Origin of the sequence: Microbacterium sp., assembly GCF_052099035.1 — a bacterium.
GTDB lineage: Bacteria > Actinomycetota > Actinomycetes > Actinomycetales > Microbacteriaceae > Microbacterium.
This window is the reverse complement of record NZ_JBQDSX010000008.1, coordinates 27,599-85,142: the sequence shown is the minus strand read 5'-3', so window position 1 is coordinate 85,142 and position 57,544 is coordinate 27,599. Positions and strand designations below refer to the sequence as shown.

The window sequence follows — 57,544 nt, the reverse complement described above, 5'->3', positions numbered from 1 at the left end:
CAGCCGCGCAGCTCCCCGGGCCCGCCACCACTGCGGGCTCCCCTCGACCACGGCGATCGCCCCATCGGGCACCGGAACCGACAGGTCCACAACGCTCCAGTAGCGCGTGACCCCGGGCGCACGTGCGGCCAGTTCACGATCGATCGCCAGCGGATTGCATCCGGCGCTCTGTCCGTAGAAGCTCTCGAAAAAGACCGCGTTCTCGTCGCCGCCGGCCTGAGCGACATAGCGCTCCTCGAGCGTCGACTGTCCCGCGGCGGTCTCATCGGCCGGATCCAGCGGCGGCGCGATCTCGACGCGGTCGCCCTGCAGCGTGACCCGCAGTCCCGACAACACCAGCGGTGCCTGAGCGATCTCCGACAGGTCGGCTCCCGCAATGCTCAGTCGATATTCGCCGGAGGGAAGGGGCAGCAGCTGCCCGCCCCAGCGCGCGGCCTGCAGCGGGAAAACCGCCTGCCACCTCTCGCCATCGCCGGTGATACTCGCACTGACCCGGGCGCGTGGCCCGTCGAGAGATCCGTCGGCCGGTGCCGGGCCGTCGCCTGCGATGACCAGGCGTTCGGCCTGCTCGTCGATGCGGGCGGTCGTCATCGTGCTCCCTTCGGCGCAGGGACGCCCCGCGCGCGTATTGCCCGGTACACGCGACGGGCGTTCTGTCCATCCCGATACGCATGTACCTGTGCGCTGAGCGTACTGGACTGAGCGGACCGTGCAGCGAACACACGCTCATCGCTCAGCAGTGTTTCGAGCTGCGCAATCGCCTCCGGCCAATCGGATGCGGCATCCGCCCCGGCGACGTCTTCGTATCGGCCGTAGAAACCGCGCGTGTGCGCGTACTCCGCAGCATCCGGGGCCAGATAGAGCACCGGCATCCCGAGGAGGCCCACGTCGTAGGCGAGAGAGGAGTAGTCGGTGATCAGCGCGTCGATGCCCGGTAGCGCCGGTGTGACGTCGGGAAGGAGGTCAGATCCCAGCATCCGCACCCGCGTGCTCGGAAGCGGCGGCTGATAGGCGCCGGCGCCCAGCGGATGCGAACGCACGAAGAGCACGGAATTCTGCTGTTCGAGCAGGGCGATCAGGCTCACCCAGTCGGCAGCAGACGGAATCGCCGGGTCCTCGGCGCCGTCGCGCCAGGTCGGCGCGTACAGCACCGTGCGGGCATCGCGCGGAAGCGGGCGCGTCACGTCCGAAAGCAGAGCGGATGCTGCGTCCCGCCGCTCCTGCGCAGTTCCGGCCGAGAGCACGTCGACCCGAGGCTCGCCCGTGACCACGACCCGCGAGTTCCCGAGCGCGAAGGCGGACTCCAACCGTCCGCGCGAGCGATCGGATGCCGCCGGCATCAGTCGGATGCGCTGTGCTGTGGCCCGGTAGAGAAGCCCCACAACACGGCGCAGAATCGACGCGCCGGGCACGTTCGGGACCTGGGTCGTGGCGGCGGAATCGAGCCCGATGCGCTTGAGTGGAATCCCATGCCACAGCTGCACGAGGAACGCCCCCGATGTCGCGTAGCGGTTCACGTCTCCCTGCCCGTGCGTGACGATGAGCACTCCGGCGCGGGCTGTCGCCCACCATCCGCGCAGCGAAGACTTCGGGATCGTCGGGATGCCGAGCGCCGCAGCATCCGCTCGCTCACGATCCGATGAGGTGAGCCAGACCGCGCTGTGGCCCTCGGCCGTGGCGATACGCCAGAGAGCGAGTGCGCCGTCGCCGATTCCGCCACCGCACCCGAAGACCCAGCGCCGTCCGCGCGGGACGAGAAACGTTCCTATGCGTCCGGCGGCATACAACGGGATCCTCAGCAATTTTGCTGCGTTGCCGGAGCCGAAAGAGAAGGACGCCACCCCGCGAGCCTATCGCGGGGTGGCGTCCGATTCTGGGAACGAAGCGACTCAGAGAGCGAGTTCTCCGAGCGTCACCGTCACCTCGTACGACTTGCCGTCGCGGACGTAGGTGACCGTCGCCTCGCTGCCGGCTGCCGCTGCGCGGACCTGCGCGGTGAGGTCGGTGGCGCCGGTGATCGGAAGCCCGTTGAACTTCGTCACGATGTCGCCCTTCTTGATGCCGGCCTCGGCTGCAGCCCCGCCGCTGGTGGGTTCGACAATCACAGCACCGGCGACCTCAGCCGATTCGACCGACGAGGCATCCTGAACCGTCGCGCCCAGCAGACCGTGCGTAGCCGCACCGTTCTCGATGATCTCCTGGGAGACGCGCTGGGCGATGTCGGACGGGATCGAGAATCCGACACCGATCGAGCCGGACTCCTGCGCGCTGCCGGCCGTCGCGATGGCGACGTTGATGCCGATGAGCCGGCCCTTGCTGTCGACCAGAGCGCCACCGGAGTTTCCGGGGTTGATCGCAGCATCCGTCTGGATCACCGAGATCGAGATCGACGAGTTCGGGCTCTGCTGCTGCGTGCCGGGCAGGTCGAACTGGAACGGGCTGCCGTTCTGGTCGCCCTCTCCGTTCTGGTCGCCCTGCGAATCATCCTGCGTGCCGTCCTGCGTCGCAGAATCCGGCAGCGCCGAAGAGGCGATCTGGATGCTGCGGTTCAGCGCGCTGACGATTCCAGTGGTGACCGAGTTCGATAGGCCGAGAGGCGCACCGACGGCGACCGCCGTGTCGCCGACGTTGAGCTTGGACGAGTCGGCGAACTCCATCGGGGTGAGATCCTTCGCCCCGTCGAGCTTGATCACCGCGAGGTCGTAGATCGGATCGGTGCCGACAATGGCGGCGTCGTAGATGTGGCCGTCCGAGGTCGTGACGCGAATCGTCGGGTTCGCCTCGGCGCCGCCGAGCGTGACCACGTGCGTGTTGGTGAGGATGTAGCCGTCTTCACTGAGCACGACGCCCGAGCCGCTGCCGGACTCGCTGGAGCCGGCTGCCTGAATGGTGACGACAGAGGGCAGCACTGCCGTGGCGATCGCCGTGGTCTCGTTGACGGAGCCGGGGTTGTTGACCGTGATGGTGTCGGGGCCTGAAGCTGTGGACCCCACCGGCTGCGCCCACACATTGCTGCCGAGGTAGCTGCCGCCGAAACCGGCAACACCGCCGACGAGTGCCGCCGCCACGATGAGGGCGGCGACCTTGCTGGCGCCGAACGACTTCTTCTCTTTGGTCTTCGTGTCGATCGACGTCACGTGCGCGGTGTGCTCGGTGGCATACGGCGGAATCGGAGTGGTCTGCGCGTGCGGGTCGGTCGGCGTCGGGATGCCGAATGCGGCGCCCTGGGATGCCTCCGGGCCGACGTTCGGGGCCGGATGCTGCGGCGCGGCGTGCGACGTGAACGCGGCGGGCATGTCGTGGTGGCCGGCCCCTGTGCTGGCTCCGGGAGCCTGCGGCGCAGGCTGCTCGGGGGACACGGGCTGGTCTGGGGTGTTGTTCTCGTTCATGTCTGCTCCTTCATCAACGCCCTTTCAGAGTGGCGCCCCTAGCTGTGCGTTCGATATGGGCGAGGTGAGTGCCGGCTATGGCCTTAGCCTGGGTTGCATGAGTGCAATTCCCGGCGCCTGGCGGCGCACTGCGGCGGGGGCAGGCCTGCTCTCCTCTGACGGCGCTGTCGCGCCTACCATTTTCGCAGAGATGTCTGCGGCTGCGGCGAGAACCGGAGCGATCAATCTCGGGCAGGGCTTCCCTGATGAGGACGGCCCGGCCGAGGTGCTCGAGGCCGCCCGTGATGCGATCTCACGCGGCGTGAACCAGTACCCACCCGGGCGCGGATTCCCCGATTTGCTCGCCGCGATCAGCGAGCACCAGCAGAGGTTCTACGGGCTCACGGTCGACCCGGCGACGGAGGTCATCGTCACCGCCGGGGCAACCGAGGCTCTGGCAGCCACCCTGCTCGCCCTGATCGACTCCCCCGACGACGAAGTGGTCGTGTTTGAGCCGTACTACGACTCCTATGCCGCGGCAGTTGCTCTGGCCGGAGCGCGGCTGCGCACAGTTCCGCTGCGCCGGCCGGATTTCCAGCCGGACCTCGAGGTGCTCGCAGCATCCGTCACCGACCGCACGCGCATCATTCTCGTCAACGATCCGCACAACCCCACCGGCATCCTCTTCAGCCAAGAGGTGAAAGCCGAAGTTGTACGGTTGGCGCACAAGCACGACGCGATCATCGTCACCGACGAGGTGTACGAGCACCTGACGTTCGCCGCGCCGCACGTGCCGCTCGCGACGCTGCCGGGAGCCGCCGAGCGGACGCTTACGATCTCCTCCGCCGGCAAGACGTTCTCGACGACGGGGTGGAAGATCGGCTGGATCCACGGCCCCGCCGACCTCATCACCGCCGTGCTGACGGTCAAGCAGTACCTCACGTTCGTGAACGGCTCGGCCTTCCAACCCGCGATCGCCGTAGGGCTGCGGCTGCCGGAATCGTTCTTCGCGGATGCCGCCGCCGCTCTGTCCCGCAAGCACGAGATCCTCGGGGCAGGACTGCGATCGGCGGGGTTCGATATCACCTCGCCCCAGGGCGGATACTTCACGGTCGCCGACGCGAGTGCGCTCGGAGGGGCGGATGCTGCCGCATTCTGCCGTGCGATGCCGGAGAAGGCCGGGGTCGTTGCGATACCCCTGGGCTCTTTCGTGAGCCGAGAGAACCAGGACGACTACGCCGGGCTCATCCGCTTCGCCGCCTGCAAGCGGGTGGACGTGCTCGAGGAGGCCGCCGGGAGGCTCGCCGCGGTGGAGTGGTAGGCGGGGTGGCCGGCTTCGACTCGCTTCGCTCGCTCACCCCGTTTCGTCGCGGTCGCTCCGCTCCCTTGCTCAACGCCCGGCGAGGTGAGCTTCCCGTGGGGTGAGCAACTCTGCGGGCCGTTGAGCGAGCGGAACGAGACGAAACGCGTTGAGCGAGCCGCAGGCGAGTCGAAACGACAGCCTCAGCGCACGGTGAGTAACCCTGCGGGTCGTTGAGCGAGTGGAGCGAGACGAAACGCGTTGAGCGAGCCGCAGGCGAGTCGAAACGACAGCCTCAGCGCACGGTGAGTAGCCCTGCGGGTCGTTGAGCGAGCGGAGCGAGACGAAACGCGTTGAGCGAGCCGCAGGCGAGTCGAAACGGCAACGTCAGCGCGGAACGACGCGGTAGCGGCGCAACCGCAGCGCCGGGTTGGTCTCGCGCACTGCCGCCACGGCATCCACTGAGAGATCCGCGATCGCGATGCCCTCCCCCGTCCCGACACCGGCGACGACGACGCCCTGCGGGTCGATGATCTGCGAGTGCCCCACACCGATCGGGGTCGGGTGATCGGCTGCGATGACGTAGACCGTGTTCTCGATCGCTCGCGCCGCGAGCAACGTCGTCCAGTGGTGCTCCTTCAGCGGCCCCCGCACCCACTCCGCAGGAACGACGATGACATCAGCACCGGCATCCACGAGTGTGCGCGCGACCTCAGGGAATCGCAGGTCGTAACAGGTCATCATCGCGACCTGCAGCCCGTCGATCTGCAGCGTCTGCGGCTCATCGAGATCACCCGGCTCGATCCAGTCGGATTCCGTTTGGCCGAACGCGTCGTAGAGATGCTGCTTGCGGTAGACAGCACGCACGCCCGTGGCATCCACGGCGACGAGTGCGTTGCGCACGCGCTCTCCGGCGCTCTCCACGAGCCCGGCGATGATGGTGACGTCATGAGCGGATGCCGCTTCCTGCAGCGCCCGGACGAACTCGCCCTCGAGCGTCTCGGAGTTCTCGGCGAGGGTGGCATCCATTGGCGTGACGAAGTAGCTGGAGTACTCCGGGAAGACGACCAGGCGCGCTCCCCTGGCCGCGGCATCCGCTGTGTGCTGCGCGACGCGGGCGCGGTTGTCCGCACGCGAATCGGTCGGGCTGAACTGGCACACGGCGACGGTGAGATCGGACATGCCCCCATCTTCGCGCATGCCCGCCCGTGGCGCTCAGCACCTCAGACCCGTGGTAAGCTTTTAGACGTGCCGCGGGGTGGAGCAGTTCGGTAGCTCGCCGGGCTCATAACCCGGAGGTCGTAGGTTCAAATCCTGCCCCCGCAACCAATGCGACACACAGAAGGCCCGGAATCTCAACGGATTCCGGGCCTTCTGCTTTGCCCGTGCGGGCTGATCAGCACCCGCCTACTTGGCCGCGCCGGTCAGACCGACCCAGTGACTACTTGCCGCCGGATGCTTTCAGCGCGAGCATCCCGTTGACGGCGCCCGCAAGTCGGCCATCTGCCTCAGCGCGGTGCTGGGCGAACACGGGCGCGCTCTGCTGTACACCGGGGCGGTTGCGCAATAGAACTCCGAGGATCTAAAGTCGCTGACGCACGCTACTCCGAACATGTCTCCCAGTTGAAGACGCAAAAGAACAAGAATCAAAGGAAGTGACCGACGTGGATCTGCAAGAGATGCTGGCCCAGCGCCCCGTCGACCGGAAGCGCGTCGACGCGTACAAGCAAGAGATGCTCACCGAGGTGCGCGCGCACCGCTTGCGCGAACTGCGGAAGAACCTTGGATTGACGCAGGAAGAAATGGCAAGTCGCATCGGCGTCGGCCAGCGACAGGTATCCAAGATCGAGAATGGCGACCTCGAGAATAGCAAGATTGGAACTGTCCGGAGTTACCTCGAGGCTCTGGGTGGCGAGCTCGAGCTTGAGTACGTCACCGCTGACGCCCGGCTCCTCGTGGCTTAGCCCACACCGCGGCACATACGCACGCGCCGGGCTGACCACGTCACAGAAATGGCGGGTCGCGATCACGCGAACCCGCCACTTCTGTGACATGCGCCGGTCAGACCGGCCCAGCGACTACTTGCCGCCGGATGCCTCCAACGCAAGCAGCTCGTTGACGGCGGCCGTCAGCTGCTTGTCTGCCTCGGCGAATGCGGTCAGGTCGCCCGACTTCAGCGCGGTCTCGCGGTCGGTCAGCGCCTTCTGCGCCGCAGCGAGCGCCGCCTCGTAGGCGTTGGAGTCGGTGCTCGTGCCCGGATCGGTCGTTCCCTCATCGGGCGGAGTGGTCGTGCCCTCATCCGGCGGAGTCGTGCCGTCGCCCGGATCCGTGGGCTGGACTTCCTCATCGCCGCCGCCCGCTCCGGCGTCGCCGCCGAAGATCACATCGAGCGCACCGGTGAGGGTGTCTTCGAACGCCACGCTGTCACCGAAGGTGACCAGCACCTTCTGCAGCAGCGGCAGCTGCGTGCCCTCGGACGACTGGATGTAGACCGGCTGCACGTACAGCAGACCACCACCGACGGGGAGCGTCAGCAGGTTTCCATAAAGCACCTCGGATTTACCGAGCGTCAGCACGTTGAGCTTGTCGGCGATCGTCGTATCCGAGTCGAACGTGTTCTGCACCTGTCCAGGACCCGGCACCGTCGTATCGGCATCGATCTCGAGCAGCCTCAACTGCCCGTAGCCCTCGGATTTCTCCCCCGCCGTGGATCCAGCATCCGAATCCACCGCCAGGTAGCCCATCAGCACGTTACGGCTCGTCGTTCCCTGCGCGGACGCGGGGATGAACGTCGAGAACATCGAGAAGCGCGGCGAATCCTGCCCCGGCATCTGCATCGACAGGTAGTAGGGCGGCTGCAGCTGGTTCTCGTTACGCGGGTCGTTCGGCGTCTGCCAGCGGTTGTCCTGCTGGGCGAACGAGCTGGCCGTGTCCACGTGGTAGACCTCGAGGATGTCGCGCTGCACCTTGAACAGGTCGGTCGGGTAGCGCACGTGGCTCATCAGATCGGCCGACATCTCGCTGATCGGCTCGACCGTCGACGGGTAGACCTTCTGCCAGGCCTTCAGCAGCGGGTCCTCAGCATCCCAGGCGTACAGCGTCACCGAACCGTCGTAGGCGTTGACCGTCGCCTTCACCGAGTTGCGGATGTAGTTGATGTCATCGATCGCGAAGTTGGGTGCCGCCGTGTTGGAGTCGGCAATGGCATCCGACAGGCTCACGCTCGTCGAGTACGGGGACGTCGAGCTCGTCGTGTAACCATCGACGATCCACACGATCTGCCCGTCGACGACGCTCGGGTACGGGTCGCTGTCGAGCGTGAGGTACGGCGCCGCCTTCTGCACGCGGGCCCGCGGGTCGCGGTCGTAGAGGATCTGCGAGTCGTCGTTGACCAGGTCGGAGAACAGGATCTCCGCCTCCTGGAACTTCAGCGCGTACAGCAGCTTGTTGAACGTGTTGCCGATGTGCGGCCCGCCATCGCCCTCGAAGGTCGTCTTGGTCTCGGTTGCACCATCGGTTCCGCGCGGGTAGTCGATCTCGACCGGGTCCGAACCTTCCGGAGCGCCGACGATCGAGTACGGAGCCGACTCTTCGCCGAAGTAGACGCGAGGCTCGAAGTTCTCGGCATCGGTGAGGAATCCGGACGACGGGATGCCGCGCTCGAGGAACACCGGCTCGCCCTCGCTCGTGCGCTGGTTGCCGGCAGCGACCACAAGACCGTAGCCGTGCGTGTAGACCGCGGTGCGGTTGTTCCAGTTGTTGCTGTCGCCGAGGCGGTTCACGTCGAGCTCACGAACGGCGACGACCGTGTCCTGCGACTCGCCGTCGATCTCGTAGCGGTCGACGTCCAGTACGTCCTGGAACTGGTAGTAACCACGGAACTGCTCGAGCTGCTGCACGGTCGGGCTGATGATGCTCGGGTCGAGAATACGGATGGATGCCGTGGTCTCGGCGTCATCGCGCAGCTGCCCGGCTTCTGCATCGGTCTCTGCCTTGAACGGCGTGACCTCGAGGTCGGCGATGTTGTACGCCTCTTTGGTGCCCTCGATGTTGCGCTCGTAGTACTCGGCCTGGAAGCTGTTCTGGTTCGGACGAACCTGGAAGGTCGTCACGACCCATGGGTATCCGACGCCGACGACGAGGGCTGCCACGATCAGCAGCGCCGTGGCGGCCAGCGGGAAGCGCCAGCGGCCGATGACGGCCGTGACGAAGAAGAGGATCGCGACGAGAATCGCGACGATTGCGAGGATCGCCATGCCGGGGATCGTCGCGTGCACGGCGGTGTACGCCGCACCGGTGATGCGGTCCTCTTCGGTGACGAGCGTCTTGTACCGGTCGAGCCAGAGGCTGGCGGCCTGCACGAGCAGGTAGATGCCCGCGAGCACCGCGAGCTGAATGCGTGCAGGCTTCGAGATGCGCAGCTCGCCCTGCCCGATGCGCACCGATCCGTACAGGTACGAAACCAGCGCGGTGACGATCAGGCTGAGCAGGATCACTGCCGAGACGAAGGCGAGAAGAATCGAGTAGAACGGCATCGCGAACAGGTAGAAGCCGGTGTCCATGCCGAACTCCGGGTCGGTGACTCCCGTGGGGCCACCGGTGAACCACAGCCAGACAGTCTCCCAGTTGCCGGCGGCGGCGAAGCCCGCGAAGAGGCCGAAGAAGATCGGCATGCCCCACATCGCCAGGCGCCGCAGCGGCTCGATAACCTCCTGGTAGCGGTCGAGCTGCGAGCTGAGCCGCACGTACACCGGGCGCAGCCGGTAGGCCAGCTGGATCACGACGAACAGCGGTACCGCCATCCCGATGAACCCGACGACGAACATCGACGCCGTGGCAAGCCACTGGGTCGTCAGGACACTCGCGAACTCGAGCTGGTCGAACCAGAGGAAGTCGGTGTAGAGAGAAGCAAAGACGAAGAACGCCACGACGAGCGCGGCGATGATGACCAATGAGATGGTCAGGATTCGTCGGGATGTATGAGGCGTGGCCGGATTCGGCGCCGAGGTCGTGGTCACTCGTCCATCTTATGCACCGTCACCTATGTGCGGGCCGCGTGCGTTCAGGAAGTGGCAGTGCACGCGGGCAGTGCGGCGACGTCACCGCCATCGGCGATCACCTCGAGCGCATCGATCGACTCCGAAAGCGTCGACGTGCTGATGACCGTCAGCCCGTCCGGGATGTGACCGACAACCTCGTCACAGTTCGATGACGGTGCGAGGAAGTAATCGGCTCCGGCATCACGCGCGCCGTACAGCTTCTGGCGGATGCCGCCGATCGGCCCCACCGCACCGGAGGCATCGATCGTGCCGGTGCCGGCGATGTCGTTGCCTCCGGTGAGCTCACCGGGCGTCAACTCATCGACGATTCCCAGCGCGAACATCATTCCGGCGCTCGGACCACCGACGTTGTCGAGCTGGATGGTGACATCGATCGGGAAGTCGTACTCGGTCGTGAAGCTGATGCCGATCAGCCAGGTGTCGGTGCCGTTGACGTTCTCCTGCTTCGGTGCGATCTCGATCTGCTGCTCTTCGCCATCGCGCAGCACCGACAGCTCTACGGTCTCACCCCCGGAATCCTGGATGGCCTCGCGCAGGGCCGCAGCGCTGGTCAGCGAGACGCCGTCGACAGCGTCGATGCGGTCGCCCTTCTCGATCAGTCCGTCTGCCGCCGAGTCCTCGACGATGGAGACGACTTCGACCTCGGCTCCGGTGTCGTACCCGAGTTCGTGCAGGGCCGCGGCCGTCGCTTCGTGCTGCGAGTCGACCATCAGCACGGCGTTCTGCTCATCGCGCTGCTCACTCGTCACACCTTCGGGGAACACGGAATCCAGTGGGACGACAGCGCGCGAGGAGTCCATCCATGCGATCGCCAGTTCGAACCAGGACGGCGTGCGCTCCCGATTGCCGACGACCTGCACCGTGGTGAGATTCAAGCTTCCGCCGGTGTCGAAGGTCTCAGCACCGTCGATGGCGATGAGCGGCATCTGCTCGCCGTCACTGCCCGGCGCGGTGCCCAGGGTGTTGTACACGGGGCCGGGCCGCTGGATCACGTACGGAGTCGGGAGGAACGTCAGCACGACCAGAGCGATGAGCGCGACGATGAGCGCCCAGGCTCCGAGCCCCAAGCGGACAGAGCGAATTCGTGCCACGTGTTTTCCTCCGTCGTTCGCGACCGGCGTACAGCGATCTGCTCGCGTCGGGGGTGCGTGCAGAAACCTGTGACTAGCGTAGATGGCACGGCTAGCGACGTGCTGAGAGGCGACCGAAATGTCAGAGAACGATCCGAACCCGGAAGATTTCCAAGAGTTCCTGCGCAAGATGATGTCCGGTGAGGGCGGCGGCGACTTCGACTTCAGCGCGCTGCAGAATGCTCTCGGCGGCGAAGGCGGCATCCAATTCGACCCGGCGATGATGGCCGCGCTCTCGCAGCAGCTGCAGAACGCATTCGGCGGCGACCCGTGGGAGAACACCCTGCGCCAGGCGCTGCATATCGCGAACAAGGAGGGTCAGGGCATCACCGACGGCTCCCGGCACTCGCTCGTGGATGCGTTCGGCCTCGCGAACCTGTGGCTGGGCGAGGCGACCACGATCGCCGAGCTCGCCGAGAGCCCCCGGGCAATGACACGCGGTGAATGGGTCGAGAAGACCCTGCCGGTGTGGAAGGACATCGCGGGCCCCGTCTCGACCAGCATCGCGGATGCCCTCACCAGCGCACTCGACACGCAGGTCCCCGAAGACATGCGCGGCGCGATCCAGGGCGCCGGAAAGCTCATGCGGGGCCTGGGCGCGTCGGTCTTCGCCGCGCAGTTCGGTCAGGTGCTCGGCAACCTCTCCCTCGAGGTCGTGTCCGGCGGCGACGTCGGCATCCCGGTGCTGCCCGCGGGCACGGCCGCCGTCATCCCGCAGAACATCCAGGACTTCGGTGCGGGCCTGGAGATCCCGGACGACCAGATCACGCTCTATCTCGCCACGCGCGAACTCGCCTATGCCCGCCTGTACCGGCACGCCAAGTGGCTGCACCTGCAGGTCATGTCACAGATCACCGACTTCGCACGCGGCGTGACCGTCGACGTCGAGGCTCTCGAAGATGTCGCGAGCCGCCTGGATCCCTCCAACCCCGAAGAGCTCCGCGCCGCGATCGAGGACGGTGCACTCCTTCCCGCACAGACCGACGCGCAGCGGGAGTCGCTCGGCCGCCTGGAGAACATCATCGCGATGATCGATGGCTGGGTGGATGTCGTCACCAGCGAGGCCACCGCGCGCCTCCCCGATGGCGCCCGACTGGCCGAAGCCGCTCGCCGCCGTCGCGCCGTCGGCGGCCCCGCCGAGGACGCGCTCGGCGCGCTGGTCGGCCTGAAGCTGCGCCCACGCCGCATGCGCGAGGCCGCAGCGATGTGGCGCAAGGTGACGGATGCCGTCGGCATCAGCGCACGCGATTCGCTCTGGGACTACCCCGATCTACTGCCGTCCGCGGCCGACATCGACGACCCGACCGCTCTGATCGAACGGCTGCAGGCCCGAGCCCGCGGCGAGGAGCCAGCAGCGGACGAGTTCGATGAGGCGCTGGCCCGACTGCTCGACGGCGATGACTTCTCCGGCGACGGCAAGGGCACGAGCGATGGCGAGGGCACGGTCGATGGCGAGGGCGACACGGGCGATGGTGGCGACTCCAATGACGACGGCGCGGGTGAGAAGCCGGTCTGAGCGACCGGCAGCACTCGTCCTGCACATCTGAGCAATCGTCGGACTTGTCCACCGATCGTCGTTCTGTGCCCTACAGCTTCCGGTGGGTGGCCAGAATCGGGGAATGCCACCGTTCACGCCGACGACCATGACCCGCATCGATGCGTCCTTCCCGATGCTGTGGCGCGATGTCGACACCGTGCAGTTCGGATTGGATGCCGTCGTCGTCGTGCCGTTGACGGAACCCTGGATCGAGCCGCTGCTTCAGGCGATGCGCACCGGATTTCGTCGCGCATCGTTCGATGTGGTCGCGCACGGAGTCGGCGCCCCCCGGCAGCCGGCACGTGACCTGCTGCAGAAGCTCGAACCGGTGCTGCACACCGACGGCCCGCCGCTGCCGTGGGTCTGGGTCGAGAGCGTCAATCTTGCCGACTCACGGGTGCAGGCGCGCATCGATCATGCGCTGCGCGACGAAGGATTCGTGACGGTCGACCGTCAGGAGCGGGATGCTGTGGGCATCGTGCTCGTGCACGGCGCAGCATCCGCCCATCAGCTTGCCCCGTACCTGCGCGAGGATCTCGCGCACGTCCCGGTCGCTTTCGAACCGGGTGGTACGACGATCGGTCCGCTGATCGTTCCCGGGCGCACACCGTGCCTGTCGTGCATCGACGCGCATGAGCGCGACCGGGACCCTGCCTGGCCGAGCATGCATGCGCAGCTGATCGGTGCGACGTCCGTCCCGATCACCGCCGCGCGCACGGCCGAAGTCGCCAGCCTCATCGCTCGGCTCCTCGGCGAGCCCGACGGTGCGAAGCTGACGAAGTCGGTGCGGATCACCCCCGACGGGCGGCGCGTGTGGCGCGAGGCGACGTTTCACGAAGATTGCCTGTGCCGCGCGCAGACATCCCGATCTCTTCCAGGAAGCGGGACGGCCGCCGCTCGCCTCGACCGGACGAACGAGACCAGGACAGCTCCAGCGTCCTTGCGGCGCGCGTGATGCCGACGTAGGCGAGTCGGCGCTCCTCGTCGATCGCGTCGAATCCGGTCGCGTACGAGATCGGCAAGGCGCCCTCGGTGCAACCGGCGAGGATGACGTGCGGCCATTCCAGCCCCTTGGCTGCGTGCAGCGTCGACATGGTCACCGTCTGCATCGTCGGTTCATGCTGATCCTTCGCGCGCGCCATGAGCGTGTCGCTGAACGAGCGCAGCGTCGTGTCATCCGATGCTTCCTCGGCAAGACGCAGGATGGCACGCCGCGCTTCCCAACCGTCCCGCTGGGCGCCACCGGCGGCCGGCGGCTCCTCCGTGAGACCCATCTCGCGCAGCACGCGCCGCACGTTCGGAAGGAAGCCGCGTTCGGTGGGGGCGACGGATGCGCCACGCAGCGCGAGCACGGCCTGGCGCACCTCGGGCATATCGAAGAACCGCTTGCCGCCGAGCACACTGGATGCGATCCCCGCCTGGGCGAGCGCCTGCTGAATGGGGGCGGACTGTGCATGGGCCCGATAGAGCACCGCGATCTCGGACGGCTGGGCCCCGCTCTTGATCCGCGCGCCGATCGCGGCTGCGATTCCCGCGGCCTCTTCCGTATCGCTGTCGTATGCGGTCACCGTCGGCGCATCGGCCGTCGGCGCTTCGCGTGCGGCGACGAGCTCGAGCGCGCCGGGACGCCCCTTCATGAGGGCATTGGCTGCGGCGAGGATCGGCGGCTGCGAACGGTAGTTCGTCTCCAGGCGCACGACCGTGGCATCGGGGTAACGGCGGCCGAACTCCAGCAGGAACCGCTGATCGGCGCCCGCGAACGAGTAGATCGTCTGGCTCGCATCGCCGACCACGCAGATGTCGCGGCGCTCGCCGAGCCAGAGTTCGAGTAGCCGGTTCTGCAACGGTGAGACGTCCTGGAACTCGTCGACGGTGAAGTGGCGATACTGCTCGTGGACGGATGCCGCGACACGGGGCTCGGCTTCCAGCATCCCCGCGCATGCCAGCAGCACGTCCTCGAAATCGAGCTGGTGGCGGTCGTCCTTGAGTATTTCGTAGGCCTGCTGCACCTCGGCGAGCTGTTCGGTGTTGACGCGTCCGATGGATTTTCCGAGCGCCGTGTGCTGCTCGATCGTCAGCATCGAGACCTTGCGCCATTCGATCTCGCTGGCGATGTCGCGCAGCGTCGCCGTGTCGAGTCGCAGGCGCTGCTGTTCTGCCGCCTGGGCGAGGACGCGCACCTTGTTGTCGACGATCTTGGGCGCGGGCGAGCCCGCCAGCGTCGGCCAGAAGAAGTTCAGTTGCGCGAGAGCGGCAGCGTGGAAAGTGCGCGCGGCGACGCCCTCGATGCCGAGCGCCCGCAGTCGACCGCGCAGCTCGCCGGCGGCTTTCGCCGTGAAGGTGACCGCCATCACTCGGCTCGGGGAATACGCCCCGGTGTCGACGCCGTGCGCGATGCGGTGGGTGATCACCCGGGTCTTTCCTGTGCCGGCTCCGGCGAGTACGGCAACGGGCCCGCGCAGCACGGATGCCGCTTCCCGCTGTCGTTCGTCGAGGCCGTCGAGTGCGCTCACTTGCCCTCGCGCGTTTCGCTCGGCGCACCGGCCTCGCGCTGGTCGCACCAGTTCTCGATGAGCGCGCGGGCGATGGATGCCGGACCCGGCAGTCCCACCGGACCATCACCGTTCATCGCGCTGCGGATCTCATCGCGTGTGAACCAGCGCACGTCGATGATCTCCTCGCCGTCGGGGCGCGCAGAATGCTCATCGGATGCCGTGGCGCGGAATCCGACCATCAGCGAGCGCGGATACGGCCACGGCTGCGAGGAGATGTAGCGGACCTCGTCGAGGTGCACGCCGGCCTCCTCTTCGATCTCGCGGTGCACCGTGGTCTCCAGCGACTCGCCCGCCTCGACGAAGCCGGCGAAGCACGAGTACATGCGTCCGCGCCAGTTCGCGTTCGCCCCGAGCAGCAGCCGTTCACCATCGGGGCTCTCGACGGCGACGATCACCGCGGGGTCCGTGCGGGGAAAGATCTCGTGCGCGCAGGCTTCGCATCGGCGGGACCAGCCGCCCTGGCGCAGCTCCGTCTCGGAGCCGCACTTCTGGCAGAAGCGCGCATCGCGCAGCCAGGATGCGAGCGAGACCGCGGTCACCAGCAGCTCGGTGTTCTCGGCATCCAGCATCCCGCCGGTGTCGCGCAGACCCAGCCAGGTCTCGGCCGGTGCCGCATCGATCGCGTCGCGTTCGGGGCCGACCGCGGCGAGCAGCAGCACGCGGTCGTCGCTGCGGTGCCCGAGCAGACCCCACTGGGCGTCATCGGCGACCTCGGACGGCGAGACCGTCAGCAGCCCGCCGTTCTCGATGCGGACACGCCCCTCGCGAACGACGATCACGAGGGCATCCGACGACGCGCGCAGCGTCTGGATGATGCCCGGTTCGTCACGAAGTTGTCCTGCACGGTCGAACGCAGCGGTCTGAACGGTCATCGACTCCCTCTTTCCCAGGCGTGGCGTAGGCGGAACCGCACCCGAGCACACCTAACCTTGGGGTCATGGCACGGTCTCCCTTTACTCTAGCGGCGGCAGTCACAGCCGCACTGCCCGGGGCGGAGGTCGTGGGCGCACGTCCGCTCACTGCCGACGGCGACGGACGCTTCGACTCCGCGATCGCCACTCTGGCCGATGGACGAGAGCTCGCAATCCGCGTCGGCGACGACGACGAGACCTCCCGCGAGCTCGCCTCCGAGTCCCTCGCCCTGCGTGCGCTCACCATGGGAGCGCGCGCGATGCTGCCGTTCCGTGTGCCGGAGTACATCGGCGAGACAAGGATCGCCGAGGGCAGGGCGTTGGTGACCGAACTGCTGCCCGGATTCCAGATCGAGGCGGCTCACGTGCCGCGCGGCCGAGGAGCCGCAGCTTCCATGGGGGCATCAATCGCCGCTGTACACGCCTTGCCCGCATCGGTTGTGCGCAGTGCCGGGCTCACCGCCCGCAGCGCTGACGAGGTGCGCGATGAGATTCGACAGCTGGTCGACCGCGCCGCCGCGACCGGACGGGTTCCCGCCCGGCTCACCGTGCGCTGGCGCGAAGCCGTCGATGACGACGACCTGTGGCGATTCGAATCCGCCGTGACGTTGGGAGGCGCCAAGGCGACCTCGTTCCTGTTCGAAGACGACGACGTGCAGGGCCCTGTCGTCATCGGCGTGCTCGACTGGCACGGACTCTCACTCGGCGACCCGGCGACCGACCTCGCCTGGCTCTCCTCTGCCCCCGATGCTGCGGGAGACGTGCATGCCTCCTACGCGGAGGCGTCCGACCGCGTCCCGGATGCTGCACTCGCCGTGCGTGCGCGGATGCTCGCAGAGCTCGAGTTCGCCCGATGGCTCGTGCACGGCGACGCGACGCGCCGCAATGACATCGTGGACGATGCGGCCGCCCTTCTGGAGGCACTCGCAGAGGGCCTGCGTGAGAACGATCTGACCGTCATCGCCGCACGCGGCGAGGGCGTGGATTCGGCCATGGATGCTCTCGGACGGGTCCCGGCGACCACCGCAAGCGCCGCGAACACCTCGATGCAGACCGACGCGTACAACCCCAAGGATCTGCTGCCCGGCGAGGCGCTGCCCGAAGAGTCCGGCGGTGCCCCGGCCACCGATGACGACGGCGGGGATGCGACGGAAGACCTGAGCGAAATCGAGGCCTCCGGGTTGATGCCCGTCGATGACGTCGGCCCTTCGGAGAAGGCGAACCCTGCCGATGAGGCTCAGCGCGCAGCGCGGGCGGCGCTCCACCGCTGGACCAATTCCTCCTCCGAGTAGACCCGATCCCCGCGGATGACGAGGTCATCGGCCACGTAGTAGAGCGCGACGTCGATCTCCTCGAGCGCGACGCCGAAGCGCCGGTGATAGGCGAGACGGTACAGCGCGAGCTGCAGCATCCGCTCTTCTTTCTCGGCTGCCGTGCGCGGTGCTTTTCCGGTCTTCCAGTCGACGATTTCGATGCGGCCGCCGCGGTCCTCGCGGCGATACACGGCATCGAGCTTGCAGATGACGATATGCCCTTCGACACCGAGGGTGAAGTCGATCTCGATCTCGACGGCGATGGGCTTCAGCTGTGCCCACTCGCTGCGTTCGAAGATCGTGCGCAGCTGCTCGAGGTCGGCGACATCCGCCGCTGACGCGTTCCAGACATCGGGCTGGTCGTCGTCGATCTCCCACAGCGCGCTCTCGGGGTTCGGAGCCGTGCCGACGAGGCCGGAGCGATGCTCGACCCACGCGTGAAACAGCGTGCCGAGCCGGGTCTGCCGATACGGACGCTCGGGCATGGGGCGTGCGAGAGCCCGCGCGGTGCCGTCGTAGTCGGTGACGTAGTCCTTGAACCGCGATGCCGGCACACGGGTCGGCGCTCCGGCCGTGATCCCCCGCTGACGTTCGGCGCGCTCGGCGAGCAGTCGCCGCAGGAGGTCGCTCGGCTCCGCAGCATCCTGCGCGAACGCTTCATTCACCGCTTCTGCTGCCGCCTCGACCTTCGCACGGCGCGAGCCGAGCGGGTCGAGTGGCCAGATGCTCGTCTTGCCCTCGCCCTCGTAGGGGTTCTCATCCTCATCGATCGCACCGACCGGCGAAGCGCCGATGACGTCGAACGCCTCGAGCAGATACGGTCCCGGCTTGCGGGGCTTCTTCTGTCCCGCCCAGTGCGCGCCGGTGAGCAGCAGATCCGTGCGCGCACGGGTGACTGCGACGTATGCGAGGCGGCGCTCCTCCTGCTGCTGATAATCGCGGTAGGCGTTCTTGAAGACGGTGATGGCCCCGGGCGTCGTCTTGCTCGTACTCGTCAACGATGCGATCCCGGCCTTGAGGCGCTTGACCGGATCGAGTTCCTCTTCGACCGGCGGTATCCAGGTGAAGGTCGGAAGCGCAGCGCTGTCTCCGCGCAGCACGAACGGGAGTACCCCGAAGCCGAACCAGCCGGACGTATCGCTCGGGCGCGAGGGCAGCTCGCCTTCGACCATGCGCACGACAGCGACGGCATCCCACTCGAGTCCCTTCGAGCCATGGATCGTCAGCAGCTGCACGACACCCGGCTGCGGCGGTTCCGGGCGCGGCATGAGCTCGTCGGTGCTCTCGGCCTTTTCGAGCCAGGCCAGGAGACTCCCGATCGTGCCGCGGTCGTCCGCGGCGAGGAACGCACGCACCTCATCGGCGAATGCACGCAGCTGCGTGGCCGCGACGCGTGCCGGCCCGCGCGTCTCGTTCGCGGCGAGCTCGATGTCCAGGCGCAACTCGAGTTCGATGAGCCGGATCACCTCGAGGATGGGCTGGCCGGATGCGCGGCGCAGACGTTCGAACATCTCGCCCGCTGCGCGGATCCGCGCGCGGCCATCCGGGGTGATCCCCTCCAGCAGCCGGTAATCGTCACGGAGTCCGCGGACAACGTCGACGGCATCCACGATCGACACGGCCTCATCGGATCCGCGGGACGCGCGGATGCGCGCACGCAGCTCTTCGGGCAGCGGCAGCAGCCCGCTGTCGCGACGGGACAGTTCGCTGGCCAGCGAATACAGTGCGCCCATATCAGCGACGCCGACGCCGAAGCGGGGTCCCACCAGCAGACGGATGAGCGGCGAACCCGCATTCGGATCATGGATGACGCGCAGCGCGGAAACGACGTCGACGACCTCGGGCGTTGCCAGCAGGCCTCCGAGCCCGAGAATGCGGTGCGGGACGCCACGCGCGGCGAGCGCCTCGGCGAAGGTCTGCATATGGCGCTTGGAGCGGAACAGGATCGCGCCGGTGTGCGGTTTCGCAGCATCGGGGTCCGCGGCGGCGTGCGCAGCCCGGCGCTGGACGAACCACTCCGCGACTTCAGCCGCCTCGTCGTGCACCGTGAGCGGGTAGCGCACCTCAACGGCGCCGGTCCCGGCACCCGGACGCGCCTCCAGCGGCGGCACGTCGAGTCCGGGCCGCTGCAACGGGCGGAGCACCTCGTTCGCGATATCGAGGATCGAGCTGTCATTGCGCCAGCTCGTCATCAGGCTGTATGTCTGGACGGGCATGTCCGCGGCGAAGGTGCGTGCGAAGGCGTAGAGGTTGTCGGCGCTCGCCCCGCGCCAGCCGTAGATGGACTGGTGCGGATCGCCGACGGCCATGACCGCGCTGTCGCGGAACAGCGCGGAGAGGAACTGCGTCTGGATCACCGATGTGTCCTGGTACTCGTCCAGGAGCACAACGCGATACTGCTCGCGCAGGCCGTCGCGCACGTCCGGCGACGACTCGACGATGTCGAACGCGCCACTGACCTGGTCGGCGAAGTCCAGGACGCCACGACGATGCTTCTCGGCGATGTACTCCCGCACGAGCGCGGTCAGCGTGGGCAGCGAGAGCAGGTTGTCGGCGATCTTCGCGATCGCGTCGCTGGAGCGGTACGGCTCGAAGGCCCTGGCCTGCTCTATCGCGATCCGCTCGGCGCGGCCGAGGTCCGCCCGATGATCGAGCGCGTCGCCCGCGAGGCGCTGCACGGCATCGACGACGGTCGCCACGGACAGCTCGATGTCTTCGAGCTGAGGAAGGTCGGCGCGCAGCACCACTTCGCGCGCCAGCATCCAGGACGCGGCCTGGCTGAGCATCGCGGCATCGGGGTCGCGGCCGATCCGGGAGGCGTGCTCGCGCACGATCGAGTCCGCGAAGGCGTTGTAGGTCGACACCCGGGGTCTTGCCAGCAGGTCTTCCGAGGTGTGCGGGGTCGATGGATTCCACCCGGTGTCGTACGTCGCGGCCAGCTCGTCGAGGACGTGCGTGCGCACAGTCGCCTTCTGCGCGGCTGCGGCTGCGGCATCCACTCGGGCCAGGGCACCGGTCGCGACGATCTCCGGAACGAGCGGGAGCAGACCGCGACGGCCGAACTCGTCGATCACGGCGAGCCTGTCGCCGATGCGCTCGGCCAGTTCGCCCGCGGCCTTGCGGGTGAAGGTCAGCCCGAGGATCTCGTCACGGCGCACATGTCCGTTGGCGACGAGCCAAACCACCCGCCCCGACATCGTCTCGGTCTTGCCACTGCCGGCCCCTGCCACCACCAGAGCGGGTGTGGGCGGTGCCTCGATGACGCGCTGCTGAGCGGCGGTGGGTGACGGCTGTCCCAGTGCCGCTGCGACGTCGAGTGCCGACAGTCCCGGGCCCTCACCCCACGCGTTCACGCGCTCACCGCCGGGACCGTGTGAATGCGACAGGGCTGCACGCGCCACTGCACGTCAGCGCAGTGCGCCTCGACATGCGCGGTGAAGGAGTTCGCCGACATTCCCTTCGCCGCGTCGGCGAGCCGGTTCAGGAAGCGCGTGCGATCCTCACCCCGAAGAGTGTGCTGATGCGCGACCCGGTAATCGCTGCCGGACAGCGTCTTCGCAACGAGCACGAGCCGCGCCCCGGCGAGCGCCGCCGCATCGGCGCCGGCCACCAGCCCCTGCTCGACCGCGACCTGATAGGCGGCGAGCTGCGCGTGATCGGCGACCTTCGCATCGGACTCCGGCTCGTACTTCCCGGTCTTCAGGTCGACAACGACGACCCGCTCGCCGGTGGCTGGCGCGGACGTCTCGGCGGGTGCGGACACTGCCGCAGGTGCCTCCTCGGGCGGGGCCGCACCCGCGGACATCGAGGTGAAGCCCCGCCCGCGTGCTGCGGCGTGTTCGCCACCACCGCGCGGATACGCCTCGACACGGTCGATGTACCCGTGCACGACCGCACGATGCGGTCCCGTGACCTCATCGTCGACGTACACGGCGGGTGGCTCATCCGACGCCTGATCGCGCACGTCGACCGCGAAACGGAATTCGACCTCGCTTGCCAGCACGCGGCCGCGTTCGTCGGCAACAGCGCCCAGATAGGAGTGCAGACGATCGACATACACCTCGGCCCTTCGGCGCTCCTTGCGTCCGATCCATTCGGTCTCGAACTCGAGTTCCGGCCAGTGCTGCGCGACGATCGCGCGCATCTTCTCGAGCTCACCGTCCGGCGCCGTCTCCATCGCCGCGTGAATGATCGTGCCGATACCCGCCGATGGCGGCAGCACGGTATCTCCACCGAGGGAAGAGATCGCCCAGTTGAGTTCGCACTCCTCGAACGACTCCATCTTCGACGGCGAGACGCGAGCCGCTTCGACCTGGAGGTCGTGCAGCGGGGCTGACGTGGAGGGTGCGGTGCTCCCGTACCACTCCTCCGGCACCGCACCAGGCACCTCGGCCTCGGCGAGCAGTCGCAGCTGCTGCGCGGCAGCTCGCCGTTCTGCAGGATCACTCGAGCTCGTGAGCGTGCGGCGGCTCTTCGCAACCAGGCCGCGCAGCGTGAGCGGATGCTCGGCCGCAGGATGCTCCGACAACGGCGGCGGGGAAGGGAGGAAGGAGAAAAAAGCACTCGGACCGGTCGTGTCGTCGTCGACAGAGGTGACCACGATGCGCGATCGCGCTCTGGACACGGCTCGCACGAACAGTCTCAGCTCATCGTGCAGGGCATCACGGCGGCGATCGAGCACTCCCTGCGCGACGGCGGGGATGCCGGTGCGGGCAGCGGTCACGGCATCCGCCAACCGCCATGTTTCAAGCAGTCCTCCGCGCAGACGCGTGTTCGGCCAGACGCCGTCCTGCACGCCGGAGACGATGACGGCATCGAACTGCGTGCCCAATGCCGTGGCGGGGGTGAGCAGCGTCACCAGCCCCGGACGATCCGGCGTCGAGAGCGAGTCCTCCGGTACCTCGCTGTCGAGAATGTCGCGCACGAACACATCGGGACGCTCATTCGGCGTGCGCTCGACGAAGCGCTTGGCGGCGTCGAACAGTGCCACCAGTGCATCAAGCGCGCGCGACACCTCTCCACCACCCGGCTGAGAGGCTGCCTCGTGCCAGTGCCGCGCGAGGGAGGATCCATCCAGAGCACGCGCGCCATCCCAGATGCGCCACAGCATCTCGTGAATCGTCTCCTCCGCTTCGGCTGCCGCGGTGGTCTCTGCCAGCGTCTTGGCGAATCGCGCGGCGACTCGTGCTTCGGGCGCATCGATGAACGTGAAGGCGAGCGGGTGCGCCATCGCCTCGCGCAGCAGCTCGGATGCCGGCGTGAACCCGCCTTCTGCCAGCTCACCATGGCGCATGCGCGCGCGCAGGCGGCGAAGGCCCACGGCATCCATTCCCCCGAACGGGGAGCGCAGCGCCTCGACGAGAGCTTCGGCGTCGCGTTCGTCGACCGGCGTCAGTGCAAGGCGCACGATGCTGACGATGTCGCGCACGATGCCCTCGCTGCCCAGCGGCCGCTGCACGCCCGCGGCCCTGGTGGGCACTTCGCGCGCGGCGAGCTCGGTCTCGAGCGTCGTGACCTGGCGCGTGTCGTGAGCGATCACGGCCATGTCGCTCCAGGCGATGCCGTCGTGCAGGTGCCAGTCCCGCAGCGTGCCCGCAATTCGATCCACCTCTTCGTAGGGCGATGCCGCGAGGAACGTCTGCACTGCCGGATCAGGGGTCTCGGGTGCCGGTGCGGGGGGACGCCGATGCTCCACCCGCCCTGCAGCACCGATCGCCTGTGTCACCGTGCGGGTGAGATCGGTCAGCGCCGCCGTCTGCCGGTGCGGCGTATCGAGAACGAACACTTGGCCGAGCACTCCAGAGAGGTCGTGGAACAGTTGCGGGCTCGCACCGCGGAAGGCTCCCGAGGAGATATCCGGGTCACCGAACGCCAGCACCGCGACACCGCGTTCGCGCAGCGCTCGCACAAGGGTGATCCCCCCGCGGGTGATCTCCTGAGCATCATCGAGGAGGACGACACGAAGCGGTGCGAGCGGACCAAGGGTCGCGGCATCCGCTTCGCGAAGGATCGCGGCAGCCTCGGAAACCAGGTCGGCGGCATCGCGATGAGCCGTGCGCATGCCGGCCATCACGGTGCGATATTCCTCGATGAAAGCCCCGGCGGACCGCCAGATCGGATTGTCGGATGCCTGCAGCTCGTCCGGCAGCACGCCGAGTTCGGTGCATTCCGCGAGGAACGCGCGCAGCTCGGATCGGAACCCCTTCGATGCGCGCACGGCGGGACTCAGATTCTCGGGCCAGCGGCTCTCGAATCCGGCTGCCTCATCTTCGGCAGCGCCAGCGAGCAGCTCGGCGATGATGCGATCCTGGTCGGCGCCGGTGAGTAGAGCCGGGGGCTCTTCGCCCGCGCGGACCATCGCTCCCCGCACGATTTGGAACGCCAGCGAGCCCAGCGACCGGGCGAGCGGGCCCGGTGTCGCCTGCCCGATCCGCACACCGATCCGGTCACGCAGCACCGTCGCCGCCTGGCGGTTCGGCGTCAGCGCGAGAACCTCTTCGGGGGCGAGTTCCTGCTCCGTGAGGAGGTGCACGACGCGATCGATCAGGGTCTGCGTCTTGCCCGTGCCCGGCGCTCCGATGATCACACCCGATGCCTCGACTCGAGCGCCGACGACTGCGCGCTGTCCGGCATCCTCTGTCATGTCATCCACGCTATCGGCAGGCACGGACACCGCCGTCCTGCGCACCCGTCCGGCGATGCACGAAAGCCGTGTGCGCCCACGGCGAAACCCGCGACGCTCCCCGATCCTCCTCCCGTGTCGCGGGGTAGAGTCGTCTCAGTCCCCGAACCTTCAAGGAGCACGAGTGGAAATCCGCATCGGCATCATCAACACCGGCCGTGAACTGAACTTCGAGACCTCCACCACTGCAGACGATGTCCGCACGCAGGTGGCCGAAGCGCTCGAGCAGAACGCTGCACACGTGAGCTTCACCGATGTCAAGGGCAACTCCTACATCGTCCCGACAGCGAACCTCGCCTACATCGAGCTCGGCACCGAAGAGTCCCGCCGCGTCGGCTTCGTCGCCTGACGCAGATGTACATCCTCATCGCGCTGATCGCCGCGTGCGCGCTCGGCATCGGCGTGCACTACCTGATCCCGGACCGCACGTTGCGCGGCGTCGCCGTCGTGCCGGGGATCGCGACGGCCGCGTCCGCCGCGATCTACACGATCATGCAGTGGGCCGGCGTCAGTGAGGGCAACGGATGGCTCTGGCTGGCGAGTGTCGTCGGCGCCCTGGTGATCGCCGCTGCCGTCGGTGTTGCGCTGACGGCATCCCGTCGCCGATCGGATGCTTCGAAGCGGGCCGCGCTCGGCATCTGAGCCGCGCTCGCGCGAGCCGCGCCCGTCGTGAGGCATCATTCCCCGCATGAGAAACCATGCCTGGCGTGATGTGTCGTGCTGAATGTGGTGTCTCGCGCGCTATCTGGTGTCTCAGGCGGCTACGCAGTTACGCGGCCAGACCCATCGCATCCATGCGACGCGAGTGCGCGCCCATGAGCTCGGTGTAGACGGGTTCGACCCGCTCTTCGTCCACGACGAGGCGTTCGCTGCGTAGCGCCTGTCGAGCGACCAGAATCGTGTCGCCGACCAGTCGGCGCGCCCACATCGACAGCAGCGAGCGCCACTCGTCGTCGATCTCGATCGTCGTCTTGAGAATCGAGACGAGGTCTCCGGTGTCGTCTTCCTCGCTGAGGATCTCGGCGACGCGGGCACCGGTCTCGCCGTAGCTGGAGGCCAGTGCGAGATAGAAGTCGTCCAGCATCCCCGCGGTGATGTAGACCGCCAGCAGCGTCTCGTGACGGCGGACGCCGATCGTCTTGCGCCGAAAGGCATCCAGAGCTTCCTGGAACGGAAGCATCACCTCGGTGGGGTCCTCCCCCTGAGCACGGATGACCTCGACGATTCCGAGGTGCTTGCTCAGCGCCGCGCCGGCAGCACGTGCGAGAGCGCCCTTCTCGTCGAGCTCGGGCGTCGCGCGGATGAGGCGCGTGAGTGTTTCGAAGTAGCCCAGCTGCAGGTACGCGGCCTGACCGAGGAAGCGATTCATCTCGGGAGCGAGTTCGGCGAAGTCGACCCTCGTCGTATCTCCCTGATCTCCGCGACTGCGCAGAGACAGAGTGCGCCGGGGCTTATCTCGCTGCCAGAACCACTTCACCACGGATTCAGACTACCCGTCGACAAGCTCAGGGACCGAGACGCATCCATTCCATGGCGCTCGGCGTCCCACAAGGTAGGCTGGACGCGTCCTGCCGTCGGAGCAGGGCGCCGCGCCTGTGGCACAAGACGGCGTGGATCCGTTACGAGGCTGTCTCTCGCTTCATCCCAGGCAGCCGGACAGGCAATAGAACATAGTGACAACTTTCGCTGATCTCGACATCGATCAGGACATCGTCGACGCGCTCGCCGCCAAGGGAATCGTCGACGCGTTCCCCATCCAGGAGCAGACCATCCCCCTCGGCCTTCCCGGCCAGGACATCATCGGACAGGCCAAGACCGGAACGGGCAAGACGTTCGGCTTCGGCATCCCGGTCGTCCAGCGCCTCGGTAAGAACCCGGAGCCCGGTGTGAAGGCGCTCATCGTCGTCCCCACACGCGAGCTCGCCGTGCAGGTCTTCGAAGACATCGACCTGCTCACCAGCAACCGTTCGACCAGCGTCGTCGCGATCTACGGCGGCAAGGCGTATGAGGGTCAGATCGACCAGCTCAAGGCCGGCGCGCAGATCGTCGTCGGCACTCCGGGCCGTCTGATCGACCTCGCCGGTCAGCGACTGCTCGACCTCTCCGGAGCCGTCGAAGTGGTTCTTGACGAGGCAGACAAGATGCTCGACCTCGGCTTCCTCGCCGACATCGAGAAGATCTTCCAGAAGGTGTCGGCCGTCCGCCACACGCAGCTGTTCTCGGCGACGATGCCCGGCCCGATCGTCGCGCTCGCGCGCCGCTTCATGTCGAACCCGATTCACATCCGCGCAACCGACCCCGACGAGGGTCTGATGCAGGCGAACATCAAGCACGTCGTGTACCGCGCGCACTCGCTGGACAAGGACGAGATCATCGCCCGCATCCTGCAGTCGGAGGGCCGCGGAAAGACCGTGATCTTCACCCGCACCAAGCGTGCAGCGCAGAAGCTCGTCGATGAGCTCGGCGACCGCGGCTTCAACGTCGGCGGCGTGCACGGCGACATGGGTCAGGAGCAGCGCGAGCGTTCGATGGCCGCTTTCAAGGCTGGCAAGCGCGATGTGCTCGTCGCCACGGATGTCGCAGCCCGCGGCATCGACGTCGACGACGTCACCCACGTCATCAACCACACCATCCCCGACGATGACAAGACGTACCTGCACCGCGCGGGCCGTACCGGTCGCGCGGGGAAGACGGGCATCGCCGTCACGTTCGTCGACTGGGATGACCTGCACAAGTGGGCGCTCATCAACCGCGCACTCGATTTCGGCCAGCCCGAACCCGTCGAAACCTACTCATCGAGCCCGCACCTGTTCGAGGACCTCGACATCCCCGTCGGCACCAAGGGCCGCCTGACGACGGCGCCGAAGGCCGAGAAGCCTGCGTCTGAGCGTCGCCAGCGTCCGCCGCAGAAGGCCGCGGATGCTGCCGCCGAGGGCACCGACGAGGGCACCACCAAGCGCCGCCGTCGTCGCCGTCGCGGTTCGAGCAGCGAGCAGGTCGGTTCGACATTCGTCGAGGGCGCGGATGCGTCGTCGAACGGGTCGGATGCTGCCCCCGCTGCTGATCGCGACGCCGAAGGCGCCGGGACGCACGACGGAGACGCGACGACGGAGCACCGCGACGGCAAGCCCGCCCCGCAGCGTCGTCGCCGTCGCCGCCGCTCCGGTGGAGCCGCACCCGCCGGAGCCTGACCCCGCGCTGCGCCCTGCCGCTTCGCGCTGCTGATTCCTGGCCTCGCGCTGCTGAAATCTGCCCTCGCGCGGCTGATATCTGCTGACGCTGCTGCCACCTGGCCTCGCGCGGCTCATATCTGCCCGCGCTGTAGAAGTTTCCGCCGCGCCAACAGATATGAGCCGCGCGAGGGTGAGAACAGCCGCGCGACGGTGAGAACAGCCGCGCGAGACAGCGAACAGCAGCGCGACTAGGGGTAGCGCGGGGCCGTCCCGGTCGCCTGGGCGATGATCCGGGCGACCATCTCATCCGAGGTGGTGTTCTCACCGGGCCGATTGGGCTTGCCGGTGCCGTGATAGTCGCTCGAGCCCGTCACGATGAGGTCGTGCTTCGCGGCGAGCTGACGCAGCATCCGCTTGCCCTTCTCGGTGTTCTCCCGGTGATCGATCTCGAACCCGCCGAGCCCTGCCGCGATCAGCTCCTCGATGTACGCGGACGGCATCTGCTCGCGCCCCGAGGTAACCGGATGCGCGATCACCGCCACTCCCCCGGCGCCGGTGATGAGTCCTACCGCGGTCAGCGGATCGGGCGCGTAATGCGGCTCGTAGTACCCCTCGCGGGGGTGCAGGATGCCGTCGAACGCCGCGGTGCGGTCCCGGACGATGCCACGGGCGACGAGCGCATCGGCGATGTGCGGACGGCCGACCGTGGCATCCACCGTCGTCTGCGCGAGCACGTCATCCCAGGACAGGTCATAATCGCGGCCGATGCTGCGGACAATGCGTTCCGCGCGACCGACACGGTCTTCTCGAATGCGGTCGGTCTCCGCGCGCAGCGCGGCATCCGCCGGATCGAACAGGTACCCCAGCACGTGAACGCTGCGCCACTGTTGCTTGGCGGACATCTCCATGCCGGGGATGAACGTCATGCCGAGGGATGCTGCCGCCGCTCCCGCTTCGTCCCACCCGGTCGTCCGGTCATGGTCCGTGAGCGCGACCGTGCGCAGTCCATATGCGTGCGCCTGCCGCACCACTTCGGCCGGGCTCTCGGTGCCGTCGGAGTGATTCGAGTGCAGATGCAGATCACTCGGCCCCGCGAACATCTGCACATCAGTCATGATTCGACATTACTGCGGCCCGCGCGAGGCGGCACGGAGGCTATCCGAGCCCTGTCGAGGCAGGCGATTCACAGCGTCCCCATTTAGGCTTGCGGGGATGTTTCGACTGCTGGGGATCCTCATCACGGTGCTGTTCGCGATCGCGACGGCGGTCGTGGTGTGGCCGCAATTCTTCCAGCTCGAGCAGACGTTCCCCTTCGCCCAGCTGGTCGCCGTGCGCGGGATCGTCCTCGTAGCGTTCCTCGCTGTCGCGGTCGTGTCGCTGCTGCTGCTGTTCGCCCGCCCGCTGCGCGGGTTCGCGGCATCCATCCTCATCGTCGCGCTGCTCGGTGCCGCAGCAACCGGCGCGATCGGAACCGTGCGCGGTTTCGGCAACGGCGAGCTCCCCGACGAGACCGACGCCAGCGTGCGGGTGCTGACCTGGAACACCGCCGGCGAAGCCGTCTCGGCCGAGACGATCGCCGATGCCATCCTCACTCAGCAGGTCGACGTCGTTACGCTGCCCGAGACTGCGGAGTCCGTCGGCGAGCGCATCGCCGTCATGCTGCGTGAGCAGGGGCATCCGATGTGGGTCCACCACGTGCAGTTCGGCAACGTCGACAACGGCCCGCAGGCGTGGGAGACGACGATCCTCATCTCCCCTGATCTCGGCGACTATTCGGTGATCGCGTCGTCCGAGGACGGCAGCAGCAACACCGGCTCCGTGCCGAGCGCGGTCGTCATGCCCGTCAATGGCGCGGGTCCCACGATCGTCGCCGTGCACGCCGTCGCACCGCGCGTCGAGGACATGGCCGGTTGGCAGTCGGATCTGGCCTGGATCGCCGATCAGTGCCCGGAGGGCGACTTCATCCTCGCCGGAGACTTCAACGCGACGATCGATCACATGGCTGGCCTCGGCACCGGTGGCGGCGACATGGGCTATTGCCGTGACGTCGCCTCACGCACCGGCACGGGCGTCACGGGCACGTGGCCGGCGGACTACCCAGAGCTTCTCGGCGCGCCGATCGACCATGTCATGGCCAGCCAGAACTGGAACCCGACCGGATCGCTCGTGCTCGATGCGGCCGGCTCCGATCACCGCGCGCTCGTCGTGCAGCTCGATCCCGCCGGCTGAGCCCGGGAATTAGTCGGTGCGGGGACGCATCCGCCGCACGAGCGCGAGGATTGCCCGCCAGCCGATGAGGAACAGCGCCAGCGTGAGGGTCGCGACGATGATGAACGGCAGCGCCGTGCCCTGCCCGGCAACTACGCGCAGCAAGAGTCCGATCACGACCGTGAGGACCCAGACCATGACGCCGGGAAGCATCCGGTCGGCCTGAGCCTTTCGCACCAGCAGCACGCCGTGCGCGAGCAGCAGCGCCACCACGAACGGCCAGGTCGTGTTCAGGAGCCCGGGCACGTCGCTGAAGATGCCTTCGGCGTGCGAGAGCCGTCCAATGATGCAGAACACGATGACAAGTACGAGATCAATGAGAATCGCCACATGGCCCAGCCTACGCAGGAGTGAGAGACTGGAGGGATGAGCACTGCAGAGAACGAAACGATCGAAGAGGCGCCCGTCATCGTAAACCGCAAGCAGCCGTTCCCGCGTGGCTTCCTCGACACGATCTCGACCGGCTGGGCCGAGCGCACCGAGTCCCTTCCTGCCGCGCGCGAGCAGGCCGCGTTCGCCGCCGCTCGTCGCGCGAAGGTGTCCGAGGCATTCCCGGGCAGGCGCCTCGTCATCGAGGCCGGCTCCCTCAAGCAGCGCAGCAACGACACCGACTACCCGTTCCGCGCGCACTCCGCGTTCGCGCACCTCACCGGATGGGCCGCCGACGCCGAGCCGGACTCCGTGCTCGTCTTCGAGCCGCAGGCAGGCGAGCCGGCTGATGCCGGGCACGACGTGACCCTGTACTTCCGCGAGCGGGCCGATCGCACCACGACGGAGTTCTATGCGGATGCCACGGTCGGCGAGTTCTGGATCGGACCTCGCCCCTCGCTCGCCGGCGTCGCCGCTGACCTCGCGGTCGCGACCGATCACCTGGCCGCCTTCGAGCCTGGCGAGGACGACCTCACTCTGGCCGATTCCGATCTCGAGCGCTTGGTGTCGGAGCTGCGGCTGGTCAAGGATGAGTACGAGATCGCGGAGATGCGTCGTGCGGTGGAGATCACCGGACGCGGCTTCGATGACATCATCCTCGCGCTGCCGGATGCTGCGGAGCACGCCCGCGGCGAGCGCGTCGTCGAGGGCGTCTTCCACCGCCGTGCACGTGAAGACGGCAACGGTGAGGGCTACGACACGATCTCGGCATCCGGCCCGCACGCCTGCTACCTGCACTGGACGCGCAACGACGGCGCGGTGGTCCCCGGCGACCTCATTCTCGTGGATGCCGGTGTCGAGGCCGACAGCCTGTACACCGCCGACATCACCCGCACCCTGCCCGTGAACGGGACGTTCTCGGACGTTCAGCGACGCGTGTACGACACGGTGCTCGAGGCCGCGGATGCCGCGTTCGCCGCTGCGCGCCCCGGCGTGAAGTTCCGCGAGGTGCACGAGGCTGCGATGGCCGTGATCGCGAAGCGGACCGCTGAGTGGGGCGTGCTGCCGGTCTCGGCCGACGAGGCGCTCGATGCCGACGCCGGAGGCCAGCACCGTCGCTACATGGTGCACGGCACCTCGCACCACCTTGGCATCGACGTGCACGACTGCGCGCAGGCCCGCCGTGAGATGTACTACGACGGCATCCTGGAAGAGGGCATGGTCTTCACGATCGAGCCGGGCCTGTACTTCCAGATCGACGACCTGACTGTGCCGCAGGAGCTGCGCGGCATCGGCGTGCGCATCGAGGACGACATCCTGATGACTGCCGAGGGGCCGGTGAATCTGTCCGCAGATATTCCGCGCACCGCTGACGACGTCGAAGCATGGATCGCACGGGGCCGGACGGCTTGAGCGAGTCACGTCACCTCACCCGCCGGCTGTTCTGGACGGGTTTTGCGACATACGCGGCTTTCGCGGCGTGGGCGGAGGTCCTGCACTGGCGTTCGAGCTATCGGATGCTGGGCACCGCCGCCCGCGCGGACGGCACAGAGGCCGTCGTGGTTCTCGGATACGGCAACCGCGGCGAGCGCGCGAACTTCATCAATCGCTACCGGGTGCGTGCCGGCATCCGCTCGATGGATCGCGCTGGCGACAGCGTTCTCATCCTGTGCGGCGGGACGGTGGAGGGCGACACCCCCGAAGCCGTCGTGATGGAGCGGTACGCCCGCGACGAGCTCGGCTACACCGGCCGCATCCTGCTCGAGACGGAGAGCCGCTCGACGTGGGAGAACATCGAGAACGCGATCCCCATGATCGAGGATGCGGGCTCCATCAAGATCGTCTCGAACTCACCGCACGCCGAAGTCGCACGCGAGTATCTGTGGCAGCAGCGTCCGGATCTCGCAGACCGACTCGTCCGCGCGGACGAGCAGCGCGTGGGTGAGATCGTCCCGATGAAGATCGGCGCATCGCTGCGCCTGCTGCTGTTCCGCTTGCAGCACCGCTGAGCACCACTGAGCATCACGATCGGTACACTCAAGAGCATGACACCGACGATCAAAGTCGAGGATCAGCTCCGCGCCCGCCTCAGGAGGACGCGACTGGAGCTGCTGAAGACGACGATCGCAAGCACCCCAACTGCAGATACCGCGTCACATGCGACAGAGTCTGCTCAGTGGGAGCGATCAGAACTCACCGACTTCATCGCGTAACGAATAGACGACGCCCTCAGCTCGCGGCGAAGTCGGCGACGAGCGGCGCGAGCGATGCCCCGATCTCGTCGGCGGGGCGCTTGCTCCCTTTCACCTCGAACGAGTGCCCGCCGCCCTCGATCCACTCCACGCGGGCATCCTGGCACGTCGCGATGACGTCCTCGAACTGCGACACCGGCTGGATGAACGGATCGTTCGTCCCCTCGATGAACAGCTGCGGCACGGTGATCGAGGGAAGGTGCTCAGCGCGCGGCTTCTCCGGCCGCCCCGGCGGATGCAGCGGATATCCGAGATAGATCAGCCCGTCGACATCGAGCCCCTCTGCCACGGCCATCGACGCCATCCGTCCGCCGTACGACTTCCCGGCAGCCCACAGCGGAGCCGTCGGAGCGAGAGAACGAGCATGCGCCACGGCAGCGCGCCAGGTGAGGATCGCGTGAGCTGCCGGCCCCGGCATCCGCCTGCCCTGCTCGCGATACGGAAACATGAATCGCATCGTCGAGAAGCCGAGAGCGTTCAGCGCGTCGGTGAATCCGATGAGGAATGGATGCTCCATCCCCGCTCCCGCACCGTGCGCGACGAGCACTGTTCCTCGGCCAGAGCCCTCGCCCCAGGCCGTCGAGATCGTCACGACTCCCTTCGGGAGATCGACCTCGATCGCCATGTCAGCTCTCGTCGTCGCGCTTCTGCGGGAGATCGTCGTCGGTCTTCTGCCCCGTGTGGACGTCTGCCGCACCCTCAGCCGCCTCAGCATCCGGCGCGTCTTCGGGAGTCTCGACCCGCTCGCCGTACTGCGGGCGCGGGTCGGCGGGGCGCGGCGGAATCACGGGCTCCCCCGGCTTCTGCGCGGTCGTGGCGGCATCCGCCCCGGGAGCGACCCGCTCGCCGTAACGAGGCGGTTCGTCGAGGTTCACCGGCGGGCGCACGACCTCCGTGCGCTGCCCTGTTCCCAGCACCTCGCGCGCCTTGGCGAGCGAGTCCGGCAGCACCGTGACCTCGTAGTGGTCCGCGGCCATCTGCGTGACGCTCGCGAAGTCCCGGCGGCGACGCACGATGGCGTAGGTCACCAGACTCATGATCATGCCGAGTGCCACACCGATGAACACGAAACCGACGAACAGCTGGATCGGCGCCTCCGGATTGCCGATCACCAGGATCGCCGAGAGCAGCAGACCGATGAGAACGCCGTTGACCGCGCCGGAACGGGCCGCCGTCGCGTAGCCGAGCTTGCCGGTGACCCGCTCGACGGTGCGCACGCCCTGCCCGACGATCGCGATATTGCGCGCCGGGACGTCGCCCGCGATCAGTGTCGACACCGCCTTCTGCGCAGCCTCGTATTCGCGGACCGAAGTGACGGTCTCGCCGACTGCCGCGCTACCCGCTGGCCGGTTCAACATGCTCATGCCCCCATTGTTCCACGCGCGCTCCGGACCAGCCGTGTTCCGGGGTGCGCGCACTACGCTTGATGCGTGAGCACACAACGGGTTTTCGTCGCGCGCCTGGCTGGCTGCGCCGTCTTCGACCCCGTGGGCGACCGGCTCGGCAAGGTCCGAGATGTCGTCATCGTGTACCGAAGTACCGCGGCCCCGCGTGTGATCGGACTGGTCGTGGAGATCCCCGGCCGCCGCCAGGTGTTCATGTCGATCGGCCGGGTCACCTCGATCCGCGCCGGTCAAGTGCTCACCACCGGACTCATCAATGTGCGGCGCTTCCAGCCGCGGCCCGGCGAGGTGCGCGTGCTCGCAGAGCTGCTCGGTCGGCGCGTCGAGCTCGCCGACGGCAGCGGCAACGCCGTCATCGAGGATGTGGCGATCGAACCCAATCGCCTCGGCGAGTGGAGCGTCAGCCAGCTCTTCCTGCGCAAGCCCAAGACCAGCGCCTCCCCGTTCGCGAAGGGTCCGACCACGTTCGCCGCCTGGAACGAGGTCGCCGAGAAGCGCGCGCCGGGAGAATCGCAGTCGGCCGAGCAGCTGGTCGCCACATACTCCGAGCTGCACGCCGCCGACCTCGCCACGACCCTGCTCGATCTGCCGCAGCGACGCATGATCGAGGTCGCCGAGGAGCTCCCCGACGACCGGCTCGCCGACGCGCTCGAGGAGATGCCCGAAGACGACCAGGTGCAGATCCTCGATGGTCTGGGAGACGAGCGCGCCGCCGACATCCTCGATCACATGGAACCCGACGACGCGGCCGACCTGCTCGCGCAGCTGCCGAAGAAGCGTCTCGAGCAGCTGCTCGATCTCATGGAGCCCGAAGAGGCAGAAGACGTCCGCACCCTGCTCAGCTACGGTCCCGACACCGCCGGCGGTCTGATGACGACCGAGCCGATCATCCTGTCCGCCGACGCGACCGTCGCCGAAGCGCTCGCGCTGATCCGTCGCCACGAGCTGCACCCTGCCCTGGCTGCGGCCGTGTTCGTCACGCTCCCCCCGTTCGAGACGCCGACCGGGCGCCTGCTCGGCGTCGTGCATTTCCAGCGGATGCTGCGCTATCCCCCGCACGAACGTCTCGGCGCGATCGTCGACGAGACGATGGAGCCGATCTCCGTGACGGCATCCGCCGCCGAAACGGCCCGCCTGCTCGCCAGCTACGACCTCGTCTCGCTGCCCGTCGTGGATGCTGCGAACAGGCTCGTCGGAGCGGTGAGCATCGACGACGTGCTCGACTACCTGCTCCCCGATGACTGGCGCACGCAGGATGCCGCAGCGCCCGGCGCTGCCACCTCAGGAGGTGCACGATGATGGCCAGAAGCGACCGGTCCAGCCTCGATGCGCCCCTCGGACGCGGTGCCGTGCGGCAGAAGCCGACCGACCGGGACCGATTCGGACGATTCACCGAGTGGGTGGCACGAGCCATGGGCACGCCCACCTTCTTGCTGATCCTGTCGCTGTTCTGCGTGCTGTGGATGACGTACACGGTGACCGCAGAGGCCAACGGCTGGTGGCGGTTCGACTCGGCCGCCCTCGGTTTCACCGCGCTCACGCTGATTCTGTCACTGCAGGCCTCGTATGCCGCCCCACTCATCCTGCTCGCGCAGAACCGGCAGGATGACCGCGACCGCGTGCAGATCGAGCAGGATCGGCAGCGCGCGGAGCGCAACCTCGCCGATACCGAATACCTCGCCCGCGAGATCGTCGCCCTGCGCATGGCTCTCGAAGAGCGCAACTCCCAGGTCGTGACCCGCGACGTGCTCCGCCAGGAGCTTCGTGCGCTGCTCGCCGACCTCGAGGGGAACGGTGACGAGGAAGGATCCGGCCATGAACCTCGCTGACCTCGTACGGCAGGCCGTCGGCGCGGTGCCCGACCCGGAACTGCGCCGCCCGATCGGCGAACTCGACATGGTGCGTGAGATCACCGCCGAGGACGGTCATGCGGTGGTCGACATCGCCTTGACCATCGTCGGATGCCCTGCCTCAGACCGCATCGAAGCCGATGTGCGCCGTGCTGCGGCATCCGTCGACGGGATCACGGACGTCACCGTCGAGCTCGGCGTCATGACACCGGCCGAGCGCAAGGCGCTCACCGAGAAGCTGCGCGATGGGCGTCCTGCCCGCCAGATGCCGTTCGGTCCCGACTCGCTCACCCGCGTCATCCTCGTCTCCAGCGGCAAGGGCGGCGTCGGCAAGTCCACGATCACGGCGAACCTCGCCGTCGCTCTGGCCGCACAGGGACTCGCGGTCGGACTCGTGGATGCTGACGTGCACGGTTTCTCGATCCCGGGCCTGCTCGGCATTCCCGCGGGCACGCAGCCCACGAGAATCGATGACCTCATGCTGCCGCCGGTCGCGCACGGCGTGAAGACGATCTCGATCGGCATGTTCCTGCGTGACGGTGAAGCCGTGGTCGCCTGGCGCGGGCCGATGCTGCACCGCACCGTGCAGCAGTTCCTCACCGACGTCTTCTTCGGCGACCTCGACGTACTGCTCATCGACATGCCGCCGGGCACCGGCGACATCGCGATCTCGATCGGGCAGATCCTCCCGCATGCCGAGGTTCTCGTCGTGACCACGCCGCAGTCCGCAGCATCCGACGTCGCGATCCGCAGCGGGCTGGTCGCCCGGCAAACCGGACAGCGCGTGATCGGCGTCGTCGAGAACATGGCCGCCTTCACGTTGCCCGATGGCACGGTCGTCGACCTGTTCGGCACCGGCGGCGGCGCCGAGGTCGCCGCTGCCCTGTCGGCATCGGATGACGCGGACGATGTGCCGCTGATGGCATCTGTGCCGCTCAGTCCGGCGTTGCGCGCGGGCGGCGACGCCGGCATCCCGATCGTCCTGAGCGACCCCGACGATGCGGCTGCACGGACGATCACAGCGCTTGCCGATCGGGTCTCCCACCGCAGCCGAGGCCTTTCCGGTCGGTCCCTGCCGATGTCGGTCGCGCGGCCGACGGCATCCGACTCGTGAAAGACTCGTGAAGTGACTGCCGAATCCGAATCCCGCTCCGTCGTCATCGATGCGGAACTGCTGCGCGGCATGACCCGGGACGCCCTGATCTTCACCCTCACCCGGCCGCTCGCGATCATCGCCTACACCGCGCTAGTCGCCGCATTCATCGTGAACGCGATCGTACTCGGGATGATCGCCCCGGCCGCCGAGGAGCAGCGTGCGAACCTGTCGCTCACGCTGGTCGCCATCGCCGTGCTGGTCATCGCCTCGATCATCTTCACGAGGGCATCCACGCGGCGGGCGATCTCCACAGCGATGCCATCAGGTTCCGCCGTGCGCGCCGAGGTCCGCGACGAGTCGATCATGCTCGTGTCCCAGCGCGGCGTCTCAGACATGAAGTACTCGACGTTCCGAGCGGCACGAGTCGGGCGTCACGCCGTGATCCTGCAGTTGCGCGGTGCATCGGTCATCACTGCTGTTCCGCGCCGTCTGCTCAGCGATGCGGATGTGGCGCTGGTCAAATCGAAGATCTGAAAGCCGGTGCTCAGGTCGCCTCGACGTCGAACGGCGGCGGGGAATCGCGCGTGAACGCCGGGCGCACACGCGAGGTCCGCGCGGCAACCGCATCGGCATCCACCGGGTCGATCGTGACAGCCGGCGCCACCGCTGCCGACGCGGCCGTCATGGTCGCTGCCGCGGGCGCAGGGCTCTCTTCCATGAGCGCATCGCGGATGATGCGACGCGGGTCGTACTGGCGCGGATCGAGCTTGCGCCAGTCGACGTCGTCGATCTCGGGACCGATCTCGTCACGCATCCTCGACTTCGTGTCGCGCATGTACTCGCCGGCCTTGCGCACGAACTTCGCGAACGCCTCTGCCGCCTTCGGCAGCCGGTCAGGGCCGATGATGACCGCAGCAATCACCCCGATGAGAAGAATCTTCTCGAAGGTGAGCCCGAATTCCATGTACACAGGCTACCCGCCGCGCCTGCAGACGATAAACACGACGGGCGAATATCCTGGACTAAGCAGCCGAGGAGAACTTTTATGAGCGAGAACGACGCGAACGCCCGATATATCCGCGAGGCGATCATCGAACCCGCCCCCATCGCACGAGCGCGCACACACGCACGCGAACTCGGCGTCTCCTCCGTCAGCGCGGCGGTCGGCGCGCAGCTCTCCGTGCTCGCCGCGACCACCCAGGCCCGCTCGATCGTCGAGATCGGCACGGGGGCCGGCGTCTCAGGTCTGTGGATGCTGCGGGGCGCCCCGCAGGCGGTGCTCACCTCGATCGACAATGAGCCGGAGCATCTCGCCGTCGCACGGCGCAGCTTCGCCGAGGCGAAGATCCCGTCGACCAAGGCACGCTTCATCACCGGGCGCGCAGCGGACGTGCTGCCGCGGATGAACGAGGCCTCCTACGACATCGTGCTCGTCGACGCCGACCCTGAGAACGTCATCGAGTACGTCGAGCACGGTCTGCGCCTGGTCCGCATCGGTGGGATCGTGGCCGTGCCGCGTGTGCTCACCGGCGGAAAGGTGGCAGACCCCGTGCAGCGGGATGCCGTCACTCGCGCTTATCGTTCGCTCATCCAGGAGACGCAGGAGTCACCGGCTGTGCTGGCGGCGATCTCGACAGCGGGCGAGGGCCTGCTGCAGCTGGTGAGCATCCGCACGGAGTAGATGGCAGGTCATCAGAAAACGCTGAAGGGGTGATGGATCGAGATCCACCACCCCTTCATTGATGAGTCGGTCAGCTCACGACGCCCGCAAGGACGCCATGCAGCTCCTTCGCCTCAGCATCGTTCACGGAGACGACCAAACGGCCGCCGCCTTCGAGGGGAACGCGCACGATGATCAGTCGCCCCTCCTTCACGGCCTCCATCGGTCCGTCGCCGGTCCTCGGCTTCATCGCTGCCATCGTGGCTCCTTTTCCGTCGCTGGTATGCATCAAGTTTATCGGTAGACTCCCGCCCCTGCGGCCGCGTCGGAAGAATACGAAATGAACGACGATTCGCGGGTGCCCGGATCGGGCTACGGCACCTGCCAGTAGGTGTTCCCCAGCGCGTACATCGGGTAGATCCACAGCCACTGTCCGAGCAGGCACAGCGCGAGCACGACCAGGCGGTACGAGCGCGAGCGCGGCACCGCGAGAGCTCCGGCAAGGGGTGTGAGCGGCATCAGCAGCCGGAAGATGCTGGACTGCGGGAAGAACACCGCCAGCAGATACAGCAGGTAGCTGGCGCTCCACAGCCGCAGATCGGCGCCCAAACGACGCACCTGCGGGGTGAACAGCATCCCCACCATCGCCGCCACGATCAGGACGAGGGTGATGAGCCCCGCCCATCCCGGCATCCCCCACTGCGTGAACCAGAACTGCGCCGCCTGCACCCAGCCATCGAACGGGATGAACGTGCTGTCGCCGATGCCCCAGTTGCGCCGCCACGACAGCTCCGTGGCGAGATAGGCACCGGGGTCGCCGGTGACCAAGCCCGCGATGACCTGCCATGCGAAGCCTGTGGCGGCGGCGATGAGACCGAGGGCCACGATGTGCACGATTTCACGAGCGGGAAGCGGGTCGCGTCGCCGACGCCCCCAGCGCAGGATGCCGTAGAGCGCCAGGTACAAAGCGAAGGCGAGGATGCCGGGACGGGTGAAAGCCATCACCGGGATCACGAGGTACAGCCAGGCGAAGCGGCGTCTCGCGACGAGGTCGAGCGCGATCAGCAGCAGGAGGATGAAGAGGACCTCGGCGTATCCGACCTGGAACAGAGCTGCCAGAGGACCCCAGGCGAAGAAGGTCACGGCCCACAGTGCCGCGGAGCTGCCGATCCTTGGTTTCAGGAGCCGGTGCAGCATGACGCAGGCGAAGAAGCCGGCGACGAGGGAGATCAGCAGGGCTCCCGCACCCCATGCCCCGAACGGGAGTCCGACGACCTGTGCGGCGTATGCGTAGACGGGCATGAACGCCCAAGCGTTCTCGGCAACCTGACCGGACTCGGTCAACGGGAGCGTCTGCGGGTACCCCTCCCACGCGACCAACCAGTACCACTGGGCGTCCCAGCCGACGACGAAGCTGCCCACCGTCGCGTCGGGGCCGAACCGCGACGCCGGGCCGGACAGGTGCGCGGCGAGTGCGAGGAAGGCGGTCGTCACCACGCGGCCGAGCACATAGATGACCGCGATGCGCGCGATGATCGGCAGCCGCGCCCACCCGCGGGCTGCGCCGAGCACCGCGGAGCCGGGCGCTAGGCGCTGAGCCACGCTCGCAGACCCTGCTCGACCGCGTCGATCTGGGCGAGCGGAACGCGCTCTTCATCGTGATGAGCCAGATGCGGGTCCCCCGGCCCGTAATTGACCGCCGGGATGCCGAGGGCGCTGAAGCGCGCAACATCCGTCCAGCCGTACTTCGGACGCGGCACCGCGCCGACGGCAGCGACGAACTGCTGCGCGATCGGCGCGTCGAGACCCGGGCGGGCGCCCTCTGCGGAGTCGGTGATCTCGACCTCGAAGCCGTCGAGCACGCCCCGCAGGTGCGCCTCGGCGTCGGCGGCCGACTTGCTCGGCGCGAAGCGGTAGTTGACCTCGATCTCGCACAGGTCGGGGATGACGTTGCCGGCGACGCCGCCGGTGATGCGCACAGCGCTCAGGCTCTCGCGGTAGGCCAGGCCCTCGACCTGCACCTCTTTCGCGCGATACTCGGCCAGGCGCGAGAGGATCGGCGCTGCCGCGTGGATGGCGTTCTCGCCGATCCACGCCCGCGCACTGTGCGCGCGCACGCCGTGGGTGCGGACGATCGCGCGGAGCGTGCCGTTGCATCCGCCCTCGACCTGCCCGTTGGACGGCTCACCGAGGATGGCGAAGTCCGCCTGGAACAGATCCGGCCGGTCGGCCGAGAGCAGATTCAGACCGTTGAGGGATGCCGCGACCTCTTCGTTGTCGTACCACATCCAGGTGATGTCGACGAGAGGATCGGTGAGCTCAGCGGCGAGCTTCAGCTGCACGGCGACGCCGCCCTTCATATCGACCGTTCCGCGACCCCACAGGTGCGGTTCTCCGTCGATATCCACGAACCGCGTGGGCAGATTGTCGTTGATCGGGACGGTGTCGATATGTCCGGCGATCACCACGCGCTGCGCGCGGCCGAGGTTCGTGCGGGCGACGATGGTGTTGCCGTGCCGGATCACCTCGAGATGCGCGAGCGGCGTGACCGCAGTCTCGATCGCGTCAGCGAGAACGACCTCCTCTGCGGAGACGCTGGGGATGTCGCAGATCGCGCGCGTGAGATCGACGGATGACAGGGTCAGATCGAGCAGCATCCCCCCAGCCTACGGCGGCGACGTCTGGTTCGCGCGCGGGGCGTTGAGCGACACTTCGACTCGCTTCGCTCGCTCAGTGCGGGTCTCCGCGAGACGAAGCCAGACCAGTAGATTTCGAGACGAAGCCAGACCAGTAGATTTAAGACATGAGCAATGCGCGCACCGTGTGGGGAATCGGCCTGACCACGATCGCCGGCGACGGCACTGTCCTGGACGCCTGGTATCCGCACGTGGGAACGGGCGACCCTTCGACAGGCTCAGGGAACGGTTCGACAAGCTCAGGGATCGCCGACCTGGAGTCCGAGACGGGCACGGATGAGCGTCGCAACGTCCGCATCGAGACCGTTCAGTTGCAGATTGACCTCGATGAGGCCCCGGCGTCCACCGCCGATGCGTACCTTCGGCTGCACGCGCTCTCGCACCTGCTGGTGCGCCCAAACGATCTGAACCTCGACGGTGTCTTCGGGCACCTGCCCAACGTCGCGTGGACCACGGCCGGCCCGATGCACCCGGCAGATGCCGCACGTCTGCAGCCCCAGATGCGTCGTCACAGCATCCAGGTGCAGGGGCTCGACAAGTTCCCGCGTCTGACCGACTACGTCCAGCCCGAGGGCGTGCGCATCGCGGATGCCTCACGCGTGCGCCTGGGCGCGCACCTCTCCCCCGGCACGACCGTGATGCACGAGGGCTTCGTGAATTTCAACGCCGGAACTCTCGGCGCCTCGATGGTCGAAGGACGCATCTCGCAGGGCGTCGTCGTCGGCGAGGGCAGTGACATCGGTGGCGGAGCATCCATCATGGGCACGCTCTCCGGGGGCGGCACTGTGCGGGTCTCGATCGGAGCACGCACCCTGCTCGGCGCGAACTCGGGGCTGGGCATCGCGCTCGGCGACGACTGCATCCTCGAGGCGGGCGTGTACATCACGGCAGGCTCGAAGGTCGTCCTCGCCGATGCCCCGACAACAGCGGATGGCAGCAAACCCGTCGTCAAGGCGGCCGAGCTCTCCGGGCGCGACGGGCTGCTGTTCTGGCGCAACTCGGTCACCGGTGCGATCGAGGCGAAGCAGCGCGGCGGCGCCGGCGTGACCCTGAACGCCACTCTCCACGCCTGACCCACCCTTACGCACGCCGAGGCCCCCTCTGCTCGCCGAGGCCCCTCCGCAGATACGTGAACCAGCGGGGGCATCGACGGCCAGAGGGGGCCTCGGCGAATGGTGGGGGGGACGGTCGGCGCCCAGGTGCGGTCTGCTAGGCTTGTGCGGTTGCCCGGCATCGGGTGACTGCGTCGTCGACACGGGGTCTTCACCGGCCGCAGCGAGCAGAACTGCTCCCCACCAGTTGGCGTTTCGAACGGCGAACCTCTGCGCACTTCCTGTGCGCGGTCGCCCACCTCACTATTCGCGCGTGAATTGTCACGCGTTACGGAGTATCCCTATGACTACTTTCCTTGATCTCGGCGTGCCCGCACGTCTGGCCGATGTCCTCGCTGCCGACGGCAAGACGGAGGCGTTCGCCATTCAGCGCGACACGCTTCCCGACTCGCTCGCCGGTCGCGACGTGCTCGGCCGTGGCCGCACCGGCAGCGGCAAGACCATCGCCTTCGCGCTTCCTCTTGTCGCGCGTCTGAGCGAGTCGGGTCGCAAGACCCGCCCCCAGCATCCCCGCGCCCTGGTGCTCGCACCGACCCGTGAGCTTGCCACCCAGATCGCGGCGACCATCTCGCCGCTCGCCGAGGCGGCAGGATTCCGCGTCTCGACGATCTTCGGTGGCGTCAGCCAGCGTCCGCAGGAGCAGGCACTGCGCAGCGGCGTCGACATCGTCGTCGCGTGCCCCGGACGCCTCGAAGACCTCATGAAGCAGAAGCTCGTCTCCCTCGATTCCGTCGAGGTCGCCGTGCTCGATGAGGCCGACCACATGGCCGACCTCGGCTTCCTGCCCGGTGTCACGCGCATCCTCACCGCCACGCCCGCCGGCGGACAGCGCCTGCTGTTCAGCGCGACGCTGGACCGCGGCATCGACACGCTAGCCCGCCGCTTCCTCTCGAACGCGGTCAGCCACGAGGTCGACGAGGCGAGCGTGCCGACCGGTGAGATGACCCACCGCGTGCTCGTGACCACCTCCACCGAGCACAAGACCGTTCTCGTGCGGGAGCTTGCTTCCGGCACCGGCCGTCGTCTTCTGTTCACCCGCACCAAGCACCAGGCGAAGAAGCTCGCCAAGCAGCTCACCGCTGCCGGCATCCCCGCCGTCGATCTGCACGGCAACCTCTCGCAGAACGCCCGTGAGCGCAACCTCAGCGCGTTCTCCGCCGACCCGGCCGACGGCGGCGTACGCGTCCTCGTCGCCACCGACGTCGCCGCCCGCGGTGTGCACGTCGACAACGTCGACCTCGTCGTCCACGTCGACCCGCCGATGGAGCACAAGGCATACCTGCACCGCTCCGGCCGCACCGCTCGTGCGGGTGCATCGGGAACCGTGGTCACGGTCGTGCTCCCCGAGCAGCGTCGTGATGTGAAGGATCTGCTGCGCAAGGCGCAGATCACCGCCGAGCTCGAGCAGGCGAACTCCACCATCGTCGACGAGCTCGTCGGCGAGCGCGCAGCACACGTCAAGCCCGCTCCCGTGCAGGCCCAGCAGCAGCGCCAGCAGCCCAAGAAGGCGCGTCAGCCCCAGCAGGGTGGCGCCCCGGCATCCGGTTCACCCGCACGTCGCCGCCGTCGCCCGCAGGGTCAGGGCGGTCAGGGCGGGCAGGCTCAGCCGGCAGCTCAGGGTCAGCGCTCCGGCGGACAGCGTTCCGGCGGTCAGCGTTCCGGCATCCAGGTCGGCCAGCGCGTCGACACCCGCCAGCCGCGTCGCGCGCAGGGCGGCGGCCAGGGCCGCTGAGGCCCGGGTAGCACCGGACTCGCCTCCGGCTCGCTCAGCCCGTTTCGTCTCGCCTCCGGCTCGCTCAACGACCCGCGGCAGACGAGCCTGCTCAATACAGCCGCTGCGCCCCGCAGCAACGGCTTTGACCCGCGGCGGACGAGCCTGATCAACGCAAAAGCCCCGGCCACTTCCTGAAGGAAGGGACCGGGGCTTTCAGCATCCGACCGATCAGCGGGTCGGGAACTGACGTTCCGGAGCTCCCGTGTACAGCTGCTGCGGGCGGCCGATCTTGGTCTGCGGGTCAAGGTTGAGCTCACGCCACTGCGCCAGCCAGCCGGGCAGGCGACCGATCGCGAACAGCACGGTGAACATGCGCGTCGGGAAGCCCATCGCCTTGTAGATGACGCCGGTGTAGAAGTCGACGTTCGGGTAGAGGCGACGCTCCTTGAAGTAGTCGTCCGCGAGGGCGATCTCTTCGAGCTCCTTAGCGAGGTCGAGCAGCGGGTCGGTGACACCGAGCTCGCGCAGCACCTCGTCGGCTGCTTCCTTGACGAGCTTCGCGCGCGGGTCGTAGTTCTTGTAGACCCGGTGGCCGAAGCCCATGAGCTTGACGCCCTCTTCTTTGTTCTTGACGCGCTCGACGAACCGCTGCACGCCCTGACCGGAGTCGCGGATCTCGGCGAGCATGCTCAGCACGGCCTCGTTCGCACCGCCGTGCAGCGGACCGGAGAGCGCCTGGATGCCGGCGGAGATCGATGCGAACTGGTTCGCCCCCGTCGAGCCCACCAGGCGCACGGTCGAGGTCGAGGCGTTCTGCTCGTGGTCCTCGTGCAGGATCAGCAGCAACTCGAGCGCCTTCGACATGACCGGGTTGATCTCGTAGGGCTCGGAGTTGACGCCGAAGTTGAGCTTGAGGAAGTTGTCGACGAAGCTCAGCGAGTTGTCGGGGTAGAGGAACGCCTGACCGACGCTCTTCTTGTGCGCGTACGCCGCAATCACGGGGAGCTTTGCGAGCATGCGCACCATGTTCAGCTCGACGTGCTCGGGGTTGTTCGGGTCGGTCTGGCCCTCGTAGTAGGTCGACAGAGCCGAGACCGCCGAAGACAGCACCGACATCGGGTGCGCCGTGTGCGGGAGCGCCGAGAAGAAGTGCTTGAGGTCCTCGTGCAGCAGCGTGTGGCGGCGGATGCGCTCATCGAAGTCGGCGAGCTCTGACGGTGTGGGCAGCTCACCGTAGATGAGGAGCCAGGCAACCTCGAGGTAGCTGCAGTTCTTGGCGATCTGCTCGATCGGATACCCGCGATAGCGCAGGATGCCCTGATCGCCATCGATGTAGGTGATGTCCGACTTGGTGGATGCCGTGTTGACGAACCCGTAATCCAGGCCCGTATAACCGGTCTGCTTGGTCAGCGTCGAGAAGTCGATGCTGTCCGCGCCCGCAGTACTGCGCAGGAGAGGGAACTGCGCCGTCGTCTCACCGATCGTGAGAGTCGCCTTGGCCTGCTGGTCTCCCGCTGCACTCACGCGGTCCTCCTTGTACGTGTACGACCCGCTGGCCGGATTGGTCCAGACGGTCGGATTGATCGAGGGCGATGCACGGCGCTGGGCGCCTGGCCGGATCCCGACCGAATCGCCTTTACAGCCTAGTCGTCAGAATGGCCTACTGTGACATCGGCCAAGAGATGGCGCAGATACGCAGTGAGAACCTACAGACCGTCGCCGCGCAGGCGGCGAGCTCCCTCCGCGACCCGGTCGAGCGGTGCCGTCAGCGATAGACGCACGTGCGTTGCAGCATCCGGTCCGTAGAACGGTCCAGGGCCGGCGAGGATGCCAAGATCGGCGAGCCTTCCCATCGATTCCCACGCGTCCTTGCCCTCGGTCGCCCACAGATACAGGCCCGCCTCGGACCCGTCGATCCGGAAGCCTGCGACCTCCAGTGCCGGGCGCAGCAGCTCGCGACGCGCGCGATACAGCTCCTTCTGGGCCGCGACGTGCTCGTCGTCGCCGAGGGCTGCGACCATCGCCTGCTGCACCGGAAGCGGCATCATCAGGCCCAGGTGCTTGCGTGCGGTGAGGAGGTCTGCGATCACCCGCGCGCAACCCGCCACGAATGCAGCACGGTAACCGGCGAGGTTGGACTGCTTGCTCAGCGAGTAGACACTCAGCAGGTTGCGACGTGTGCCGTCCGTCACCCGTGGGTCGAGCACGGAGGGCACGGGCTCGGTCGCCCATTGCCCGTCCCAGCCGAGCTCTGCGTAGCATTCGTCGCTCGCGAGGACGGCTCCGAGCTCACGGGAGCGTCGAACGGCCGCCGCGAGCTCATCCGTCGTCCAGGTGCGCCCGTCCGGGTTTCCGGGGCTGTTGATCCAGATGAGTTTCGTGCCCTCAGGCCAGGCGGCCGGGTCATCTTCGGCCACGGGAGTCGCTCCGGCGACCCGCGCACCGACCTCGTACGTGGGATACGCGACGCGTGGGATGACGACGATGTCGCCAGCACCCAGGCCGAGCAGCGTCGGCAGAAGCGCCACGAGCTCCTTCGAGCCGACGGTGGGCAGCACGTTGTCGACGGTGAGGTCCGGCACTCCCCTGCGCCGCGCGTACCAGTCGACGATCGCCTCGCGCAGCGCCGGGATGCCGACGTTCTGCGGATACGCGTGGGCGTCGGTGGCCTCGGCGAGGGCGGTGCGGATCACGTCCGGCGTCGGGTCGACCGGCGAGCCGATCGACAGATCGACCAGACCCTGTGGATGCTGCGCGGCACGCTCGCGGAACGGGACGACAGCATCCCACGGGTAATCGGCGAGATCCTTGACGCCCACCGGCTACTCGCCCTGGGGAGGAAGAGCCGCGATGATCGGGTGGTCGTACTTGATGACGCCCACCTTCGCCGCGCCACCGGGCGATCCGACCTCGTTGAAGAACTCGACGTTCGCCTTGTAGTAGTCCGCCCATTCCTCGGGCAGGTCGTCTTCGTAGTAGATCGCCTCGACGGGGCAGACCGGCTCGCAGGCACCGCAGTCGACGCATTCGTCGGGGTGGATGTACAGCGAGCGTTCACCCTCGTAGATGCAGTCAACGGGGCACTCGTCGATGCAGGCGCGATCCTTGACATCGACGCACGGAAGGGCGATCACATACGTCACCCCTCCAGTCTACGACCCGTTCTCCTGAACAGGCGCCTGCACCGGCGCCTGGACCTGAACGGGCAGTCTCTTCAGGCTCGGCCAGGCGATCACCACCAGCGCGATACCGCAGACGAGGTAGATCCAGATCTGACCAACCGGAGTGTTCGGGACGATGACCGAGCCGCCCGGCCCTGGGCCCGAGATGATCAGCAGCATGCCGATCATGCCGATCGCGGTCGCCACAGCCGCTCCCCGATCATGGGTGAGTGTGCGCACCGCGACGAGCAGGGCGGCGCAGGCGATTCCGCCGACGATGAGCCCGATCGGGATCGGCCCCCACATGAGGCTGTGCGCGATCGTGCCGGCGGTGCCGTAGACGACGCCGACGAGGGCGGCAGCGATCCAGGACAGCGTTCGAGACAACCAGTTGGGCACGCCCCGATCTTACGCGCCCGACTCGCGCTCACGCCTCACTGCCTACTCTCATACGGCCCACCCTCATACGGCCCAGCCGACCAGACGAAGGAGAGCCGCGACCGCGGCCGCGGCGATCACGACGACGAGAAAGGACTGGCGCAGATACAGCAGGCATGCCGCGACCAGCACGGCGGGAATTCTGGCATCCACCACGATCGCCTGGCCGTTGCCGAGCGTCTGGACGGCGACGAGGGCTGCCAGGAGCGCCACGGTGAGCAGATCGGAGATGCGCGCCGGTCGTGGTGCCTCCAGAAGGTGGGCGGGAATCAGATAGCCGAAGGCTTTCAGTGCTGCACAGATGCAGGCCGCGAGCAGGACTGCACTCCACACGCTCATGCGGCGGCCTCTTCTTCACCGACGACGTGATCACTGCAGCCCAGCCAGTTGAACCAGCCGACCACGATCGCGACGATCGCGGCCACCAGCACGGGAAGCCCCGGCATGATGAACGGCGTGAGCACCGCGGCGATCACGGCCGCGGCGACACCGACCGCGACCGCCTGCCGTTGCTTGAGCCGCGGCCACAGCAGGGCGAGGAAGGCGGCAGCGGCCGCAGCATCCAGCCCCCATGTCTTGGGGTCGCCGAGGACATCACCGAGCAGTGCCCCCAGGAGCGTTGTGATGTTCCAGCCGATGAAGACGCCGAGCCCGGTGATCCAGAAGCCGAGCCGGCGCAGCGGCGGCGTGCTCTGCGAGATCGCGACGGCGGTGGACTCATCGATGGTGACGTGCGCTGCGACGGTCCGCTTGAGGGGCCCCGGTCCGATCGTCGGCGACATCCGCATGCCGTACGCCACATTGCGCACGCCGAGCAGCGCGGCCGAGGCGATAGCCGACGGCAGCGCCGCCATTCCGCCCGCGCCGAAGACGCCGATGAAGGCGAATTGCGATCCGCCGGTGAACATCAGCAGGCTCAGCACACAGGTCTGCCAGACATCGAGACCGGATGCTACGGCGAGCGCTCCGAACGAGATCCCATATGCGCTCGTGGCGATGGCGACGCCGAGGCCCTCACGCCAGACCTCGCGGCGTCCGGAGGTATCGACGACACGCTCCGTTCGGTTTGTTGAACGCATGCTGATCATTCTGAACAGCAATCTGTGGATAGTCAAGTGAACGACTGTTTGACATGATGAACAGATGCAGGATCTCGGAACACGCATCGCCCGCACGCTCAAGCGCGAGCGCGAAGCACGCGGAATGTCGGTGTCAGAGCTCGCACGGCAGGCCGGAGTGTCGAAAGCGACGGTGTCTCAGCTGGAGACCGGATCAGGAAATCCCAGCGTCGAAACGCTGTGGGCCCTCGGGGTCGCGCTCGATGTCCCCTTCGCGGTCCTCGTGGATCAGCAGGCGAACGCACCGACCCTCATCCGAGCATCCGACCGTGCGGGAGTCCCCTCGTCCGCGGCGTCCGCATACAGCGCCAGCCTCCTCTCCGCGAGCCCTCCGGGCGCGCGGCGCGACGTGTACCTCATTCGGTCCGAGCCCGGCGAGCCGCGGCGGTCAGCCCCGCACCACCCCGGAACGATCGAGCACGTGATCCTGATCTCCGGCCAGGCGAAGATCGGTCCCGCCGCCGACGCAGTACTGCTGAGCCCCGGTGACTACCTCTCATATGCCGGCGATGCACCCCACGTTTTCGAGGCGACCGAGCCCGGGACCAGCGCGGTGCTCATCTCAGAGCTGCGCTGACCGGCCCCGCCCGTGTGGGTCTCCATGACGCGTCGAGGCCCCCTCCCAGCATCCACGCCCCCGCGCAGCGACGTATGTCAGCGGGGGCGTCGACAACCAGAGGGGGCCTCGACGAGGGGGGAATTACGCGTTCGCGTCCTGACGCTTCATGCGAGCGGTCTCGCGGCCGCGGACGGTCTGGTCGAGGATCATCTTGCGAATGCGGACGACCTCGGGAGTCACCTCGACGCATTCGTCGTCGCGGGCGAACTCGAGGCTCTCCTCGAGCGTGAGCTGGCGCGGAGGCGTCATCGACTCGAAGGTGTCCGAGCTCGCGGCACGCATGTTCGTGAGCTTCTTCTCCTTGGTGATGTTCACGTCCATGTCGTCGGCGCGCGAGTTCTCGCCGATGACCATGCCCTCGTAGACCTCCTGCGTGGGCTGCACGAAGAACGACATGCGCTCCTGCAGTGCGATCATCGCGAACGGGGTGACGACACCCGAACGGTCAGCGACGATCGAGCCGTTCTGACGCGTGGTGATGTGACCGGCCCAGGCATCGTAGCCGTGCGAGATCGCGTTGGCGATACCGGTGCCGCGCGTGGTGGTCATGAACTCGGTGCGGAAGCCGATGAGACCACGCGAGGGGACGATGAACTCCATGCGCACCCAGCCGGTGCCGTGGTTGATCATGTTGTCCATGCGGCCCTTGCGGTTCGCGAGGAGCTGCGTGATGGCACCGAGGTACTCCTCGGGCGCGTCGATCGTCAGGTGCTCGTAGGGCTCGTGCACCTTGCCGTCGACCTGACGGGTGACCACCTGCGGCTTGCCGACAGTGAGCTCGAAGCCCTCGCGGCGCATGTTCTCGACGAGGATCGCGAGTGCGAGCTCGCCACGGCCCTGAACTTCCCAGGCATCCGGGCGTCCGATGTCGACGACCTTGAGCGAGACGTTACCGATGAGCTCGCGGTCCAGGCGGTCCTTGACCATACGGGCGGTGAGCTTGTGCCCCTTGACCTTGCCCATCAGCGGCGACGTGTTGGTGCCGATCGTCATCGAGATCGCGGGGTCATCGACGTGGATCTGCGGCAGCGGACGCACGTCATCCGGGTCGGCGATCGTCTCACCGATGGTGATGTCCTCGAAACCGGCGATGGCCACGATGTCGCCGGGGGCGGCGGACTCGGCCGGGTAGCGCTCGAGGGCACGGGTCTTCAGCAGCTCGGTGATGCGGGCGTTCTGGTGGGTGCCATCTGCGCGCACCCAGGCGACCGTCTGGCCCTTCTTCAGCGTGCCGTTGAAGACGCGCAGCAGCGCGAGACGGCCGAGGAACGGGCTGGAGTCGAGGTTCGTGACCCAGGCCTGCAGCGGTGCCTCGTCATCGTAGGACGGAGCCGGAATGTGCTCGAGGATCGCGCCGAACAGCGGCTCGAGGTCCTCGTTGTCCGGCAGCGTGCCGTTCTCGGGACGGTTGCGGCTGGCAGCACCGGCACGGCCGGAGGCGTAGACGACGGGAACATCGAGCAGCGCGTCGACATCGAGGTCGGGCACGTCGTCGACGAGGTCGGAAGCCAAACCGAGCAGCAGATCCTGCGCCTCAGCCTCGACCTCTGCGATACGCGCGTCGGGGCGGTCGGTCTTGTTGACCAGGAGGATGACGGGAAGCTTGGCCTCGAGCGCCTTGCGCAGCACGAAGCGGGTCTGCGGCAGCGGACCCTCGGAGGAGTCGACCAGCAGCACGACGCCGTCGACCATCGACAGGCCGCGCTCGACCTCGCCACCGAAGTCGGCGTGGCCGGGGGTGTCGATCACGTTGATCGTGATCTCTTTACCGTCGGCGTGCTCGCCCTTGTACGTGATCGCGGTGTTCTTCGCGAGGATCGTGATGCCCTTTTCACGCTCAAGGTCATTGGAATCCATAGCGCGTTCATCGACGTGAGCGTGCTCGCCGAACGAGCCGGTCTGACGAAGCATCGCGTCGACAAGGGTGGTCTTGCCGTGGTCGACGTGCGCGACGATTGCGACATTGCGGAGGTCAGAACGAAGGGCGTGCGCCATGCAAGTTTTCCTAAAAGGGTGTGGGATTCGTCGGGATGCCGACGTTTCAGGATATAGCACGATCGCTGATCTCTCACTGAGCACGCATATGAACGCTCCCGTAACATCACCGTGTGACCCTTCAACAGGCTCAGGGACCGACCCCATCCACACCCCGCACCTGGTGGGAGATCGCGATCGTCCTGGCGCTCGGTCTCGGCGAGTCGGCGATCTACTCAATCGTGCAGCTCGCGTACCGCCTGACGGATGCGACGCCCCTGGCGGATCAGACGACGACGCTGAACCCCTCCCGCAGCGACCGCGAGGTCTTCGACTTCATCTACCAGGTGCTGGGGATCGGATTCTCGATCGTGCCGGTGCTGCTGGTGTGCTTCCTGCTCTGGCAGAACACCCGCCCGCATCTGGGCAGGCTGGGGCTGGACGGCACGCACATCGGGCGCGACATCAGCCGCGGCATCTTGCTGGTGCTCGCCATCGGCATCCCGGGCCTCGCGCTCTACGTGAGCGGCCGGATGCTGGGGCTGTTCGTTCTCGTCGATCCGGGCGGACTCGACACGCACTGGTGGACGGTGCCGATCCTGTTGCTGTCGGCCGCACGTGCGTCACTCATGGAGGAGTTCGTGGTGCTCGGCTACCTGTTCTTCCGGCTGCGTCAGCTCGGGTGGGGCCTGTGGCCGATCATCATCGCGACCTCGGTGCTGCGCGCGAGCTATCACCTGTACCAGGGACCGGGCGCGTTCATCGGCAACCTGGCCATGGGGCTGCTGTTCGGATGGCTGTTCGCCCGCACCGGACGCCTGCTGCCGTTCCTCGTGGCGCACTTCCTCATCGACGCAGTGGCGTTCGTCGGCTATCCCCTCGTCGCGCCGCTGCTCCCCTAGTACGTGACGAGAATCGCCACGCCAGCCCAGACGACGAGCACGGCGAGCACAAGGGTCGCCGCCCAGTCCCAGGTCCTCACGACGACGGCATCCGGGGCGCTCTGGGCGTCCAGACGCAGGCGCTGCAGCTTGGCGACGCCGTCTCCCGCCTCCGCGTTCCCGTCCTCCTTGGTGCGTCCGGGGCCCAAGCGGCGCGGCTTCGACCGCACGGGACCGCCGAAGCAGCGCACGGCCGTGCCGTCATCGAGGGTCAGCTCGATCTGCCAGCGCATACCGACGCGCTTCACCCGCGACCACGGCACCGAGATCCGACGCAGCAGGTTCTGCACCTGAACCCCGGTATGGTCCGCTCGGATGTCGGAAGCGATCCCAACGACGTAGATCGCCCACAGCACCAGGAGCGGCCAGGGCGCGAGCAGCAGCATGTTGCCGATGCCGGAGCGAACGGCTGCCTCGATCAGCAGCGCGACCGATCCGATGGCGGCGATGACGAGCAGCCCCGCCGCCCCGGTGATGCGGAAGATCCGCGGCGGCCGGACTTCTGCCATCAGCCGACGCCGTCCAGCGGCAGCGAGGCACCGGGAATGGCAGCCAGCAGACGCCGGGTGTACTCCTCCTGCGGGTTGCTGAAGATGTCGTCCACTGTGCCCTGCTCGACGATCCGTCCCTGCTCCATGACACACACGAAGTCAGCGGCGACGCGCACCACCGCGAGGTCGTGCGTGATGAACAGGTAGGTCAGGCCGAGGTCGCGCTGCAGGTCGGCGAGCAGATTCAGGATCTGATCCTGCACCAGCACGTCCAGCGCCGAGACCGCCTCATCGAGCACGACGATCTCGGGGTTGAGAGCGAGAGCGCGCGCGATCGCAACACGTTGACGCTGACCACCGGAGAGCTCGTTCGGGTACCGCCACGCGAGCTCCCGCGGCAGCGCCACCTGCTCGAGCAGATCCAGCGAGCGCTGATGCTGCTGCTCGCGCGTGCCGATGCCGTGCACGTGCATCGGCTCCGAGATGAGACTTCCGATGCTGCGCAGCGGATCCAGCGAACCGTACGGGTCCTGGAATACCGGTTGCATCCGGCGCCGCAGGCGGAAGACATCCGAGCGAGACATCGTGCTCGTCGGCAAGCCGTCGATGAGGATCTCGCCGTCCGTCGGTTTCTCGAGCTGCAGCAGCATCTTCGCGACCGTGGACTTGCCCGAACCGGACTCGCCCACCAGCGCGAGAGTCTTGCCGCGCGGAATCGAGAACGACACCTCATCGACCGCGCGGAACCGCTCGTGTCGGAGCCCGCCGGTACGGATCGAGAAATCCTTCACAAGATCGCGCACCTCGACCACGGCAGGGCCCGTCTCGACGGGAGTCTCGACGTGGCCTGCCGTGATTCCGATTCGCTGGGATGCCAGGCTCGGAGCGGCGGCGACAAGACGCTGCGTGTACGGGTGCTGCGGATTGGTAAGAATCTCCGCGCTGGTACCGGCCTCGACGATCTCGCCCTGGTTCATCACGAGGATGCGATCGGCACGCTCTGCGGCGAGGCCGAGGTCGTGCGTGATCAGCAGCACCGAGGTGCCGCGCTCGCTGGTGAGCGTGGCCAGGTGATCGAGGATCACGCGTTGGACGGTGACGTCCAGCGCACTGGTCGGCTCATCGGCGATCAGCAGCTTGGGGTCTGCCGCCAGCCCGATGCCGATGAGAGCACGCTGACGCATGCCGCCCGAGAACTGGTGCGGGAACTGGTGCATGCGCCGCGCGGCATCGCTGAGACCCGCTTGCACGAGCACCTCGACGGCGCGATCATGCACCTCGCGGCGCCCCTGAGCCAGCCCATTGGCGCGCACGGCTTCCTTCACCTGGAACCCGATCGACCAGACCGGATTGAGGTTCGACATCGGATCCTGCGGGACGTACCCGATCTCACGTCCGCGAAGCCGCTCCATCTCGCTGCGGCTCGCCGTGGTGAGCTCACGCCCGTCGAGCATGATGCTGCCGGCGGTCACCTCACCGGTTCCCGGGAGCAGGTCGATGATCGCGGCTGCCGTCGTCGACTTGCCGGAACCCGATTCACCGACGATGGCCAGCGTCTCCCCGGGGAAGATGTCGAGGTTCACGCCGTGCAGCACTTCGCGCGACGTCTTGCCGCTGCGGAACGCGACCTTCAGATCGCGGATGCTGAGCAGTGGAGCGCTCATCGCTGTGCCCTCGCCTTCGGGTCGACGGCGTCGCGCAGCAGCTCGCCGAGAGAGATGAATGCCAGCACGGTCAAGGTCAGCGCCAGTGACGGCCAGAACAGCGCCATGGGAGCGGTGCGGATATTGGTCTGCGCCTGACTGATGTCGTTGCCCCATGACATCGTGTTACCGCCGAGCCCGACTCCGAGGAACGACAGCACGGACTCCGCGACGATCGCAGCTCCGAGGCTGAGCGTGGCGACGACGATGACCGGGGCCATCGCGTTCGGCAGCACGTGGCTGAGGAGCGTCCGGAACCGTGAGAGGCCGACGGCCTCGGCACCCATCACGAAATCAGCCTGTTTGACGCGGAGCACCTCCGCTCGCATGATCCTCGCCGTCGATGCCCAGGCGAACCCGCCGATCGCGAAGGCGAGCACGAACTCGTTGCGAACCGGCATCACCGACATCACGACGATCGCGGCGATGATGTACGGGATCGTGAAGAAGATGTCGCCGATTCGGGAGAGCAGTGAGTCGAGCCATCCGCCGTAGAAGCCGGCGTACGCACCCATCACCACTCCGATGAGGGTGCTGATCAGCGTTGCCAGCAGGCCGACGACGACCGAGGTCCTGGTGCCCCAGATGACGCGCGAGTATACGTCGCAGCCCTGTCGCGTGAATCCGAACGGATGTCCCGCCTCCGGACCGCCGTTGCTGTTGGCCAGTACGCAGTCGTTGTTGGGCGGCACGTTCGTGAAGAGACTCGGCCACACCGAGACGACGACGACGAGCACGACGAATGCGGCTGAGATCCAGAAGACCGGGCGTTTGCGCAGATCACGCCAGGCGTCGAGCCAGAGGTTGCTGCGTTTCGCATCGATGCGGACGACGTCCACGGGGATGGAGGTCGTGTCGACGGGAGCGACGAAGTGCTCCGCGCGTGCGTCAGGTCGTGACATAGCGGATCCTTGGGTCAAGCAGGCCGTAGAGAAGGTCCACGACGATGTTGATGAACACGTAGACGACGACGAACACGGTGACGAACGAGACCACGGTGGGGTTCTCACCGCGGATGATCGCCTGGTAGAGCGTGTTGCCGACGCCGGGGACGTTGAAGATGCCCTCTGTCACGGTCGCTCCCACCATCAGGATGCCGAAAACCGTGCCGAGGTCGGTGACCATCGGGATGAGCGAGTTGCGCAGTACGTGCACCGGGATCACGCGGCGTCTCGAGAGCCCCTTGCTGTACGCGGTGCGGACCCAGTCCTGATTCAGCGTGTCGATCGTGGAGCTGCGGGTGAGGCGCATGCTCGTCGCGTACACGCTCAGACCCAGCACGATCGCGGGAAGCCACAGGTCTCCCCAGTCGTTCTGGGCGCCGACCGTGGGTCTGAACCAGCCGAGTTGCACGGCGAGGAAGTATTGCGCGAGGAACGCGAGCACGAAGATCGGCACGGCCACGAAGACGAGGGCGATCACGAGCATCGAGTTGTCGAAGATGCCGCCCTTGCGGAGCGCGGAGAACAGGCCGATCACGATGGCGAGCACGAAGGCGATGACCACGGCCATCACGGCGAGCCGGAGCGTGACCGGGAACGTCCTGGCGAGGATGTCGATCACCGGCTGTCCGGAGAAGCTGATGCCGAAATCAAGGCGGAAGATGCCGGAGATATAGAAGAAATACTGCACGAGGAACGGCTGATCGAGGTGATACTGCTCACGCAGTCGCTCGAGAAGAGCCGGATTCGGCTGGCGGTCTCCGAACAGTGCGGCGATGGGATCGCCAGGCATTGCGAAAACCATGAAATAGATCAGCAGGGTGGCACCGAAGAAAACCGGAATCGCCTGCAGGATCCGTCTGAGGATGTATAGAGCCACCCTCGACCTCCCTTCGGGGTACGAACGCAGGCAACGAGGCGGTGGTAGTTCACCACCGCCTCGTCACCTGCCGATATCAGCCGACCTTGGTGATCTGTTCGTACAGCGGCACCGAGTTCCAGCCGAACTCGACGTTGCTCACGGACTCACCGAAGCCACCGACGACGTTGGAGTACCAGAGCGGCGTGGCCGGGAGGTCCTGCAGCAGGACTTCCTGCGCCTGCTGGAACAGTTCGTTCGCCTGACCGGGCTCAGTAGCCGAGATGCCCTGCGCGAGCAGGTCATCGAACTCAGCGTTGGAGTAGTCGCCATCGTTCGAACCGGCGTTGGTCGCGTAGAGCGGTCCGAGGAAGTTGTACAGACCCGGGTAGTCCGCCTGCCAGCCGGTACGGAAGGCCGTCTCGATCGTGCGGTTGGTGATCAGCTCACGCGCCTCGGCGAAGGTCGGGTACGGCGCACCCGATGCCTCGATTCCGAGAGTGTTCTTGATCGAGTTCACGGTCGCGTCGACCCATGCCTGGTGTCCGCCGTCGGCGTTGTAGGCGATCTGGAACTCACCGGTCCACGGGCTGATCGCGTCAGCCTGAGCCCACAGTTCCTTGGCTGCGTCGGGGTCGTATGCCAGCACCTCGGCGCCTTCCAGCGAGTCGGACCAGCCGTCGATGACCGGCGAGGTGAAGTCGCTGGCCGGGGTACGGGTGCCCTGGAAGATCACGTCGGTGATCTCGGCGCGGTCGATCGACATCGACAGCGCCTGACGACGCAGCTTGCCTTCTTCGCCACCGAAGTGCTCGAGGCGCTCGGGGATCGTGAACGACTGGAAGATCGCTGCCGGCTGGTTCACCGCGCGGTCGCCCAGGTCGGACTCGAAGGTCCCGAAGGCCGAGTCAGGGATTGCGTCGAGGACGTCGAGCTCGCCTGCTTGCAGGTCTGCGTATGCAGCATCCTGCGAAGCGTAGAACACGATGTTCAGGCCGCCGTTGGCCGGCGTTCGCGGGCCGTCGTACTCGGGGTTCGTTACCAGGTTGATGCCGACATCGTGCTGCCATGCGTCTTCGCCATCGAGCATGTACGGGCCGTTGCCGATCGGGCTCTCGCCGAAGGCGTCGATGTCATCGAACGCGACGTCGGGCAGCGGGAAGTAGGCCGAGTAGCCCAGACGCTGCGCGAAGTCGGATGCCGGCTTGTTCAGAGCGATCGTGAACGTGTAGTCGTCGACCTGCTCCAGACCGGTCAGCTCGGAATCCTCGTCGTAACTGAAACCCTCGATGTCTTCGAAGAAGTAGCTGGAGAGCTGCTCGTTCGAGGCCAGTGCGCCGTAGTTCCAGGCATTGATGAAGTTGTCTGCCGTGACCTCTTCACCATCGGTGAAGGTCAGTCCCTCACGGATCTTGACCGTCAGGTGCTGAGGATCGTCGACCGTGATCTCCTCGGCGACGTCGTTGTGCACGGAGCCATCGGCTGCGTAGCCGACCAGTCCTGCGAACATCGCGTCGAGGATCTTGCCACCACCGACCTCGTTGGTGTTGGTCGGGATGAGCGGGTTCTGCGGCTCGGATCCGTTCGCGGTGATGATCGCGGAGGAGTCTCCTCCGCCATCCTCGTCGCCGTTGCCGGATCCGTTGTCGCTGCTTGCGCAGCCAGCCAGAACCAGCGCGCCAGCTGAGAGCAGGCCCACCCCGGCGAGGGTGATCTTGTTTCGCTTCATTGGATGTCCTCCTGTGGACAGTGCAAAGGGCACGCCGCTACGGGCGCCATTAGATACAGAGGCTACGTGACCGCACATCATCACAACAGCTCCGTTAATGAACCGTTACTGACTTGCCACA

The 57,544-nt window shown here is 67.2% G+C and carries 50 protein-coding genes and 1 tRNA gene (1 of these 51 only partly in view); 20 read left to right on the top strand and 31 right to left on the bottom strand.

Annotated elements, in window-relative coordinates; genetic code table 11:
• The 3 genes in view from ACTIAO_RS04410 to ACTIAO_RS04400 are tightly spaced (at most 48 nt apart) and all read right to left on the bottom strand, a layout consistent with a single transcriptional unit that may run on beyond the window.
• Positions 1–591: the start of a CDP-glycerol glycerophosphotransferase family protein gene (locus ACTIAO_RS04410; RefSeq protein ID WP_441905047.1), read on the bottom strand. The gene continues 846 nt to the left of window position 1, outside the view; the window shows 591 of its 1,437 coding nt (coding positions 1–591); the start codon lies at positions 589–591; its stop codon lies off the left edge, out of view.
• On the bottom strand, positions 588–1,841 hold the full coding sequence (locus ACTIAO_RS04405) for a CDP-glycerol glycerophosphotransferase family protein (protein WP_441905046.1): 1,254 nt from the start codon (positions 1,839–1,841) through the stop codon (positions 588–590). Before ACTIAO_RS04405 ends, ACTIAO_RS04410 begins: the two co-directional genes overlap by 4 nt.
• Before the next feature lie 48 nt (positions 1,842–1,889).
• On the bottom strand, positions 1,890–3,389 hold the full coding sequence (locus ACTIAO_RS04400) for a S1C family serine protease (protein WP_441905045.1): 1,500 nt from the start codon (positions 3,387–3,389) through the stop codon (positions 1,890–1,892).
• A 97-nt stretch (positions 3,390–3,486) separates the two neighbouring features.
• Here ACTIAO_RS04400 and ACTIAO_RS04395 point away from each other — a divergent pair, with 97 nt between their 5' ends.
• Entirely contained in the window at positions 3,487–4,689 is a 1,203-nt protein-coding gene (locus tag ACTIAO_RS04395) for an aminotransferase class I/II-fold pyridoxal phosphate-dependent enzyme (protein ID WP_441905044.1), read from the top strand.
• A gap of 366 nt (positions 4,690–5,055) precedes the next feature.
• Here ACTIAO_RS04395 and ACTIAO_RS04390 read toward each other — a convergent pair whose 3' ends face one another.
• Entirely contained in the window at positions 5,056–5,850 is a 795-nt protein-coding gene (locus tag ACTIAO_RS04390; protein ID WP_441905043.1) for a carbon-nitrogen hydrolase family protein, read from the bottom strand.
• A 70-nt stretch (positions 5,851–5,920) separates the two neighbouring features.
• Between ACTIAO_RS04390 and ACTIAO_RS04385 the strand changes: the two genes are divergently transcribed.
• Positions 5,921–5,997 (top strand) — tRNA-Met (locus ACTIAO_RS04385).
• A 350-nt stretch (positions 5,998–6,347) separates the two neighbouring features.
• Positions 6,348–6,632 carry a helix-turn-helix domain-containing protein gene (locus ACTIAO_RS04380; RefSeq protein ID WP_441905057.1) on the top strand — a complete coding sequence of 95 codons (285 nt, stop codon included), beginning with the start codon at positions 6,348–6,350 and terminating at the stop codon, positions 6,630–6,632.
• Positions 6,633–6,746: 114 nt separating this feature from the next.
• Here the strand turns inward: ACTIAO_RS04380 and ACTIAO_RS04375 are convergent, their stop codons facing one another.
• Together ACTIAO_RS04375 and ACTIAO_RS04370 are read right to left on the bottom strand one after the other, a co-directional pair.
• Positions 6,747–9,686, bottom strand: a complete 2,940-nt coding sequence (locus ACTIAO_RS04375) for a UPF0182 family membrane protein (RefSeq protein ID WP_441905042.1) — start codon at positions 9,684–9,686, stop codon at positions 6,747–6,749.
• Between the two features lie 44 nt (positions 9,687–9,730).
• The gene (locus ACTIAO_RS04370; protein WP_441905041.1) at positions 9,731–10,819 is read right to left on the bottom strand and encodes a YlbL family protein; all 1,089 of its coding nucleotides are present in this window, start codon (positions 10,817–10,819) and stop codon (positions 9,731–9,733) included.
• Positions 10,820–10,937: 118 nt separating this feature from the next.
• Between ACTIAO_RS04370 and ACTIAO_RS04365 the strand changes: the two genes are divergently transcribed.
• On the top strand, positions 10,938–12,374 hold the full coding sequence (locus ACTIAO_RS04365) for a zinc-dependent metalloprotease (protein ID WP_441905040.1): 1,437 nt from the start codon (positions 10,938–10,940) through the stop codon (positions 12,372–12,374).
• 812 nt (positions 12,375–13,186) lie between these two features.
• Here ACTIAO_RS04365 and ACTIAO_RS04360 read toward each other — a convergent pair.
• Both ACTIAO_RS04360 and nudC read right to left on the bottom strand, forming a co-directional pair.
• Positions 13,187–14,908: an ATP-dependent helicase gene (locus ACTIAO_RS04360; protein WP_441905039.1), complete on the bottom strand. Its 1,722-nt coding sequence runs from the start codon at positions 14,906–14,908 to the stop codon at positions 13,187–13,189.
• The gene (gene nudC, locus ACTIAO_RS04355) at positions 14,905–15,822 is read right to left on the bottom strand and encodes an NAD(+) diphosphatase (RefSeq protein ID WP_441905038.1); all 918 of its coding nucleotides are present in this window, start codon (positions 15,820–15,822) and stop codon (positions 14,905–14,907) included. The genes ACTIAO_RS04360 and nudC overlap by 4 nt, the downstream gene beginning before the upstream one ends.
• 65 nt (positions 15,823–15,887) lie before the next feature.
• Here nudC and ACTIAO_RS04350 point away from each other — a divergent pair, with 65 nt between their 5' ends.
• Positions 15,888–17,153, top strand: a complete 1,266-nt coding sequence (locus ACTIAO_RS04350) for a phosphotransferase (RefSeq protein WP_441905037.1) — start codon at positions 15,888–15,890, stop codon at positions 17,151–17,153.
• Here the strand turns inward: ACTIAO_RS04350 and ACTIAO_RS04345 are convergent.
• Positions 17,099–20,527: an ATP-dependent helicase gene (locus ACTIAO_RS04345; RefSeq protein WP_441905036.1), complete on the bottom strand. Its 3,429-nt coding sequence runs from the start codon at positions 20,525–20,527 to the stop codon at positions 17,099–17,101. The two genes, ACTIAO_RS04350 and ACTIAO_RS04345, sit on opposite strands and share 55 nt — an antisense overlap.
• Entirely contained in the window at positions 20,524–23,817 is a 3,294-nt protein-coding gene (locus ACTIAO_RS04340) for an ATP-dependent helicase (protein WP_441905035.1), read from the bottom strand. The genes ACTIAO_RS04345 and ACTIAO_RS04340 overlap by 4 nt, the downstream gene beginning before the upstream one ends.
• Positions 23,818–23,980: 163 nt before the next feature.
• On the opposite strand from ACTIAO_RS04340, the gene ACTIAO_RS04335 reads away from it, so the two are divergent.
• Together ACTIAO_RS04335 and ACTIAO_RS04330 are read left to right on the top strand one after the other, a co-directional pair.
• Positions 23,981–24,205: a DUF3107 domain-containing protein gene (locus tag ACTIAO_RS04335; RefSeq protein ID WP_441905034.1), complete on the top strand. Its 225-nt coding sequence runs from the start codon at positions 23,981–23,983 to the stop codon at positions 24,203–24,205.
• 5 nt (positions 24,206–24,210) lie between these two features.
• On the top strand, positions 24,211–24,498 hold the full coding sequence (locus tag ACTIAO_RS04330; protein WP_441905033.1) for a hypothetical protein: 288 nt from the start codon (positions 24,211–24,213) through the stop codon (positions 24,496–24,498).
• A gap of 127 nt (positions 24,499–24,625) precedes the next feature.
• On the opposite strand, the gene ACTIAO_RS04325 is transcribed toward ACTIAO_RS04330, so the two are convergent.
• Positions 24,626–25,336, bottom strand: a complete 711-nt coding sequence (locus tag ACTIAO_RS04325) for a ferritin-like fold-containing protein (protein WP_441905032.1) — start codon at positions 25,334–25,336, stop codon at positions 24,626–24,628.
• A gap of 193 nt (positions 25,337–25,529) precedes the next feature.
• Between ACTIAO_RS04325 and ACTIAO_RS04320 the strand changes: the two genes are divergently transcribed.
• Positions 25,530–27,047, top strand: coding sequence for a DEAD/DEAH box helicase (locus ACTIAO_RS04320; RefSeq protein WP_441905031.1), 1,518 nt, complete (start codon positions 25,530–25,532; stop codon positions 27,045–27,047).
• Between the two features lie 230 nt (positions 27,048–27,277).
• Here ACTIAO_RS04320 and ACTIAO_RS04315 read toward each other — a convergent pair whose 3' ends face one another.
• A complete protein-coding gene (locus ACTIAO_RS04315) occupies positions 27,278–28,144 on the bottom strand; it encodes a PHP domain-containing protein (RefSeq protein ID WP_441905030.1) in 867 nt (288 codons plus the stop codon).
• A 97-nt stretch (positions 28,145–28,241) separates the two neighbouring features.
• On the opposite strand from ACTIAO_RS04315, the gene ACTIAO_RS04310 reads away from it, so the two are divergent.
• Positions 28,242–29,258: an endonuclease/exonuclease/phosphatase family protein gene (locus tag ACTIAO_RS04310; RefSeq protein ID WP_441905029.1), complete on the top strand. Its 1,017-nt coding sequence runs from the start codon at positions 28,242–28,244 to the stop codon at positions 29,256–29,258.
• 9 nt (positions 29,259–29,267) lie between these two features.
• Here the strand turns inward: ACTIAO_RS04310 and ACTIAO_RS04305 are convergent, their stop codons facing one another.
• The gene (locus ACTIAO_RS04305; protein WP_441905028.1) at positions 29,268–29,627 is read right to left on the bottom strand and encodes a DUF3054 domain-containing protein; all 360 of its coding nucleotides are present in this window, start codon (positions 29,625–29,627) and stop codon (positions 29,268–29,270) included.
• Positions 29,628–29,663: 36 nt separating this feature from the next.
• Between ACTIAO_RS04305 and ACTIAO_RS04300 the strand changes: the two genes are divergently transcribed.
• Together ACTIAO_RS04300 and ACTIAO_RS04295 are read left to right on the top strand one after the other, a co-directional pair.
• Complete coding sequence (locus ACTIAO_RS04300) at positions 29,664–31,079, top strand: aminopeptidase P family protein (protein WP_441905027.1); 1,416 nt, start codon at positions 29,664–29,666, stop codon at positions 31,077–31,079.
• On the top strand, positions 31,076–31,675 hold the full coding sequence (locus ACTIAO_RS04295) for a YdcF family protein (protein WP_441905026.1): 600 nt from the start codon (positions 31,076–31,078) through the stop codon (positions 31,673–31,675). The genes ACTIAO_RS04300 and ACTIAO_RS04295 overlap by 4 nt, the downstream gene beginning before the upstream one ends.
• Positions 31,676–31,895: 220 nt before the next feature.
• Here ACTIAO_RS04295 and ACTIAO_RS04290 read toward each other — a convergent pair whose 3' ends face one another.
• Positions 31,896–32,543, bottom strand: a complete 648-nt coding sequence (locus tag ACTIAO_RS04290) for an alpha/beta hydrolase family protein (RefSeq protein ID WP_441905025.1) — start codon at positions 32,541–32,543, stop codon at positions 31,896–31,898.
• Position 32,544: 1 nt separating this feature from the next.
• A complete protein-coding gene (locus tag ACTIAO_RS04285) occupies positions 32,545–33,282 on the bottom strand; it encodes a general stress protein (RefSeq protein WP_441905024.1) in 738 nt (245 codons plus the stop codon).
• A gap of 66 nt (positions 33,283–33,348) precedes the next feature.
• Between ACTIAO_RS04285 and ACTIAO_RS04280 the strand changes: the two genes are divergently transcribed.
• Genes ACTIAO_RS04280 through ACTIAO_RS04265 form a run of 4 tightly spaced genes read left to right on the top strand, consistent with a single transcriptional unit; the run spans position 33,349 to position 36,801 of the window.
• Positions 33,349–34,620 (top strand): magnesium transporter MgtE N-terminal domain-containing protein, encoded by a 1,272-nt coding sequence (locus tag ACTIAO_RS04280; RefSeq protein WP_441905023.1) that lies wholly within the window; start codon positions 33,349–33,351, stop codon positions 34,618–34,620.
• Positions 34,620–35,150 (top strand): DUF1003 domain-containing protein, encoded by a 531-nt coding sequence (locus ACTIAO_RS04275; RefSeq protein ID WP_441905056.1) that lies wholly within the window; start codon positions 34,620–34,622, stop codon positions 35,148–35,150. Before ACTIAO_RS04280 ends, ACTIAO_RS04275 begins: the two co-directional genes overlap by 1 nt.
• Positions 35,137–36,285: an Mrp/NBP35 family ATP-binding protein gene (locus tag ACTIAO_RS04270; protein WP_441905022.1), complete on the top strand. Its 1,149-nt coding sequence runs from the start codon at positions 35,137–35,139 to the stop codon at positions 36,283–36,285. Before ACTIAO_RS04275 ends, ACTIAO_RS04270 begins: the two co-directional genes overlap by 14 nt.
• Before the next feature lie 12 nt (positions 36,286–36,297).
• Positions 36,298–36,801, top strand: coding sequence for a YcxB family protein (locus ACTIAO_RS04265; RefSeq protein ID WP_441905021.1), 504 nt, complete (start codon positions 36,298–36,300; stop codon positions 36,799–36,801).
• A 10-nt stretch (positions 36,802–36,811) separates the two neighbouring features.
• On the opposite strand, the gene ACTIAO_RS04260 is transcribed toward ACTIAO_RS04265, so the two are convergent.
• A complete protein-coding gene (locus tag ACTIAO_RS04260) occupies positions 36,812–37,231 on the bottom strand; it encodes a Sec-independent protein translocase TatB (protein ID WP_441905020.1) in 420 nt (139 codons plus the stop codon).
• Positions 37,232–37,312: 81 nt separating this feature from the next.
• Here ACTIAO_RS04260 and ACTIAO_RS04255 point away from each other — a divergent pair, with 81 nt between their 5' ends.
• Positions 37,313–37,948: an O-methyltransferase gene (locus ACTIAO_RS04255; RefSeq protein WP_441905019.1), complete on the top strand. Its 636-nt coding sequence runs from the start codon at positions 37,313–37,315 to the stop codon at positions 37,946–37,948.
• Between the two features lie 70 nt (positions 37,949–38,018).
• On the opposite strand, the gene ACTIAO_RS04250 is transcribed toward ACTIAO_RS04255, so the two are convergent.
• From ACTIAO_RS04250 to dapE, 3 genes are all read right to left on the bottom strand, one after another.
• Entirely contained in the window at positions 38,019–38,186 is a 168-nt protein-coding gene (locus ACTIAO_RS04250) for a DUF3117 domain-containing protein (RefSeq protein WP_081813713.1), read from the bottom strand.
• Positions 38,187–38,299: 113 nt separating this feature from the next.
• A complete protein-coding gene (locus ACTIAO_RS04245; RefSeq protein WP_441905018.1) occupies positions 38,300–39,529 on the bottom strand; it encodes a hypothetical protein in 1,230 nt (409 codons plus the stop codon).
• Entirely contained in the window at positions 39,514–40,584 is a 1,071-nt protein-coding gene (dapE, locus tag ACTIAO_RS04240) for a succinyl-diaminopimelate desuccinylase (protein ID WP_441905017.1), read from the bottom strand. Before dapE ends, ACTIAO_RS04245 begins: the two co-directional genes overlap by 16 nt.
• A gap of 146 nt (positions 40,585–40,730) precedes the next feature.
• On the opposite strand from dapE, the gene dapD reads away from it, so the two are divergent.
• Together dapD and ACTIAO_RS04230 are read left to right on the top strand one after the other, a co-directional pair.
• Complete coding sequence (gene dapD / locus ACTIAO_RS04235; RefSeq protein ID WP_441905016.1) at positions 40,731–41,696, top strand: 2,3,4,5-tetrahydropyridine-2,6-dicarboxylate N-succinyltransferase; 966 nt, start codon at positions 40,731–40,733, stop codon at positions 41,694–41,696.
• A gap of 322 nt (positions 41,697–42,018) precedes the next feature.
• Positions 42,019–43,467, top strand: a complete 1,449-nt coding sequence (locus ACTIAO_RS04230) for a DEAD/DEAH box helicase (protein WP_441905015.1) — start codon at positions 42,019–42,021, stop codon at positions 43,465–43,467.
• A gap of 210 nt (positions 43,468–43,677) precedes the next feature.
• Here ACTIAO_RS04230 and ACTIAO_RS04225 read toward each other — a convergent pair whose 3' ends face one another.
• The 6 genes from ACTIAO_RS04225 to ACTIAO_RS04200 form a co-directional block, all read right to left on the bottom strand.
• Entirely contained in the window at positions 43,678–44,973 is a 1,296-nt protein-coding gene (locus ACTIAO_RS04225; protein WP_441905014.1) for a citrate synthase, read from the bottom strand.
• Positions 44,974–45,155: 182 nt separating this feature from the next.
• Positions 45,156–46,268 (bottom strand): succinyldiaminopimelate transaminase, encoded by a 1,113-nt coding sequence (dapC, locus tag ACTIAO_RS04220; RefSeq protein WP_441905013.1) that lies wholly within the window; start codon positions 46,266–46,268, stop codon positions 45,156–45,158.
• A gap of 3 nt (positions 46,269–46,271) precedes the next feature.
• Entirely contained in the window at positions 46,272–46,592 is a 321-nt protein-coding gene (fdxA, locus tag ACTIAO_RS04215; protein ID WP_441905012.1) for a ferredoxin, read from the bottom strand.
• Positions 46,593–46,601: 9 nt separating this feature from the next.
• The gene (locus ACTIAO_RS04210) at positions 46,602–47,009 is read right to left on the bottom strand and encodes a histidinol dehydrogenase (protein ID WP_441905011.1); all 408 of its coding nucleotides are present in this window, start codon (positions 47,007–47,009) and stop codon (positions 46,602–46,604) included.
• Between the two features lie 63 nt (positions 47,010–47,072).
• The gene (locus ACTIAO_RS04205) at positions 47,073–47,387 is read right to left on the bottom strand and encodes an AzlD domain-containing protein (protein WP_441905010.1); all 315 of its coding nucleotides are present in this window, start codon (positions 47,385–47,387) and stop codon (positions 47,073–47,075) included.
• Positions 47,384–48,127 (bottom strand): AzlC family ABC transporter permease, encoded by a 744-nt coding sequence (locus ACTIAO_RS04200; protein WP_441905009.1) that lies wholly within the window; start codon positions 48,125–48,127, stop codon positions 47,384–47,386. The genes ACTIAO_RS04205 and ACTIAO_RS04200 overlap by 4 nt, the downstream gene beginning before the upstream one ends.
• 64 nt (positions 48,128–48,191) lie before the next feature.
• Between ACTIAO_RS04200 and ACTIAO_RS04195 the strand changes: the two genes are divergently transcribed.
• Positions 48,192–48,743 carry a helix-turn-helix domain-containing protein gene (locus ACTIAO_RS04195; RefSeq protein WP_441905008.1) on the top strand — a complete coding sequence of 184 codons (552 nt, stop codon included), beginning with the start codon at positions 48,192–48,194 and terminating at the stop codon, positions 48,741–48,743.
• 123 nt (positions 48,744–48,866) lie between these two features.
• Here ACTIAO_RS04195 and typA read toward each other — a convergent pair whose 3' ends face one another.
• The gene (gene typA, locus ACTIAO_RS04190; RefSeq protein WP_441905007.1) at positions 48,867–50,780 is read right to left on the bottom strand and encodes a translational GTPase TypA; all 1,914 of its coding nucleotides are present in this window, start codon (positions 50,778–50,780) and stop codon (positions 48,867–48,869) included.
• A gap of 113 nt (positions 50,781–50,893) precedes the next feature.
• Between typA and ACTIAO_RS04185 the strand changes: the two genes are divergently transcribed.
• Positions 50,894–51,661, top strand: a complete 768-nt coding sequence (locus ACTIAO_RS04185; RefSeq protein WP_441905006.1) for a CPBP family intramembrane glutamic endopeptidase — start codon at positions 50,894–50,896, stop codon at positions 51,659–51,661.
• Here ACTIAO_RS04185 and ACTIAO_RS04180 read toward each other — a convergent pair.
• The 5 genes from ACTIAO_RS04180 to ACTIAO_RS04160 all read right to left on the bottom strand — a co-directional run bounded on the left by ACTIAO_RS04180 (position 51,658) and on the right by ACTIAO_RS04160 (position 57,423).
• Positions 51,658–52,209 carry a PH domain-containing protein gene (locus ACTIAO_RS04180; RefSeq protein WP_441905005.1) on the bottom strand — a complete coding sequence of 184 codons (552 nt, stop codon included), beginning with the start codon at positions 52,207–52,209 and terminating at the stop codon, positions 51,658–51,660. The genes ACTIAO_RS04185 and ACTIAO_RS04180 overlap by 4 nt on opposite strands.
• Complete coding sequence (locus ACTIAO_RS04175; protein ID WP_441905004.1) at positions 52,209–53,855, bottom strand: ABC transporter ATP-binding protein; 1,647 nt, start codon at positions 53,853–53,855, stop codon at positions 52,209–52,211. Before ACTIAO_RS04175 ends, ACTIAO_RS04180 begins: the two co-directional genes overlap by 1 nt.
• The gene (locus tag ACTIAO_RS04170; protein ID WP_441905003.1) at positions 53,852–54,796 is read right to left on the bottom strand and encodes an ABC transporter permease; all 945 of its coding nucleotides are present in this window, start codon (positions 54,794–54,796) and stop codon (positions 53,852–53,854) included. Before ACTIAO_RS04170 ends, ACTIAO_RS04175 begins: the two co-directional genes overlap by 4 nt.
• A complete protein-coding gene (locus tag ACTIAO_RS04165) occupies positions 54,783–55,715 on the bottom strand; it encodes an ABC transporter permease (RefSeq protein ID WP_441905002.1) in 933 nt (310 codons plus the stop codon). The genes ACTIAO_RS04170 and ACTIAO_RS04165 overlap by 14 nt, the downstream gene beginning before the upstream one ends.
• Before the next feature lie 76 nt (positions 55,716–55,791).
• Complete coding sequence (locus ACTIAO_RS04160) at positions 55,792–57,423, bottom strand: peptide ABC transporter substrate-binding protein (RefSeq protein ID WP_441905001.1); 1,632 nt, start codon at positions 57,421–57,423, stop codon at positions 55,792–55,794.
• Between the last annotated feature and the right edge of the window lie 121 nt (positions 57,424–57,544).

What these genes read in the sequence shown, in the direction of transcription:
- ACTIAO_RS04270 (WP_441905022.1), top strand. Translation starts at nt 35,137, where the DNA reads ATGAACCTCGCTGACCTCGTACGGCAGGCCGTCGGCGCGGTGCCCGAC.
- ACTIAO_RS04395 (WP_441905044.1), top strand. Translation starts at nt 3,487, where the DNA reads ATGAGTGCAATTCCCGGCGCCTGGCGGCGCACTGCGGCGGGGGCAGGC.
- ACTIAO_RS04290 (WP_441905025.1), bottom strand. Translation starts at nt 32,543, where the DNA reads ATGGCGATCGAGGTCGATCTCCCGAAGGGAGTCGTGACGATCTCGACG.
- nudC (WP_441905038.1), bottom strand. Translation starts at nt 15,822, where the DNA reads ATGACCGTTCAGACCGCTGCGTTCGACCGTGCAGGACAACTTCGTGAC.
- ACTIAO_RS04175 (WP_441905004.1), bottom strand. Translation starts at nt 53,855, where the DNA reads ATGAGCGCTCCACTGCTCAGCATCCGCGATCTGAAGGTCGCGTTCCGC.
- ACTIAO_RS04315 (WP_441905030.1), bottom strand. Translation starts at nt 28,144, where the DNA reads ATGACTGATGTGCAGATGTTCGCGGGGCCGAGTGATCTGCATCTGCAC.
- ACTIAO_RS04390 (WP_441905043.1), bottom strand. Translation starts at nt 5,850, where the DNA reads ATGTCCGATCTCACCGTCGCCGTGTGCCAGTTCAGCCCGACCGATTCG.
- ACTIAO_RS04230 (WP_441905015.1), top strand. Translation starts at nt 42,019, where the DNA reads ATGACTACTTTCCTTGATCTCGGCGTGCCCGCACGTCTGGCCGATGTC.
- ACTIAO_RS04195 (WP_441905008.1), top strand. Translation starts at nt 48,192, where the DNA reads ATGCAGGATCTCGGAACACGCATCGCCCGCACGCTCAAGCGCGAGCGC.
- ACTIAO_RS04380 (WP_441905057.1), top strand. Translation starts at nt 6,348, where the DNA reads ATGCTGGCCCAGCGCCCCGTCGACCGGAAGCGCGTCGACGCGTACAAG.
- ACTIAO_RS04285 (WP_441905024.1), bottom strand. Translation starts at nt 33,282, where the DNA reads ATGAGCATGTTGAACCGGCCAGCGGGTAGCGCGGCAGTCGGCGAGACC.
- dapD (WP_441905016.1), top strand. Translation starts at nt 40,731, where the DNA reads ATGAGCAATGCGCGCACCGTGTGGGGAATCGGCCTGACCACGATCGCC.
- ACTIAO_RS04300 (WP_441905027.1), top strand. Translation starts at nt 29,664, where the DNA reads ATGAGCACTGCAGAGAACGAAACGATCGAAGAGGCGCCCGTCATCGTA.
- ACTIAO_RS04170 (WP_441905003.1), bottom strand. Translation starts at nt 54,796, where the DNA reads ATGTCACGACCTGACGCACGCGCGGAGCACTTCGTCGCTCCCGTCGAC.
- ACTIAO_RS04160 (WP_441905001.1), bottom strand. Translation starts at nt 57,423, where the DNA reads ATGAAGCGAAACAAGATCACCCTCGCCGGGGTGGGCCTGCTCTCAGCT.
- ACTIAO_RS04180 (WP_441905005.1), bottom strand. Translation starts at nt 52,209, where the DNA reads ATGGCAGAAGTCCGGCCGCCGCGGATCTTCCGCATCACCGGGGCGGCG.
- ACTIAO_RS04340 (WP_441905035.1), bottom strand. Translation starts at nt 23,817, where the DNA reads ATGACAGAGGATGCCGGACAGCGCGCAGTCGTCGGCGCTCGAGTCGAG.
- ACTIAO_RS04310 (WP_441905029.1), top strand. Translation starts at nt 28,242, where the DNA reads ATGTTTCGACTGCTGGGGATCCTCATCACGGTGCTGTTCGCGATCGCG.
- ACTIAO_RS04275 (WP_441905056.1), top strand. Translation starts at nt 34,620, where the DNA reads ATGGCCAGAAGCGACCGGTCCAGCCTCGATGCGCCCCTCGGACGCGGT.
- ACTIAO_RS04200 (WP_441905009.1), bottom strand. Translation starts at nt 48,127, where the DNA reads ATGCGTTCAACAAACCGAACGGAGCGTGTCGTCGATACCTCCGGACGC.
- ACTIAO_RS04250 (WP_081813713.1), bottom strand. Translation starts at nt 38,186, where the DNA reads ATGGCAGCGATGAAGCCGAGGACCGGCGACGGACCGATGGAGGCCGTG.
- ACTIAO_RS04400 (WP_441905045.1), bottom strand. Translation starts at nt 3,389, where the DNA reads ATGAACGAGAACAACACCCCAGACCAGCCCGTGTCCCCCGAGCAGCCT.
- ACTIAO_RS04260 (WP_441905020.1), bottom strand. Translation starts at nt 37,231, where the DNA reads ATGGAATTCGGGCTCACCTTCGAGAAGATTCTTCTCATCGGGGTGATT.
- typA (WP_441905007.1), bottom strand. Translation starts at nt 50,780, where the DNA reads ATGGCGCACGCCCTTCGTTCTGACCTCCGCAATGTCGCAATCGTCGCG.
- ACTIAO_RS04330 (WP_441905033.1), top strand. Translation starts at nt 24,211, where the DNA reads ATGTACATCCTCATCGCGCTGATCGCCGCGTGCGCGCTCGGCATCGGC.
- ACTIAO_RS04350 (WP_441905037.1), top strand. Translation starts at nt 15,888, where the DNA reads ATGGCACGGTCTCCCTTTACTCTAGCGGCGGCAGTCACAGCCGCACTG.
- ACTIAO_RS04365 (WP_441905040.1), top strand. Translation starts at nt 10,938, where the DNA reads ATGTCAGAGAACGATCCGAACCCGGAAGATTTCCAAGAGTTCCTGCGC.
- ACTIAO_RS04255 (WP_441905019.1), top strand. Translation starts at nt 37,313, where the DNA reads ATGAGCGAGAACGACGCGAACGCCCGATATATCCGCGAGGCGATCATC.
- ACTIAO_RS04205 (WP_441905010.1), bottom strand. Translation starts at nt 47,387, where the DNA reads ATGAGCGTGTGGAGTGCAGTCCTGCTCGCGGCCTGCATCTGTGCAGCA.
- dapE (WP_441905017.1), bottom strand. Translation starts at nt 40,584, where the DNA reads ATGCTGCTCGATCTGACCCTGTCATCCGTCGATCTCACGCGCGCGATC.